The 57671-nt window shown below is 38.3% G+C and carries 53 protein-coding genes, 4 tRNA genes and 1 riboswitch (1 of these 58 only partly in view); of the genes, 40 read left to right on the forward strand and 17 right to left on the reverse strand.

All coding sequences use genetic code 11. The features are described from left to right. Positions 1 to 155: 155 nt before the first annotated feature. From gyrA to dnaA, 7 genes are all read right to left on the reverse strand, one after another. Positions 156 to 2726 carry a DNA gyrase subunit A gene (gene gyrA / locus QFZ28_RS02280; RefSeq protein ID WP_307193150.1) on the reverse strand — a complete coding sequence of 857 codons (2571 nt, stop codon included), beginning with the start codon at positions 2724 to 2726 and terminating at the stop codon, positions 156 to 158. Positions 2727 to 2876: 150 nt separating this feature from the next. After that, positions 2877 to 4799, reverse strand: a complete 1923-nt coding sequence (gene gyrB / locus QFZ28_RS02285) for a DNA topoisomerase (ATP-hydrolyzing) subunit B (RefSeq protein ID WP_307193151.1) — start codon at positions 4797 to 4799, stop codon at positions 2877 to 2879. 67 nt (positions 4800 to 4866) lie between these two features. Beyond that, positions 4867 to 5115, reverse strand: coding sequence for an extracellular matrix regulator RemB (gene remB / locus QFZ28_RS02290; protein ID WP_307193152.1), 249 nt, complete (start codon positions 5113 to 5115; stop codon positions 4867 to 4869). Between the two features lie 10 nt (positions 5116 to 5125). Continuing rightward, on the reverse strand, positions 5126 to 6244 hold the full coding sequence (gene recF, locus QFZ28_RS02295) for a DNA replication/repair protein RecF (protein WP_307193153.1): 1119 nt from the start codon (positions 6242 to 6244) through the stop codon (positions 5126 to 5128). Positions 6245 to 6261: 17 nt separating this feature from the next. Beyond that, entirely contained in the window at positions 6262 to 6480 is a 219-nt protein-coding gene (yaaA, locus tag QFZ28_RS02300; protein ID WP_307193154.1) for a S4 domain-containing protein YaaA, read from the reverse strand. 104 nt (positions 6481 to 6584) lie between these two features. Continuing rightward, positions 6585 to 7721: a DNA polymerase III subunit beta gene (gene dnaN / locus QFZ28_RS02305; RefSeq protein ID WP_307193155.1), complete on the reverse strand. Its 1137-nt coding sequence runs from the start codon at positions 7719 to 7721 to the stop codon at positions 6585 to 6587. Positions 7722 to 7927: 206 nt separating this feature from the next. Further along, positions 7928 to 9274 carry a chromosomal replication initiator protein DnaA gene (dnaA, locus tag QFZ28_RS02310; RefSeq protein ID WP_307193156.1) on the reverse strand — a complete coding sequence of 449 codons (1347 nt, stop codon included), beginning with the start codon at positions 9272 to 9274 and terminating at the stop codon, positions 7928 to 7930. A 707-nt stretch (positions 9275 to 9981) separates the two neighbouring features. Between dnaA and rpmH the strand changes: the two genes are divergently transcribed. The 11 genes from rpmH to QFZ28_RS02365 all read left to right on the forward strand — a co-directional run bounded on the left by rpmH (position 9982) and on the right by QFZ28_RS02365 (position 20336). After that, the gene (gene rpmH, locus QFZ28_RS02315) at positions 9982 to 10116 is read left to right on the forward strand and encodes a 50S ribosomal protein L34 (protein ID WP_063255153.1); all 135 of its coding nucleotides are present in this window, start codon (positions 9982 to 9984) and stop codon (positions 10114 to 10116) included. A gap of 76 nt (positions 10117 to 10192) precedes the next feature. Beyond that, entirely contained in the window at positions 10193 to 10537 is a 345-nt protein-coding gene (gene rnpA / locus QFZ28_RS02320) for a ribonuclease P protein component (RefSeq protein WP_307193157.1), read from the forward strand. A 153-nt stretch (positions 10538 to 10690) separates the two neighbouring features. Next, entirely contained in the window at positions 10691 to 11464 is a 774-nt protein-coding gene (gene spoIIIJ / locus QFZ28_RS02325) for a YidC family membrane integrase SpoIIIJ (protein ID WP_307193158.1), read from the forward strand. Next, positions 11461 to 12081, forward strand: coding sequence for an RNA-binding cell elongation regulator Jag/EloR (gene jag, locus QFZ28_RS02330; protein ID WP_307193159.1), 621 nt, complete (start codon positions 11461 to 11463; stop codon positions 12079 to 12081). Before spoIIIJ ends, jag begins: the two co-directional genes overlap by 4 nt. Before the next feature lie 290 nt (positions 12082 to 12371). Further along, complete coding sequence (gene mnmE / locus QFZ28_RS02335) at positions 12372 to 13757, forward strand: tRNA uridine-5-carboxymethylaminomethyl(34) synthesis GTPase MnmE (protein ID WP_307193160.1); 1386 nt, start codon at positions 12372 to 12374, stop codon at positions 13755 to 13757. A gap of 30 nt (positions 13758 to 13787) precedes the next feature. Further along, positions 13788 to 15677, forward strand: a complete 1890-nt coding sequence (gene mnmG / locus QFZ28_RS02340; protein ID WP_307193161.1) for a tRNA uridine-5-carboxymethylaminomethyl(34) synthesis enzyme MnmG — start codon at positions 13788 to 13790, stop codon at positions 15675 to 15677. A gap of 27 nt (positions 15678 to 15704) precedes the next feature. Then, complete coding sequence (rsmG, locus tag QFZ28_RS02345; RefSeq protein WP_307193162.1) at positions 15705 to 16421, forward strand: 16S rRNA (guanine(527)-N(7))-methyltransferase RsmG; 717 nt, start codon at positions 15705 to 15707, stop codon at positions 16419 to 16421. 101 nt (positions 16422 to 16522) lie between these two features. Next, positions 16523 to 17419 (forward strand): nucleoid occlusion protein, encoded by an 897-nt coding sequence (gene noc, locus QFZ28_RS02350; protein WP_307193163.1) that lies wholly within the window; start codon positions 16523 to 16525, stop codon positions 17417 to 17419. 272 nt (positions 17420 to 17691) lie between these two features. Next, entirely contained in the window at positions 17692 to 18453 is a 762-nt protein-coding gene (locus QFZ28_RS02355) for a ParA family protein (RefSeq protein ID WP_179598976.1), read from the forward strand. Then, positions 18446 to 19303 carry a ParB/RepB/Spo0J family partition protein gene (locus QFZ28_RS02360; protein WP_307193164.1) on the forward strand — a complete coding sequence of 286 codons (858 nt, stop codon included), beginning with the start codon at positions 18446 to 18448 and terminating at the stop codon, positions 19301 to 19303. Before QFZ28_RS02355 ends, QFZ28_RS02360 begins: the two co-directional genes overlap by 8 nt. Positions 19304 to 19607: 304 nt before the next feature. Further along, positions 19608 to 20336: a DUF554 domain-containing protein gene (locus tag QFZ28_RS02365; protein WP_307193165.1), complete on the forward strand. Its 729-nt coding sequence runs from the start codon at positions 19608 to 19610 to the stop codon at positions 20334 to 20336. A gap of 53 nt (positions 20337 to 20389) precedes the next feature. Here QFZ28_RS02365 and yyaC read toward each other — a convergent pair whose 3' ends face one another. Continuing rightward, positions 20390 to 21007, reverse strand: coding sequence for a spore protease YyaC (yyaC, locus tag QFZ28_RS02370; protein ID WP_307193166.1), 618 nt, complete (start codon positions 21005 to 21007; stop codon positions 20390 to 20392). A 188-nt stretch (positions 21008 to 21195) separates the two neighbouring features. Here yyaC and QFZ28_RS02375 point away from each other — a divergent pair, with 188 nt between their 5' ends. From QFZ28_RS02375 to dnaB, 11 genes are all read left to right on the forward strand, one after another. After that, positions 21196 to 22080, forward strand: coding sequence for a mechanosensitive ion channel family protein (locus QFZ28_RS02375; protein WP_307193167.1), 885 nt, complete (start codon positions 21196 to 21198; stop codon positions 22078 to 22080). Between the two features lie 15 nt (positions 22081 to 22095). Further along, positions 22096 to 22293 carry a DUF951 domain-containing protein gene (locus QFZ28_RS02380; protein WP_045519309.1) on the forward strand — a complete coding sequence of 66 codons (198 nt, stop codon included), beginning with the start codon at positions 22096 to 22098 and terminating at the stop codon, positions 22291 to 22293. A gap of 69 nt (positions 22294 to 22362) precedes the next feature. Then, entirely contained in the window at positions 22363 to 24360 is a 1998-nt protein-coding gene (locus QFZ28_RS02385) for a molybdopterin-dependent oxidoreductase (RefSeq protein WP_307193168.1), read from the forward strand. A 168-nt stretch (positions 24361 to 24528) separates the two neighbouring features. Then, the gene (gene ychF, locus QFZ28_RS02390) at positions 24529 to 25629 is read left to right on the forward strand and encodes a redox-regulated ATPase YchF (RefSeq protein ID WP_307193169.1); all 1101 of its coding nucleotides are present in this window, start codon (positions 24529 to 24531) and stop codon (positions 25627 to 25629) included. Positions 25630 to 25808: 179 nt separating this feature from the next. Continuing rightward, on the forward strand, positions 25809 to 26096 hold the full coding sequence (gene rpsF, locus QFZ28_RS02395) for a 30S ribosomal protein S6 (protein ID WP_045519104.1): 288 nt from the start codon (positions 25809 to 25811) through the stop codon (positions 26094 to 26096). A 65-nt stretch (positions 26097 to 26161) separates the two neighbouring features. Beyond that, positions 26162 to 26686 carry a single-stranded DNA-binding protein gene (gene ssb / locus QFZ28_RS02400; RefSeq protein ID WP_307196931.1) on the forward strand — a complete coding sequence of 175 codons (525 nt, stop codon included), beginning with the start codon at positions 26162 to 26164 and terminating at the stop codon, positions 26684 to 26686. 47 nt (positions 26687 to 26733) lie between these two features. Continuing rightward, positions 26734 to 26976 (forward strand): 30S ribosomal protein S18, encoded by a 243-nt coding sequence (gene rpsR / locus QFZ28_RS02405; RefSeq protein ID WP_307193170.1) that lies wholly within the window; start codon positions 26734 to 26736, stop codon positions 26974 to 26976. 281 nt (positions 26977 to 27257) lie between these two features. Beyond that, on the forward strand, positions 27258 to 28202 hold the full coding sequence (locus tag QFZ28_RS02410) for a YybS family protein (RefSeq protein ID WP_307193171.1): 945 nt from the start codon (positions 27258 to 27260) through the stop codon (positions 28200 to 28202). A gap of 25 nt (positions 28203 to 28227) precedes the next feature. Further along, positions 28228 to 30201, forward strand: coding sequence for a DHH family phosphoesterase (locus tag QFZ28_RS02415; protein ID WP_307193172.1), 1974 nt, complete (start codon positions 28228 to 28230; stop codon positions 30199 to 30201). Continuing rightward, positions 30198 to 30647 carry a 50S ribosomal protein L9 gene (rplI, locus tag QFZ28_RS02420; protein ID WP_307193173.1) on the forward strand — a complete coding sequence of 150 codons (450 nt, stop codon included), beginning with the start codon at positions 30198 to 30200 and terminating at the stop codon, positions 30645 to 30647. The genes QFZ28_RS02415 and rplI overlap by 4 nt, the downstream gene beginning before the upstream one ends. A gap of 186 nt (positions 30648 to 30833) precedes the next feature. Next, positions 30834 to 32183 (forward strand): replicative DNA helicase, encoded by a 1350-nt coding sequence (gene dnaB, locus QFZ28_RS02425; RefSeq protein ID WP_307193174.1) that lies wholly within the window; start codon positions 30834 to 30836, stop codon positions 32181 to 32183. Between the two features lie 326 nt (positions 32184 to 32509). Here dnaB and QFZ28_RS02430 read toward each other — a convergent pair whose 3' ends face one another. Next, positions 32510 to 33412: a nuclease-related domain-containing protein gene (locus QFZ28_RS02430; protein WP_307193175.1), complete on the reverse strand. Its 903-nt coding sequence runs from the start codon at positions 33410 to 33412 to the stop codon at positions 32510 to 32512. A gap of 213 nt (positions 33413 to 33625) precedes the next feature. Between QFZ28_RS02430 and QFZ28_RS02435 the strand changes: the two genes are divergently transcribed. From QFZ28_RS02435 to rlmH, 14 genes are all read left to right on the forward strand, one after another. Then, positions 33626 to 34918: an adenylosuccinate synthase gene (locus tag QFZ28_RS02435; protein WP_307193176.1), complete on the forward strand. Its 1293-nt coding sequence runs from the start codon at positions 33626 to 33628 to the stop codon at positions 34916 to 34918. 266 nt (positions 34919 to 35184) lie between these two features. After that, a tRNA-Lys gene (locus QFZ28_RS02440) sits at positions 35185 to 35260 on the forward strand. Between the two features lie 85 nt (positions 35261 to 35345). Beyond that, positions 35346 to 35417 (forward strand) — tRNA-Glu (locus tag QFZ28_RS02445). A 66-nt stretch (positions 35418 to 35483) separates the two neighbouring features. Further along, a tRNA-Asp gene (locus QFZ28_RS02450) sits at positions 35484 to 35560 on the forward strand. A 7-nt stretch (positions 35561 to 35567) separates the two neighbouring features. Beyond that, positions 35568 to 35640, forward strand: a tRNA-Phe gene (locus tag QFZ28_RS02455). Between the two features lie 402 nt (positions 35641 to 36042). Further along, positions 36043 to 37488, forward strand: coding sequence for a M23 family metallopeptidase (locus QFZ28_RS02460; protein ID WP_307193177.1), 1446 nt, complete (start codon positions 36043 to 36045; stop codon positions 37486 to 37488). 159 nt (positions 37489 to 37647) lie between these two features. Continuing rightward, positions 37648 to 38358: a response regulator YycF gene (gene yycF / locus QFZ28_RS02465; protein ID WP_307193178.1), complete on the forward strand. Its 711-nt coding sequence runs from the start codon at positions 37648 to 37650 to the stop codon at positions 38356 to 38358. Between the two features lie 8 nt (positions 38359 to 38366). Beyond that, positions 38367 to 40190, forward strand: a complete 1824-nt coding sequence (walK, locus tag QFZ28_RS02470; RefSeq protein ID WP_307193179.1) for a cell wall metabolism sensor histidine kinase WalK — start codon at positions 38367 to 38369, stop codon at positions 40188 to 40190. Further along, positions 40187 to 41509 (forward strand): YycH family regulatory protein, encoded by a 1323-nt coding sequence (locus QFZ28_RS02475; protein ID WP_307193180.1) that lies wholly within the window; start codon positions 40187 to 40189, stop codon positions 41507 to 41509. The genes walK and QFZ28_RS02475 overlap by 4 nt, the downstream gene beginning before the upstream one ends. After that, on the forward strand, positions 41496 to 42281 hold the full coding sequence (locus QFZ28_RS02480; protein WP_307193181.1) for a two-component system regulatory protein YycI: 786 nt from the start codon (positions 41496 to 41498) through the stop codon (positions 42279 to 42281). Before QFZ28_RS02475 ends, QFZ28_RS02480 begins: the two co-directional genes overlap by 14 nt. Before the next feature lie 17 nt (positions 42282 to 42298). Beyond that, a complete protein-coding gene (locus QFZ28_RS02485; protein ID WP_307193182.1) occupies positions 42299 to 43093 on the forward strand; it encodes an MBL fold metallo-hydrolase in 795 nt (264 codons plus the stop codon). Positions 43094 to 43348: 255 nt separating this feature from the next. Further along, positions 43349 to 44578: a S1C family serine protease gene (locus tag QFZ28_RS02490; protein WP_307193183.1), complete on the forward strand. Its 1230-nt coding sequence runs from the start codon at positions 43349 to 43351 to the stop codon at positions 44576 to 44578. Between the two features lie 123 nt (positions 44579 to 44701). Continuing rightward, positions 44702 to 44860, forward strand: coding sequence for a CxxH/CxxC protein (locus QFZ28_RS02495; protein WP_307193184.1), 159 nt, complete (start codon positions 44702 to 44704; stop codon positions 44858 to 44860). Between the two features lie 101 nt (positions 44861 to 44961). Next, positions 44962 to 45441, forward strand: coding sequence for a 23S rRNA (pseudouridine(1915)-N(3))-methyltransferase RlmH (gene rlmH, locus QFZ28_RS02500; protein WP_307193185.1), 480 nt, complete (start codon positions 44962 to 44964; stop codon positions 45439 to 45441). A gap of 207 nt (positions 45442 to 45648) precedes the next feature. Here rlmH and QFZ28_RS02505 read toward each other — a convergent pair whose 3' ends face one another. Beyond that, positions 45649 to 46251 carry a TetR/AcrR family transcriptional regulator gene (locus QFZ28_RS02505; RefSeq protein ID WP_307193186.1) on the reverse strand — a complete coding sequence of 201 codons (603 nt, stop codon included), beginning with the start codon at positions 46249 to 46251 and terminating at the stop codon, positions 45649 to 45651. 197 nt (positions 46252 to 46448) lie between these two features. On the opposite strand from QFZ28_RS02505, the gene QFZ28_RS02510 reads away from it, so the two are divergent. Together QFZ28_RS02510 and QFZ28_RS02515 are read left to right on the forward strand one after the other, a co-directional pair. Next, positions 46449 to 47186, forward strand: a complete 738-nt coding sequence (locus tag QFZ28_RS02510; RefSeq protein ID WP_307193187.1) for an SDR family NAD(P)-dependent oxidoreductase — start codon at positions 46449 to 46451, stop codon at positions 47184 to 47186. Positions 47187 to 47257: 71 nt separating this feature from the next. After that, on the forward strand, positions 47258 to 48031 hold the full coding sequence (locus tag QFZ28_RS02515; RefSeq protein WP_307193188.1) for an SDR family NAD(P)-dependent oxidoreductase: 774 nt from the start codon (positions 47258 to 47260) through the stop codon (positions 48029 to 48031). A 681-nt stretch (positions 48032 to 48712) separates the two neighbouring features. On the opposite strand, the gene QFZ28_RS02520 is transcribed toward QFZ28_RS02515, so the two are convergent. The 4 genes from QFZ28_RS02520 to QFZ28_RS02535 form a co-directional block, all read right to left on the reverse strand. Continuing rightward, a complete protein-coding gene (locus QFZ28_RS02520) occupies positions 48713 to 49093 on the reverse strand; it encodes a RidA family protein (RefSeq protein WP_307193189.1) in 381 nt (126 codons plus the stop codon). Positions 49094 to 49119: 26 nt separating this feature from the next. Beyond that, positions 49120 to 49776, reverse strand: coding sequence for a carboxymuconolactone decarboxylase family protein (locus tag QFZ28_RS02525; protein ID WP_307193190.1), 657 nt, complete (start codon positions 49774 to 49776; stop codon positions 49120 to 49122). A 117-nt stretch (positions 49777 to 49893) separates the two neighbouring features. Next, positions 49894 to 51273, reverse strand: a complete 1380-nt coding sequence (locus QFZ28_RS02530) for an APC family permease (RefSeq protein WP_307193191.1) — start codon at positions 51271 to 51273, stop codon at positions 49894 to 49896. Positions 51274 to 51343: 70 nt separating this feature from the next. Continuing rightward, a complete protein-coding gene (locus QFZ28_RS02535; protein WP_307193192.1) occupies positions 51344 to 52546 on the reverse strand; it encodes a MalY/PatB family protein in 1203 nt (400 codons plus the stop codon). 234 nt (positions 52547 to 52780) lie between these two features. On the opposite strand from QFZ28_RS02535, the gene QFZ28_RS02540 reads away from it, so the two are divergent. Next, a complete protein-coding gene (locus QFZ28_RS02540; protein WP_307193193.1) occupies positions 52781 to 53260 on the forward strand; it encodes a MarR family winged helix-turn-helix transcriptional regulator in 480 nt (159 codons plus the stop codon). A 519-nt stretch (positions 53261 to 53779) separates the two neighbouring features. Here the strand turns inward: QFZ28_RS02540 and QFZ28_RS02545 are convergent. Continuing rightward, a complete protein-coding gene (locus QFZ28_RS02545) occupies positions 53780 to 53932 on the reverse strand; it encodes a hypothetical protein (protein WP_307193194.1) in 153 nt (50 codons plus the stop codon). Between the two features lie 255 nt (positions 53933 to 54187). Here QFZ28_RS02545 and QFZ28_RS02550 point away from each other — a divergent pair, with 255 nt between their 5' ends. Continuing rightward, positions 54188 to 55081, forward strand: coding sequence for a LysR family transcriptional regulator (locus QFZ28_RS02550; RefSeq protein ID WP_307193195.1), 894 nt, complete (start codon positions 54188 to 54190; stop codon positions 55079 to 55081). Between the two features lie 165 nt (positions 55082 to 55246). On the opposite strand, the gene QFZ28_RS02555 is transcribed toward QFZ28_RS02550, so the two are convergent. Beyond that, complete coding sequence (locus QFZ28_RS02555) at positions 55247 to 56446, reverse strand: phosphoglycerate dehydrogenase (RefSeq protein ID WP_307193196.1); 1200 nt, start codon at positions 56444 to 56446, stop codon at positions 55247 to 55249. Positions 56447 to 56504: 58 nt separating this feature from the next. Further along, positions 56505 to 56583: riboswitch (ZMP/ZTP riboswitch) on the reverse strand. Positions 56584 to 56720: 137 nt separating this feature from the next. Next, positions 56721 to 57671 carry the 3' portion of a SpoIIE family protein phosphatase gene (locus QFZ28_RS02560; RefSeq protein ID WP_307193197.1) on the reverse strand. Its footprint extends 258 nt past the window's final position, so only the last 951 of its 1209 coding nucleotides appear in the window; its start codon lies beyond the right edge, outside the window; its stop codon occupies positions 56721 to 56723.

Consider the following 57671-nt stretch of genomic DNA (forward strand, 5'->3'; position numbering starts at 1 on the left):
ATCTATTCTCATACCTACACAAAAACCGATACGGAGAGGGCGGAAATGGTTTGAGTAAAATTCTTATTCGAATCCGAAGAATTAGCAATTAAAAGCAAAAATTAGCAAGGGTATATACCCTTGCTAATTAATTTTGGTGTCCCATAGAATTCTGCCTATTCTTCAGTAGTAGTATCAGAATCTTTGCCTTCAGAATCTAACCCGATTTCTGAATTGTCTTCTATTGTTCCACCTATGACTTCTGCTCCTTCTGTTCCTTCAGTATCATCTGATTCAGTTTCTTCTGAAACCTCTTCTTTTTCGACTTTAGCAACAGTTGCTACATAGTCATGTTCGTCGCCTTTAATACTAATTAATTTAACACCTTGAGTGTTTCGCCCCATGGTTGAAATGCCAGCTACATCGATACGAATGAGGACACCGCCTGTAGTAATCAGCATTAAGTCTTCTTCACCGTTTACAGCCCTAACAGAAACTAATGGGCCATTCTTTTCAGTAACATGACAAGTTTTAATACCTTTACCGCCTCGGCCTTGGATACGGTACTCCTCTGCTGGTGTACGCTTTCCATACCCATTCTTAGTGACGATAAGGACGCTGCTATTTTCCTCAAGTACTTCCATACCAACTACCTCATCATCAGCGTCTAAGGTAATCCCTTTTACACCAGTTGCCGTTCTGCCCATAGAGCGAACGTCAGTTTCAGGGAAACGGATTAGCATTCCTTTTTTGGTACCAATGATCATATGCTTTGTTCCGTCGGTTAATCGAACTGAAATCAGTTCATCACCTTCACGGAGATTTAAGGCAATAAGACCATTATTACGAATATGTGCAAATGAAGTTAATGGAGAACGCTTAGAAATACCTTCTTTTGTCGTAAAGAATAGGAACCAGTCATCGACAAATTCCTCAATTGGAATAATCGCATTTACCCATTCCCCTTTTTCAATTCCAAGAAGATTAATGATTGGCAGTCCTTTCGCCGTGCGGCTGAATTCAGGAATTTCATAACCCTTAGAACGGTAGACCTTCCCTTTATTAGTAAAGAAGAGAATCGTATCATGGGTAGATGTCGTGATCAAATGCTCGACAAAGTCATCCTCATTGGTACCCATCCCTTGTATACCGCGTCCGCCTCTTTTTTGCGCGCGATACGTTGAAACAGGGAGACGTTTAATATAGCCATTATGTGTTAAAGTAATAACTACATTTTCACGTGGAATGAGATCTTCATCTTCGATATTTTCAATTCCGCCTGTTACGATTTCCGTACGGCGCGTATCATTAAATCGCTCTTTGATCTCAGTTAATTCTTCACGAATGATTTCAAGAACCTTTTCTTCGTCAGCTAAAATTGCTTTTAATTCAGCAATAAGCTTTACTAAGCTTTGATATTCTTCCTCAATTTTCTCCCTCTCTAAACCGGTTAAACGCTGTAAGCGCATATCAAGGATTGCTTGTGCTTGTTTATCAGAAAGGTTAAATTGCGTCATTAAACCCTCGCGCGCAATATCTGTTGTCTGCGAACTTCTAATTAAGCTTATGACGGCATCCAGATTATCCAAAGCAATTCTTAAACCATCCAAAATATGAGCTCGTGCTTCCGCTTTACGCAGCTCAAATTCTGTTCTTCTGCGAATAACGACTATTTGATGGTCTAAATAATGGACTAAGCATTGTTTTAGATTTAATACCTTTGGATGTCCATTTACAAGGGCTAGGGTATTGATACCAAAGCTTGTTTGAAGTGATGTTTGTTTATATAAGTTATTTAAAAGGACATTCGCATTTGCGTCTTTCCGAACCTCAATAACAATTCGCATTCCATTACGGTCAGACTCATCCCGTAAATCGGTAATGCCTTCTATCTTTTTATCACGATGTAATTCCGCTATTCTTTCAACCAATTTCGCTTTGTTTACTTGGTATGGTAATTCATTAACAATGATAACTTCTTTACCATTTGATTTTTGTTCAATTTCCACTTTTCCCCGTATGGTTATTGATCCTCTTCCTGTTTCATAGGCCTTACGAATACCGCTTCGGCCAATTATGATCCCTCCGGTTGGAAAGTCCGGACCAGGAATGATTTCCATTAACTCTTGAATGGTGATTTCTGGATCACGAGTAACGGCTAATACACCATCAATAACTTCACCAAGCTGGTGTGGAGCAATATTAGTAGCCATACCAACAGCAATACCCATAGAACCATTAACTAATAGGTTAGGGAATCTTGCAGGCAGAACAGAAGGCTCCCTTTCCTCACCATCATAGTTATCCTGGAAATCAATCGTATCTTTGTTAATATCTCTTAGTAATTCCATAGAAATTTTGGACATTCTAGACTCTGTATAACGCATGGCTGCTGCTGAATCGCCATCTACTGATCCAAAGTTTCCATGTCCGTCAACAAGCATATAACGATAGTTAAAATCCTGCGCCATCCGTACCATTGTTTCATATACGGCAGAATCACCATGCGGGTGATATTTACCGATTACATCCCCAACGATACGAGCTGATTTTTTGTAAGGTTTATCCGCATGTATTCCAAGATCATGCATGGCGTATAGAATACGGCGATGAACTGGTTTTAAACCATCCCGAACATCTGGAAGGGCACGAGAAACAATAACACTCATTGCATAGTCAAGAAACGATGTCTTCATTTCCTGACTGATATTAATATCTTTCACTTGAGAATTCGGTGTTTCGGCCATTTTAGTACCTCCTATTTTGGCGACAATCTGCCTTTAATCATCATCCGCCGAGATCAAGATAAACGAAAAAAGGAGGATAGTGGTCACCCCTCTATCCCTTTTTGAATAGCGGAAGCGCCCCAAGCCTCCAGGCGCTATAGCTAGACAAATCTATATATCTAAATTCTTTACGTATTGGGCATTTGCTTCAATGAAGTTACGGCGCGGCTCTACCTTGTCGCCCATTAACATTTCAAATGTTTCATCAGCTTCAATCGCATCCTCTAGACTTACTTGAAGCATGGTTCGATTAGCTGGATCCATTGTTGTTTCCCATAATTGTTCAGGATTCATTTCTCCTAAACCTTTATAACGCTGGATATTAGGCTTAGGCTGACTTGGGAGCTCGGCGAATATTTTTTCCAGCTCTTTGTCATCATAAGCATACCTAATCTTTTTACCTTGCTGAACTTTATATAATGGCGGCTGTGCAATATATACATAGCCAGCTTCTAATATTTTACGAATATAACGATAAAAGAAAGTCAACAACAGCGTTCGAATATGTGCTCCATCAACGTCCGCATCCGTCATAATGACTATTTTATGGTATCTAGCTTTAGCAATATCAAAATCTTCTCCAATACCTGTTCCAATGGCAGTAATCATGGACCGAACTTCATTATTTGAGAGAATTCGATCTAAACGAGCTTTCTCAACATTGAGGATTTTCCCTCTCAATGGCAGAATCGCCTGGAAATGGCGGTCACGGCCTTGTTTGGCAGAACCGCCTGCCGAGTCACCCTCAACAATGTACAGTTCACTGATAGAAGGGTCTTTTGAAGAACAGTCAGCTAATTTCCCAGGTAAACTAGAAACCTCTAAAGCACTCTTACGGCGTGTCAGTTCTCTAGCTTTCTTCGCCGCAAGTCTTGCTCTGGCAGCCATTAATCCTTTTTCAACGATTTTTTTAGCTACTTGTGGATTTTCCAGTAAGAATTTTTCAAAATGACTTGAAAATAATGAATCCGTTATTGTTCTTACTTCAGAGTTTCCAAGCTTCGTTTTTGTTTGCCCTTCGAATTGCGGGTCTGGATGCTTAATTGAAACAATTGCAGTTAAGCCCTCACGAACATCTTCACCGGACAAATTGGTGTCATTTTCTTTAATCAAACCGCTTTTTCTTGCATAATCGTTAATAACACGTGTTAATCCTGTTTTAAATCCAGATTCATGCGTACCGCCCTCATAGGTGTGGATGTTATTCGCAAAGGAATAAATGCTGTCCGTATACCCCTCATTGTATTGAAGAGCAACTTCAACGCTAATACCATCGCGTTCTCCCTCAATATAAATTGGTTCATCATGAATAACCTCTTTTGTGCGGTTTAAATGTTCTACATATGATTTAATTCCGCCTTCGTAGTAATATTCATTCTGTTTATTTTCCACACGGTTATCTTTAATGGTAATTTTAATTCCACGATTCAAGAATGCCAGTTCACGCAGACGGGTTGCTAGAATATCATACTCATATTCCAATGTTTCAGTAAAAATTTCGCCATCTGGTTTAAAGTGGGTAATCGTACCAGTTTTATCTGTTGTTCCAACAACCTCTAATTCTTGAACGACAGCTCCACGTTCAAACTTAATGGAGTAAATATTACCGTCTCGGTGTACAAAAACCTCTAGGTTAGTGGAGAGGGCATTAACGACCGAAGCACCTACACCATGCAGACCACCAGAGACTTTATATCCGCCTCCGCCAAATTTACCGCCGGCATGAAGAACAGTCATGATAACTTCGACTGCAGGTCTGCCCATTTTTTCTTGAATTCCTACTGGTATACCACGTCCATTATCTTTAACCGTTATACTGTTATCTTCTTCAATAATGACATTGATTTCGTCACAATAACCTGCCAATGCCTCATCAATACTGTTATCTACAATTTCCCAAACAAGATGATGGAGACCTTTTCCACTCGTTGAACCAATGTACATACCAGGTCTTTTTCTAACAGCCTCTAGACCTTCAAGAACCTGTATTTGATCCGCACCATATTCTTGTTCCTGGACTACTTTTTGTTCCATTGTCATATCATTCACCCCGCACTTTCATTCAAAAAATCTCTATTAACCTAAGTGAAAAATAAAAATATCAAAATTCCTGCATTTCCTTATAATTTGAACGTTTTTTTAATGTTCCAGAAGAAATTGGGGATAAATAAACCTTGTCGTATGTAATGACGACAGATTTAAAGGGGTTTTTCGAAAGGTTAACAAGCTTTTCCTTATGCTGTTCTAAGAACTCTTCGACTAAATGTGATGAATTTACGCACCCTTTATCAAGAATGGCGATAATATCTTTCGCCCTGATATTTAAATCTTCCCCGACATGAATATACACACTTCCCACCTCAATTAACTTTATTGATAACACCAGTCTCTACTTCAAAAGTTGAAGCCTCTTTTAATGTTTGATGGTGAATTCCGTCCACACTTGTTGTGGTAACAAATGTTTGGACCTTCCCTTGGATGGTATTAAGCAAGTGTGACTGACGATAATCATCTAATTCTGATAAAACATCATCAAGGAGTAAGATGGGATATTCGCGAATTTCTGAATGAATTAATTCAATTTCGGCAAGCTTAACAGAAAGTGCCGTTGTTCTTTGCTGACCTTGTGAGCCAAATGTCGAAACATCCCGATCGTTTACAAAAAACAACAAATCATCACGATGTGGTCCGAATAATGTTGTACCACGTTCTATTTCCCTTATTCTAACTTTACTAAATTTTTCCTCAAAGCTTGCTTTCATTTTCGACAAATCTTGGTCTTCTAATACATCAACCGATGGTTTATAGACAATTTCCAATGATTCCAGCCCTCTAGAGATACCTTTATGAATAGGCTTAGCCCAATTTTCAAGCAAATGGAGAAACTCAAACCTTTTTAAAACAATTTTCACAGCCATATCAATAAACTGTTCGGTCAGGATTTCAAGCATGGTTTGATCAGTCTGCTTTTTTATTTGCATCATTTTTAAAAAATGATTGCGCTGTTGAAGTATTTTTTGATATTGACTCATATCATGTAAATAAATGGGCGAAACCTGCCCAATTTCCATATCAATAAACCGCCTTCTTACCTGCGGGCTGCCTTTTACCAAATTTAAATCTTCCGGTGCGAACATGACCACATTCATGTTCCCGACATATTGGCTTAATTTCTGCTGCTCAATATGGTTACATTTAGCCTTTTTCCCTTTTTTGGAAATAATTAATTGCAACGGCAAAGAGCTGTGTTGTTTTTGAACCCTGCCCTCTATTTTAGCATACTCCTGGTCCCAGCGAATAAGTTCTTTATCATTTGATGTTCGATGAGACTTGGCCATTGCTAAAACATAGATAGATTCCATCACATTTGTTTTACCCTGAGCATTTTCCCCCAGAATCACATTGACCTTATTTTCAAATTCAACCGATAGGCTTTGATAATTTCGATAATCTCTTAATGCTAATTGTTCAATATACATGAAAACGACACAACCCTTTAGTTACTCGTAATCAAAAACTCCCCAAAGCCAGGAATTTGAATTTTATCTCCTGCTCGAAGCTTTCTACCTCTTCTTTGATCTTGTTCGCCATTTATAAAAATATCGTTTTCACTTAAAAACCATTTTGCCATTCCACCAGATTGGATGACGTCGGCAACTTTAAGAAATTGGCCTAACGTAATAAACTCAGTATTTATCATTATTTCTTCAGGCATTGTTTATCACTCATTTCTAAAAATGGTCTCAATACTTTATTTTACTAAAAAATAAAAAATAAAGAAAGTCACCAAAAAACATGGTGACTATTAGAGCGGAATTCCTAGTAAGTTCTCACAGGTAAAATAAGCTGTAATGTAGTTTCATCATGCAGCGGTTTAATAACAAACGGGCGCATTGCTCCAGTAAAACTAACTCTTATATCCGTACCCTCAAGTGCTTTTAAGGCATCCATCATATATTTAGCACTAAAAGATATCTTTAATTCTTCTCCGTCGATTGATTGACTTTGAATTTCTTCAACGACTTTACCTACTTCAGGTGTGTTAGAGGAAATTTCAATTACGCCGCCATCAATGGTTGAAAGTTTGACAACATTATTTCTACCTTCACGAGCAAGAAGGGAAGCACGATCAATGGCATGGAGGAAATCCTTTGTATTCACAATAATATCCGTCTTACTTTCACTTGGAATTAGTCTAGAAGTGTCAGGATAATTTCCTTCTAACAACCTAGAGAAAAACAATAAATGTTTCGCTTTAAATAAAATTTGGTTTTCAGTGATAACGATATCTATTAATTCGTTGGAATCGTCTATGATTTTACTTAATTCATTCAAACTCTTACCTGGAATGACGACATTGTAACTTTCGTTATTTTCAATTTCTATTTTTGCTTTTCTTAATGCCAGTCGATGGCTATCTGTTGCAATACAGTTTAGTTCGCCATTTTCAATCTTCCAGTTTACACCTGTCAAGATGGGACGTGTTTCTGAGGTGGATACAGCAAAAAAGGTTTGGCGAATCATCATTTTTAGGAGATCCGTTGCAATATGAAATTTATTATTTTCCTCTATTTGGGGCAGGTGAGGGTACTCCTCTGCATCAAGGCCGTTTAAATTAAATTCAGATTTCCCAGAGCGAATTACGGTTTGTAAAGATCCTAGTACCTCAATCTCAACTGAATCTGTAGGTAATTTTTTTACAATTTCACTAAAAAACTTTGCTTGAAGGACGATAGAACCAGTTTGTTTGATTTCAACAATTTCATCTCCGTTTTCTTCACTTGGGATGAAAGATTCAATTGAAATATCGGAATCACTTCCTGTTAAGGTTACTCCCTCGCTGCTAGCTGTTATTTTGATCCCGGTTAAAATGGGGATGGTTGTTCTCGAAGTGACAGCCTTCATAACATCTTGGACACTTTGAACAAGACGGTCCCGTTGGATGATAAATCTCATTTCATAATCCTCCTGGCAATTTTTTATTCTAAGTACGCATAATGAAATTTTTAGAACATATAATAATAAGTTTTTTAAATAAAAAACAGTAGAAGTACTAGTAGGGCCTGTTAGTATGTGGATAACTTAATTTACGCAATGGAAACACAGTCTATCCACATGTGGACAGACTGTGCATAAACTAGTCCGAGTTATTCACAGTTACCTTAAACTTTCAACAGTTCATTTAGTTCTTTCATTTGCCTTTGCAGCTGAAGATCAGATTGTAAAAGCTTTGAAATCTTTTCGTGAGCATGAATGACAGTGGTATGATCACGTCCTCCAAACTCTTCTCCTATCTTTGGCAAAGAATAATCCGTTAATTCCCGTGATAAATACATCGCAATTTGTCTGGGAAAGGCTACAGATTTTGTTCGTTTTTTCGCTTTAAAATCCTCAAGTTTCACACCAAATTGCTCACCGACGGTTTTCTGGATATCAAGTATGGTAATTACTTTTGGCTTTGAGCTTGGGATGATATCCTTTAATGCTTCTGAAGCTAAATCAGCGTTAATATCTTTATTGATTAAGGAAGAATAGGCGACTACGCGGATTAATGCTCCCTCAAGCTCTCTAATATTTGTATCAATTTGATTAGCAATATAGAGCATAACCTCGTTTGGTATATCTAATCCTTCTGCCTTAGCTTTTTTTCGAAGAATCGCTATTCTTGTTTCTAGGTCTGGAGGTGTAATATCCGTAATTAATCCCCATTCAAACCTTGAACGGAGGCGGTCCTCAAGTGTTGGAATTTCCCTAGGCGGACGGTCACTTGAGATGACGATTTGTTTGCTTTCTTCATGAAGAGTATTAAAAGTATGAAAAAATTCCTCTTGCGTTGATTCTTTTCCAGCTAAGAACTGAATATCATCAATTAGTAACACATCAACGTTTCGATACTTATTGCGGAATTCGACAGCCTTATTGTCACGAATAGAATTAATAAATTCGTTCGTGAACTTCTCTGAAGACAAATAAACTACCTTAGCGTTTGGTTTATGTTCTAAAACATAATGGCCAATCGCATGCATTAAGTGTGTTTTCCCTAAACCAACGCCCCCATAAATAAATAAGGGATTGTAAGCTTTGGCTGGTGCTTCAGCTACAGCAAGGGAAGCTGCATGTGCGAACCGATTGCCTGAACCAATAACAAACGTATCAAACAGATACTTTGGATTTAGAATATTTTGCGGAAAATCGTGTTGATCATCCTCTTTTTTTGCCCTTTTAGGGGGCACTAGCAAGTCTGGGTCTTCCTCTTTTTGATTTTGCGGAATAATGAACTTAACAGATAGCTCTTCTCCAGTAATTTCATACAGGATGCCAGCAATTAACTGGGAGTAGCGCTCCTCGAGCCAATCACGTGCAAATTCATTAGGAGCAGTAATCACAAGTAGATTGCCTTGAAGGGAATGGGCCTTTGTGGACTTCAGCCAGGTGTCAAAACTAGGCTTGCTAATCTTCTTTTCAATATTGGCTAAAGCAGCATTCCAAAGATCCGCAATATTTTCCAACGGTTGTCCCTCCTTTTTTTATCTATCTATTCATTCAAATGCATTTGCAGGTTCGTTTCTGTCTAAACTCCATATATATAGATATTTTTTCACAAAGAGTTGTGAAGTATCCTTGACTCGCAACCACATAACAAATGGGCAAAAGTTCCGTGAAAAAACAACGTTATACAAGCCGTACAACCTACTAATTTATAAATATACGAAACAATGGTTGTGGAAAAACATATTATAGGAAATAAAGTGGAGTTTCGACAATATCCACGGCTTGTGGACAAGTTTCTGCAGTATGCTAGAATAACTTGTCCACACCTTATCCACAATTTGTGGATAACATATTTTTAAGACGAAGTTATTCAGAGTGAAAACACAAATATAATATCAGATAAAAGACAGGTGCGCAATGTCTTTTCGCTGTTTATCCACAACTGTAACAAGATGTGGTTAAAACTTGTCCACAAGTAGTGGGTCCTGTGCAAAAACTGTCAATATCTTGTGAAACGACGAAAAAAAAGTCGAAAAAAATATCCACAGGTAATTTTTAAAAAGGAAGATTGCATTAAAAACCTTTGGCGAATGAAAATGGATCTTGGCGTAAAAATTTTTGGAACCGGGGAACAATATTTTAAGGGCGGTTGACAATATAGAGGTCACTCTTTATAATAAATTAGACTGTCTTTAACAGCTATTCCTCAGGGAGGTGTCATATAATGAAAAGAACGTATCAACCAAATAAACGTAAACATAGTAAAGTTCACGGTTTCCGTAGTCGTATGAGCAGTGCAAACGGACGTAAAGTTCTAGCACGTCGTCGTCAAAAAGGAAGAAAAGTATTATCAGCTTAGGCCACTGAAACATCAGTGGTCTTTTTTCTAATAAAATCTTTCTAATGGAAAAGTTTTGTGATGGAAGGTGTTTTCTATGAAGAAAGAATTACGGGTAAAGAAGAATAAAGAATTTCAAGAGGCATTTCAAAAGGGGAAATCTTTTGCTAATCGGCAATTTGTTGTCTATAGTCTGAAGAAAGAAGATCAGGAAGATTTTCGAATTGGTCTTTCTGTCAGCAAAAAGATAGGAAATGCGGTCACTAGAAATCAAATAAAAAGATACATAAGACAAGCTATTTTTGAACTATCAGATCAAATTGTTCCAGGCAACGACTACGTAATTATTGCTAGAAAACCTGCTGCGGATATGGACTTTTTTGAAGTGAAAAAAAGTTTAACTCATGTCTTTAAGGTTGGTAAGGTATTCAAAAGAAGATAGATTGTCAAAATAATGTTGTATTCGTAATAAAATTAAGAAGCAAATTAATCTAAAAGATGGTAAAATACCTATGAAATATTCCCAGTATCTATATTTTAATAAAAGGTATTCATACCTAAATAATATATATATTGTTCAAGGAGGAAAATTCGGTTGAAAAAACGAATATTACTTTTGCTTGGTTTCGTTTCTGTATTTTTGTTTTTAACAGGATGTACAGAAATTAATAAGCCAATAAGTGCCGAAAGTACAGGGTTTTGGAACGAGTACATTGTTTATCCGCTTTCCTGGGTCATTGTGAAAGGTGCAGAATTACTTGGCGGAAGCTTTGGATTATCACTAATTGTCGTTACGATACTGATTCGATTAGCGATATTGCCGCTAATGATTAAGCAGACAAGAAGTTCGAAAGCAATGCAGGCGCTGCAGCCAGAAATGAAGGCGCTTCGAGAAAAATACAGCTCTAAGGATCAGAAGACACAACAGAAATTACAGCAAGAAACAATGGCACTTTTTCAAAAGCACGGAGTCAATCCGATGGCAGGTTGTTTCCCATTAATCGTACAAATGCCTATCTTAATTGGATTTTACCACGCGATTTCAAGAACAAGAGAAATTGCGGATCATAGCTTCCTATGGTTTGATCTAGGAGATAAGGATCCATTCTATCTTCTTCCGATTATTGCAGGTATCACCACGTTTATTCAGCAAAAAATGATGATGGCCGGACAAGAGCATAATCCGCAAATGGCGATGATGCTTTGGATGATGCCGATTATGATTGTCATTTTTGCCTTTAGTTTCCCAGCAGCCCTTTCCTTGTATTGGGTAGTAGGTAATATCTTTATGATCGTACAAACCTATTTCATTAAAGGGCCGGACTTGAAAAAAGTGCAAGAATCCGGTAAAGCGGGTGAAAAAAAGTGAAACAAGTAACTGCTACCGGACAAACAGTCGAAGAAGCAGTGGAATCAGCTTTAGCTCAGTTAAATACAACAAAAGACCGCGCAGATGTAGCAATAATTGATGAAGGCAAAAAGGGAATTTTCGGGATATTTGGTTCGCGTCCTGCTGTCGTTAAGGTTACGGTCATCATTGATCCAATTGAAGAGGCTAAGAAATTTCTGCTTCAGGTTAGTGAACAAATGGGAGCTCCTATCGAGATTGAAATTAAACGTGATGGAAAACAAGTTCTATTTGTTATGACTGGTGAAAAGATTGCTCTTTTAATTGGAAAAAGAGGACAAACGTTAAATTCGCTGCAATACTTAACACAGCTAATCATTAATCGTTTTTCTAATCAGTTCTTAACGGTTATTTTGGATGCGGAGGATTACCGGAATCGAAGAAATGATACGCTGATTCAACTAGCCCATCGTCTTGCCCTTAAAGCTGTAAAAACTGGCAAGGATGTTGCGTTGGAGCCAATGCCTTCTTACGAGCGTAAAGTCATTCACACAGCTTTATCCGATAATAAACGAGTGAAAACTTTTTCCGATGGTTCAGATCCACATAGACATATCGTTATTTCACCGGTTAAATAATATGAGTTAAAGACATCCTTTTCGAGGATGTCTTTTTTTGCGGTTTTTCTAAATTTACATCTAAAAAGTACGTGTTTATAACAATTATATGAAATCTCTTGTTTTATTGTTATTCACATGTGGATAAGTTAAAATAATAGGTAGACATTTTTCAGGTTGTGGATAAATCAACCCTGGGAGTTCTTGTTTTTCAGAGAAGACCTGATGTGGTATTCTAATAATTTGGAGTCAAAATACTTCGTTTTTATATGTTTTTATATAGATTAATTTTATAAAGAGTGGTGAAAGTAATGGAATTCGATACGATAGCTGCCATATCGACACCGATGGGTGAGGGAGCAATTGCAATTGTACGGTTGAGCGGTGATGATTCCATTAAAATTGCGGATCAAATTTTTCGAAGCATCGGCGGTAAAAGGTTAACAGAGGTTCCAACACATACAATCCATTATGGTCATCTAATTGACCCCAAGAATGAGCAAGTAATTGAAGAAGTAATGGTATCGGTTATGAAAGGACCAAAAACTTTTACGAAAGAGGATGTAGTTGAAATAAATTGTCACGGTGGGATTGTTTCTGTTAATCGAGTATTGCAGCATGTACTGGCCTATAGAGCTAGACTTGCAGAACCAGGCGAATTTACAAAACGGGCGTTTTTAAATGGCCGGATTGATTTATCTCAAGCAGAAGCAGTAATGGATTTAATCAGAGCTAAAACAGATCGAGCGATGAATGTGGCCTTGGGCCAAATGGAAGGCCGGTTATCCAAGTTAATTAGGGGCTTGCGCCAGGAAATTTTAGAAATACTCGCGCATGTCGAAGTAAATATAGATTATCCTGAATACGACGATGTGGAAGAAATGACACATAATATGTTGTTAGATAAAGCCATCTATGTTCGAGATGAGTTAAAAAAACTCCTGCAAACCTCTCAGCAAGGAAAAATACTGCGTGAAGGTCTATCAACAGTTATTGTTGGCCGCCCAAACGTTGGAAAATCATCGTTATTAAATAGTCTTGTTCATGAAAATAAAGCAATTGTCACCGATATTCCTGGGACAACACGTGATGTGATTGAGGAGTATGTCAATGTACGCGGTGTACCGCTTAGACTATTAGATACTGCGGGTATAAGAGAGACGGAAGATATTGTTGAACGTATTGGCGTAGAAAAGTCTAGACAGGTTTTAAAAGAAGCGGATTTAATATTGTTAGTGCTAAATTACGGTGATCAATTTACAAAAGAGGATGAAAATCTGTTTGAAGCTGTTAAGGGAATGGATGTTATTGTCATCGTCAATAAGACAGACCTTCCGCAGCAAATTGATATGGAACGTGTAAAGGAGCTTGCAACAGAGCATAAAATCGTGACGACTTCATTATTGGAGGATCGCGGTGTTGATGAGCTTGAAGAGGCGATATCCTCCTTATTTTTTGCAGGCTCAATTGAGACGGGCGATATGACCTATTTATCGAACACCCGCCATATTGCTTTGATTGGGCAAAGTTTGCACACAATAGAAGAAGCCATTAATGGAGTTGAGATGGGAACTCCAATTGATATCGTCCAAATAGATGTGACAAGAACATGGGAATTGCTTGGGGAAGTCATCGGTGATAGTGTACACGAAAGTTTAATTGATCAGTTATTTTCACAGTTCTGTCTAGGAAAGTAATAGAAGTACTATAGAAAGAGGAGGAAAGAGATGTCATACGAAGCAGGTAATTTTGACGTTGTCGTCATTGGCGCTGGTCATGCCGGCTGTGAGGCGGGCCTTGCGGCGGCACGTATGGGCGCTAAAACATTAATGATTACCATTAACCTCGATATGGTTGCCTTTATGCCATGTAATCCATCCATTGGCGGACCAGCAAAAGGAATTGTTGTCCGGGAAATAGATGCACTTGGCGGCGAGATGGGAAGAAATATCGATAAAACATATATTCAAATGAGAATGTTGAATACGGGGAAGGGTCCGGCAGTGCGTGCCTTGCGTGCCCAAGCAGATAAAGTAGACTACCAGTACGAGATGAAAAGAACAATTGAAGAAACACCAAACCTAACACTCCTTCAAGGAATGGTTGAAAGACTAATCGTTGAGGACGGAGTCTGTGTTGGGGTTATTACAAAAACAGGTGCGATTTACCGTGCCAAAACTGTTGTAATCACGACTGGTACCTATCTTCGCGGAGAAATTATCCTTGGAGAATTGAAATATTCAAGTGGTCCAAATAACCAACAGCCATCGATTAAGTTATCAGAGCATTTAGAGGAACTTGGATTTGAATTAGTTCGTTTTAAGACAGGAACTCCGCCACGTGTTAATAGTCATACGATCGATTACAGTAAAACGGAGATTCAGCCTGGGGATGAAGTTCCAAGAGCGTTCTCATACGAAACAACTAAGTATATTACTGACCAGCTTCCTTGCTGGTTAACCTATACCAATGAGCAAACACATTCGTTGATTGACCAAAACCTTCATCGTTCACCGATGTATTCTGGAATGATAAAAGGAACGGGTCCGCGTTATTGTCCATCGATTGAAGATAAAGTGGTTCGTTTTAACGATAAGCCGCGCCACCAAATTTTCCTTGAGCCTGAAGGCAGAAAAACGCAAGAGGTATATGTACAGGGCTTGTCAACAAGTTTACCTGAAGATGTTCAGCAGCAAATCCTCAAAACCATTCCAGGTTTAGAGAATGTGCAAATGATGAGATCTGGATATGCGATTGAGTATGATGCGATTGACCCAACTCAGCTTTGGCCGACACTTGAAACAAAGGTGGTAAAGAACCTCTTTACTGCTGGTCAAATTAATGGAACTTCCGGGTATGAAGAAGCAGCGGGACAAGGGATTATCGCAGGAATTAATGCGGGACTTAGTGCGCTGGGAAAAGAGCCCTTAATCCTAAGTCGTTCAGATGCCTATATTGGTGTGTTGATAGATGATTTAATTACAAAAGGTACAAATGAACCGTATCGTCTGCTGACTTCTAGAGCAGAATATCGTCTTCTTTTACGCCATGATAATGCAGACCTGCGATTAACGGATATTGGTTATTCCATTGGTCTTATACAGGAAGAACGTTATCAAAGGTTTTTGGCTAAAAAAGCAGCGGTTGAGGCAGAAAAGGAAAGACTTTCATCTATTAGAATAAAACCTTCAACAGAAGTTCAGGAGCTTATTCGAAGCACTGGCGGAAGTGAGCTAAAGGATGGAATCCTTGCCTCTGATTTATTGAAGCGGCCTGAAATGACCTATGAACATATCGGACGTTTAGCACCAAGCGATGTGGAATTAGACCAAGATATAAAAGAGCAGGTTGAAATTCAAGTTAAATATGAAGGCTATATTGAAAAGTCACTTCAGCAAGTTGAACGCTTAAAGAAAATGGAAAATAAGAAAATCCCAGAGAATATTGATTACGATGCAATATCGAGTCTTGCAACAGAAGCAAAGCAAAAGTTAAAACAAATCAAACCCTTATCACTTGCCCAAGCTTCTAGAATCTCTGGTGTAAATCCATCCGATATATCGATTCTTCTTGTGTATTTGGAACAAGGTAAAGTGTCTAGAACAAGCAATTTATAATTTTTACAAAAAGAGGAAGTTTTGCTGATGAACATCGAACAATTCAAAGCTATGCTTCTTGAGAAGGGGATCGCCCTTAGCGATAAGCAGCTAGAGCAATTTGACCAATACTTTCACACCTTAGTGGAGTGGAATGAAAAAATGAACTTAACTGCCATTACCGATCAAGAAGATGTCTACTTAAAACATTTCTATGATTCCATATCTGCAGCTTTTTACTTTGATTTCACGCAGCCCCACCATCTTTGTGATGTAGGAGCAGGTGCAGGATTTCCAAGTATTCCTTTAAAAATTGCTTTTCCTCATTTAGAGGTAACCATCGTGGATTCATTAAATAAACGTATTTCCTTTTTAAATCATTTAGCAAATGTATTAAAATTGGAAAAGGTTCATTTCATTCATGACCGTGCAGAGACCTTCGGTGTGAATCCAGCTCACCGCGAGTCGTATGACCTCGTAACAGCAAGGGCAGTGGCAAGAATGTCTGTACTTAGCGAGCTTTGCCTTCCTCTTGTTAAAGTAGGAGGACATTTTATTGCCATGAAAGCTGCACATGCAAATGATGAGTTAACCGTCGGTCAGAAGGCGATTACCACTCTCGGGGGAAAATTAGAACAAATGCATACTTTCACTTTACCTATGGAAGAAAGTGAAAGAAATATTCTTGTGATTAAAAAGGAAAAACAAACGCCGAAAAAATATCCGCGAAAACCAGGGACACCTGGTAAAATGCCAATTGAATAATGAAGGATATTTTTGTAATAAATAAAACTGCAGGTTTGGCAGGAAGAAAACAGTATTATAGAGAATAAGTAATAGGGAGTTTCGTAAAGGTGGTGTTGGGGATGAAGAATTCGTTTTCACGCTTTTTTGGCCTCGGCGAAAAGGGAGATCAAAAGGTTGAGTTAGAAAAAGAGCTTGAAAAAGAGCTAGAAAAAGAGCTAGAACAAGAACTAGATGTTTCCAAAAATGAAGAAATTAAAAAGATTCCGATTGAAAGTATTGTTCCTAACCGTTTTCAGCCTCGAACCGTATTCGACGATGAAAAAATAGAGGAGTTATCACGAACAATCCATACACACGGAATCATTCAGCCAATTGTGGTCCGACAGTTTGATGGAAATTATGAAATTATTGCTGGTGAGCGCCGCTGGCGTGCGATGAAGAAGTTGGGCTGGGATGAAGCACCAGCAATTATAAAAAATTATTCTGATACTGAAACGGCTTCTGTGGCATTAATTGAAAATTTACAACGGGAAGAGCTGTCTCCAATTGAAGAGGCTATTGCCTATGGTAAGCTGCTTGAGCTGCATAACTTAACACAAGAAGCACTAGCGCAGCGTCTTGGAAAAGGTCAATCGACAGTTGCCAATAAGCTCCGGCTTCTAAAGCTGCCTCAGCCTATTCAAGAATCCTTGTTAAATAAAGAAATAACAGAACGGCATGCCCGTGCACTTATTCCACTTAAAAATCCAGAGAAACAAGTTTTGCTTCTACAAGACATTATTGATAAAAATCTTAATGTTAAGCAGACAGAAGATCGAGTGACCAGGCTGCTAGAAGAAAAGAATCAAAAACCAAAACCTAAAAGAAAAGCATTCAGCAAAGATATGAGAATTGCTGTAAACACGATAAGGCAATCATTAACCATGGTGTCTGATAACGGAATCAACCTCGACTCACAAGAAGAAGAGTTTGAAGAGTACTATCAATTTACAATAAAAATTCCAAAGAAAAAATAAAATATTCACAAAATGGAACCAGACTATTAAGCAGTTTGGTTTTTATTTTTGTACATTTCGAACTAGGGTTATGCTTGAACTGTAAAATAATGGCAATAATTACTTTGATTCGTCATGAATATTTTATGAAAAAAAAGAACAATAAATCAGATTCATGTTAAAATAAATAGCATGGAAATTTTACTTTACTAGTTCGCCTGCTAGATTGACAGGTTAACTAGTTTATTTAACTAGACTTTTTGTATCTTATTTGAAACAAGGTAGGTGACATCGTGGGCAAAACTATTGCAATCGCGAATCAAAAAGGCGGAGTTGGTAAGACAACTACCTCTGTCAATCTAGGCGCCTGCTTAGCATACATTGGGAAAAAGGTTTTATTAGTAGACATTGATCCACAAGGGAATGCTACGAGCGGAATTGGTATTGAAAAGGCAGATGTAGCACAGTGTATATACGATGTTTTAGTAGACGATGTGGAAGCAAAGGATGTTATTAAACCAACATCTGTTGAAAATTTATACGCGATTCCAGCTACTATACAGCTTGCTGGGGCGGAGATTGAACTCGTTCCTACTATCTCAAGGGAAGTCCGATTAAAGCGTGCACTTGAAGAAGTGAAGGACCAATTTGATTATATTATTATCGATTGCCCGCCTTCATTAGGGTTGTTAACGCTAAACTCCTTAACAGCTTCTGACTCTGTGTTAATCCCTGTTCAGTGTGAATATTATGCTCTCGAAGGTTTAAGTCAGTTATTAAATACTGTTAGGCTAGTACAAAAACACTTAAACCAAGACTTGAAAATAGAAGGCGTGTTATTAACGATGCTGGACGCCCGAACGAATTTAGGCATTCAAGTAATCGAAGAAGTGAAGAAGTATTTTCAAGATAAAGTATATAAAACCATTATTCCAAGAAATGTACGTCTAAGTGAGGCTCCAAGTCATGGCGAACCAATTATTACGTATGATTCAAAATCACGCGGGGCAGAAGTTTATTTAGATCTAGCAAAGGAAGTGGTCTCAAATGGCTAAAGGTCTAGGAAAAAAAGGCATAAATGCATTTTTTACAAATATCGAAGCCGGTAAGGAAGAGACTGTCCAAGAAATAAGTTTAAAAGAATTGCGTCCAAATCCTTACCAGCCAAGGAAAACCTTCCAACAAGAGGCCATTGATGAATTAAAAGAATCCATTTTAGAGCATGGAATTCTTCAGCCGCTTGTTGTTCGGAAAAGCATTAAAGGGTATGAAATTGTTGTAGGTGAAAGACGTTTCCGAGCAGCAAAAGAAGCAAAACTTGCATCTGTACCAGCTGTTGTAAGAGAGTTAACCGAACAGCAAATGATGGAATTAGCGGTTTTAGAAAACTTGCAGCGTGAAGATTTGAACCCAATTGAAGAAGGTCAAGCCTATCAAACGTTAATGGAAAAGTTAAAGTTCACACAAGAAGAAGTAGCAAAACGTTTAGGGAAAAGCCGTCCGCATGTTGCGAACCATATCCGACTGCTGTCTCTGCCTCCCAAGATTCAAGAGCTGATTTCAGATGGAAAAATCTCGATGGGCCATGGCCGCGCACTTTTGGGATTACGTCAAAAGGCAAAGCTTCCAGCGTTAGTAGATAAGATTATCCAGGAATCATTGAATGTTCGCCAATTAGAAAAAATCATTCAAAATCTTAATGAAAATGTTCCACGTGAAACAAAAAAGCCTGAAAAGAAAAAAGATGTGTTTATCCAGGAACGGGAACACTCCCTTCGCGAACGGTTTGGAACGACAGTAAACATTAAGCAGACGAAAAATAAAGGCAAAATAGAAATTGAATTTTTCTCAAAAGAGGATTTAGAACGTATTCTAGAAATGCTGGGGAAAGAAGAAACACTTTAAACCATCACCGGATGGTTTATTTTTTTTCAACAGGCTGTGTTAATGAAGACTGTTGATTTTAGAACCTGTTGATTGGAGCGGAAGGCGCTCGACTCCTGCGGGATGAACGAGCTGAGTGAGACCCCGCAGGTCGGTACGACCGAGGAGGCTCACGGGCGAGCCCGCGGAAAGCGTAGCGCCTGGAGCGCAAATCAACAGCCCAGTGTAACACAGCCATATAAAAAAATAACTTTCCAACTCTAGTAAAAAGTGATAGTTTAATACTATTATAAATTTCGAGATTCGAAGAATAGGTGAATAGCAGATGTTTTTATTAGGGACACTTGTAAACGGGTTATTAATTATTATCGGTACGCTAATTGGTAAACTTTTAAACCGAATTCCTGAAAGCATGAAAACAACAGTCATGTATGCAATAGGTTTATCAGTAATTGTTTTAGGGTTACAGATGGGGTTGAAAAGCGAGAATTTTCTTATTGTAATTATTAGCTTAGTTATGGGGGCTGTTTTTGGAGAGCTCATGCAATTGGAAGAAAAGCTGAATCAACTTGGTCTTTGGCTGGAAAAGAAAATCGGTTCAAGCAAGATTGGTTCAACAGGAAAAGGTAGTATTGCAGAAGGTTTCGTTACGGCTACATTAATCTTTGTGATTGGGGCTATGGCCATTATTGGAGCACTTGATAGTGGGATCCGTGGTGATCACGATGTCTTGTATACAAAAGGGCTCATTGATGGTTTCACGTCGATTATATTAACAACAACCCTTGGAGTCGGCGTTATTTTTTCTGCTATTCCGGTCATGCTCTATCAAGGGTTGATTGCTTTATTCGCTACCCAAATTAACACCTTTATACCCCAGGTGTTGATGGATCAATTCATTGTTGAAATGACCGCGACAGGCGGCGTCATGATTTTTGCTATTGGTCTCAATCTAACCGGATTAGTAAAAATAAAGGTGGCCAACCTCCTCCCTGCTATTGTTATGACAGGATTTATCGTAACAGTTCTCTATTTATATCGTTTATTTTTGTAAAATTTTACAATTCACAAGTGAAAAGAGCAACTAGGCTGATCCCGGTTGCTCTTTTAGTTGGTCTTTTTTTGCTCCTCTTGAATTAATTCCTGCAGCCTTCCTTTGGAATGGAGAATGCTTGCATGATATATTCCATTTGCAATCGTTTTTGCCATTTTCATTACCAGATTTAACCGGGTATTTTGTAAAACAAAAAACTCCATAAATCCACTCACGTTGACAATCCCTGTTATGTGGATATCACCGACTGCTGGAAGTTCTTTGTTTACACCTGCTCCAGGTTTAACAGGTCCATTACCTACCTGAATTACCCCAACATTCTTCATTCGTCCTAAACAGGCATCGATACCAATAATGTAGGGGTCGTGATGTTTTAATGTTATTTCTCTTAGCCGTTCGCCCAAATTGACTGCATGAATAGGCTCATCTAACGTACCATACACATGAAAAGAAGAAACGTCCTTCTCCTCTAAAAGTGATCCAACAAGTGGTCCTAATGAATCTCCGGTTGAGCGGTCTGTTCCGATGCAAACAAATACGATTGGACGATTGCGTGCCTGTGGCAGGAACTTCAGTAATTCCATGGCTAAATTTTCAACAGCTTGAAAATCATCATGGAGTATCCGTCCAGTATTGGCCCTCCTATCAAAGAAACTAGGTTTTAGATTCATAAGTACACCCCTTAATTGTGACCATTGGCTTTTTCCTTTTAACATTATACGGAAAATTTTGAAAATCTATACGTAGGTTGACAAAGATATTCCAGTTGAAAAAGGGAATAAATCACAATACTATAAACTACAAAGGAAACTTGATAAAATAAGAATGATTCAATAGTGTGAGAGGAAAGGATGTTCAAATGACTTCTACAGAAAGAATTATTCAGAGATTTATTGATAAATTCCAAAATGAAGATACATGGCTGGCTATTGGGGAAGGTTTTCTAAAAATTATAGCGATTATGATTGTGGCTAAAATCTTAATCAAGCTGGGAAGTATGGCTATAGATAATGTTTTCAAGCTAAGAACTCGTTCGCCCCTTAAGACTTCAGAACGAAGAGAAGAAACATTAGCAAAGCTTCTCGATAATGTTCTTACATATGTTGTTTATTTTATTGCTTTTATGATGATACTCTCTGTTTTAACGATTGATGTAAAAGCATTAATTGCTGGTGCAGGGGTTGTTGGCCTTGCCGTTGGTTTTGGAGCACAGAGTCTTGTAAAAGACGTCATTACAGGTTTTTTTATCATTTTTGAAGATCAATTTTCAGTCGGAGACCATGTTCGAATCGATCAATTTGAAGGAACCGTACAAGCCATTGGTTTACGGACAACCAAGTTAAAAAGCTGGACAGGGGAAGTTCACATTTTGCCGAATGGGAGTATCATCCAGGTCACGAATTTCTCTTTAAATAACAGCCTTGCAATCATTGATATATCAGTTGCTTATGAAGAAGATATTGAAAAAACACAAAAGATTATCAGGGACTTACTTGAAAAAATGCCTGAACAATACGAAGAACTAACAAAGGCTCCTGAGCTTTTAGGCGTTCAAACCTTAGGACCATCAGAGGTTGTATTGCGTATCGTTGCAGAAACACTGCCAATGAAGCATGCGGCTGTTTCAAGGGATATAAAGAGAGATATCAAACAATGTTTAGATGAGCATGGAATTGAAATTCCATATCCACGCATGGTCATGTACTCAAAGAATACTGGAAATATCAATGAACCTAGTGTTTAAAAGGAGAGGTATTCAATGGAAGAAAAAGAATTTGGGTTAAATGATGTCGTTGAAATGAAAAAGCAGCATCCATGCGGGACCAATCGCTGGAAAATTATTCGTATGGGAATGGACATTCGAATCAAATGTGAAGGCTGCGAACATAGTGTAATGATTCCAAGACGTGAATTCTCAAGGAAAATGAAGAAAATATTGGTGAAGCATGAACAGTAGTTTATGCTTCTTTTTTTTGGTTAACTGTATTATTCTAGTTAAAAAGTAGAGATTGTTGGGGGTGGAGTAGTGGCAAGTATTGTGAAATCGGCATGTCCGTTGAATTGCTGGGACAGCTGTGGTTTTCATGTAACGGTAGAGAACGATAAAGTAATAAAAGTTGAAGGTGACCCTTCCCACCCCATTACCAAGGGGAAAATTTGCGGCAGAGGCAGAATGCTCGAAACAAGGACCAACTCACCTCAACGGATTCTATATCCATTGAAAAAGGTGAACGGAGAATTCAAGCAAATTTCATGGAACCAGGCTCTTGATGAAATTGCCCTTGAGTTGAAGGAAATTAAAGAACAATACGGTTCTACGGCTGTTCTCCATAGCCATGACTATGCAAACAACGGGTTACTAAAAAGCCTGGATCAGCGATTTTTTAATGCTTATGGCGGTGTAACACAACTTTATGGCTCACTCTGCTGGGGTGCCGGAATTGAGGCACAGAAGTGGGATTTTGGCGATGCTTATGGTCATGAACCAGAGGATGTTCTAAAAAGTAAAAACATTATCATCTGGGGAAGAAATGTAGCGCGCACGAACATGCATTTTTATGAAAAGCTCCTAGAAGCAAAAAAAAATGGTGCGAAGATATATGTGATTGACCCACTATATAATGCAACAGCGAAAATAGCTGATGAATATATATCCGTAAAACCTGGAATGGATGGTTTGCTTGCTGCAGGGATTATAAAGGAAATTCTTCATTTAGGACTTGAAGATCGTGAATTTATAGACCAATATTCTTATGGCTTCGAGGATTTAGAGAAACTGATTGAAGGTATTTCTTTAGAAAAAATTAGTGAAATGACGGAAGTGTCAGCAGAGATGAATCAGCAATTAGCAAAAGTCTTTGCTGATAAACCTACTTCTACTTTTATGGGACTTGGCCTGCAGCGGTATAAAAATGGCGGAAATACGATCCGTATGATTGATGCACTTGCAGCGGTGAGCGGAAATATTGGAATACCTGGCGGTGGCGCTAATTATGCCAACCTGCAAGTGGGTCAAAGTTTTGATATTGCCAATTTAACGCTGAGCGAACGCAGGAGCAGTCATAGACAGTTTTCAATTATGAAGCAGGCGGAGGAAGTACTTTCTGCCATTGATCCAGAAATAAAAATGATTGTGGTTACCTGTGGGAATCCGTTAACACAGGTCCCGGATTCATCAATTGTAGAAAAGGCATTTTCATCTGTTTCGAAACTGGTTGTGATTGAGCAATTTTTGACAGATACCGCTCGATTAGCAGATTATATTCTGCCGACCACCACTTCTTTTGAGGAAGAGGATCTTTATTATTCTTCTATGTACCATCATTATGTTAACTATGGACCGAAGTTGGTTTCAGCCCCTGGAGAAGCTAAGTCGGATTTATGGATTTGGACACAGCTAGCTGAGAGACTTGGATTTGGTGAAGTTTTTCAGTTTTCAAGAGATGAGTGGCTGGAAATGTCTTTACAATCATTATCTGCAAAAGGAATAACACTGGATCAACTGAAGGAAAACCATAACGTAGAATTGCCAGTGAAACGAGTACCATGGGAGGATTTCAAGTTTAAAACGCCATCTGGAAAATATGAATTTACAGCCTTAAACAAAGGTGCCGAGTGGCAGCTTAAATTAGCTTTACCGGAAGAATCAAAATGGAATAATCCCTCCCTTGCTGAGAAATTCCCATATAATCTATTAACGATTCATCCACTAAGGTCAAACCACTCGCAAAACTATCATCTTTTTCCAAAAGAACCTCAGCTAAAGATTGAGGTTGCCGAAAATATAGCGGATGAACACGGCCTGATGGACGGCGATTTGGTACGAGTTTGGAATAATCGCGGAGAAGTTAAAGGATATCTTTCCATTCTTCAAAAAGCACATCCTAACACGATTAATATCGATGAAGGAATTTGGAAAAGGTTTGGCGGTTCAGTTAATAACCTAACCTCAAGTGGGGAATCCGATAATGGTCTAGGCAGTACCTTGTACGATTGTCTGGTGAATATAGAAAAAATCAACTAACTGGTGTCGAGGGCACCAGTTTTTGTTGTAATCTAGTTCCTGATCAAGGCGTCTCACTTTTTGTTGTTCTTGTCTTTTTAATAACTAATGCCTATAATTGTGAGAGGCTTTTTAATAATTTTGGACATTATTTTTATAAATAGATATATATCTTGAGGAGTGAAATAAATGGCATTAACAGCTGGAATCGTAGGTTTGCCGAATGTTGGTAAGTCTACACTATTTAATGCAATTACACAGGCTGGGGCTGAATCAGCAAACTACCCTTTCTGTACGATTGACCCGAACGTAGGAATAGTAGAAGTACCTGACCACCGTTTAACAAAATTAACGGAACTTGTTCAACCGAAAAAAACAGTTCCCACAGCTTTTGAATTTACTGACATTGCAGGGATCGTAAAAGGTGCAAGTAAAGGTGAAGGATTAGGAAACAAATTCTTATCACATATTCGTCAAGTAGACGCAATTTGCCAGGTTGTCCGCTGTTTTGCAGACGAAAATATTACCCACGTATCAGGAAAAGTGGATCCTATTTCCGATATCGAGGTTATTAACTTAGAGTTAATTCTTGCAGACATGGAGTCTGTTGAAAAAAGAATTAGCCGCGTTGAAAAATTAGCCAAGCAAAAAGATAAAGACGCAGCAGCTGAGTTTGAAGTACTCTCCATGCTTCGTGACGCTTTTGAAGCTGAAAAGCCAGCACGTACGGTTGAATTTACGGAAGAACAAATGAAAATCGCTAAAATGCTTCACCTTTTAACAATTAAGCCTGTTTTATATGTGGCAAACGTTGGTGAGGATGATGTTGCAGATCCATCAGGCAACGAATATGTTCAAAAAGTACGCGAATTTGCAGCAGCAGATAATGCTGAAGTAATTGTAGTTTGTGCAAAGATTGAGGAAGAAATTGCTGAGCTGGAAGGCGAAGAAAAGCAAATGTTCCTTGAAGAGCTCGGTATTGAGGAATCTGGACTTGACCAGTTAATTCGCGCAGCTTATAACCTGCTTGGATTAGCTACTTACTTTACTGCAGGTGTTCAGGAAGTTCGTGCGTGGACGTTTAGACACGGCATGAAAGCTCCACAATGTGCGGGTATCATTCACTCAGATTTCGAACGCGGATTTATTCGTGCTGAAACAGTCTCATATGATGACTTATTAGCTGCAGGAAGTTATAATGCCGCTAAGGAAGCTGGAAAAGTCCGTTTAGAAGGAAAAGAGTATTTAGTAAAAGACGGAGATGTTATTCACTTCCGTTTTAATGTATAAAATGTCTAGCCTTGCGTCTGCAAGGCTTTTTATATGGACAGACTTTTAAGGGCAATATCTAGAAATGGTGAACAGCCTTGCTTTTCGTCATTAACTATGATAAAATCTTAACTTGTGAGTAATGAATAATTGCTCCTTGCCCAAAGTTGGGCCGTTTAGACCAAAAGGAGGTGACTGTGATGAATAAGTACGAAATCATGTACATCATCCGCCCAAACATTGAAGACGAAGCGAAAAAGGCTCTTGTAGAGCGTTTCAACGGAATTCTTCTTGAAAACGGTGCGGAAACTGCTGAAACAAAAGATTGGGGTAAGCGTCGTTTAGCTTACGAAATCAACGATTTCCGTGATGGATACTACGAAATCGTGAAAACTACATCTTCAGCTGACGCGGTACAAGAATTTTCTCGTCTTGCGAAAATCAGCGAAGATATCATTCGCCATTTAGTAATTAAAGAAGAAGCTTAATATAAATATATTTTGGCTGAATGTTTCACATGAAACATTCTCCAGAAGAAAAGGAGTTGATTCTGATGATGAATCGTGTCGTGCTTGTTGGCCGTTTAACTAAAGATCCTGATTTGCGTTATACACCAAATGGGGTTCCTGTAGCTACCTTTACTTTAGCTGTTAACCGTCCGTTTTCTAGTCAGGCAGGTGAGCGTGAAGCAGACTTTATTAATTGTGTTGTTTGGCGTAAACCAGCTGAAAATGTGGCAAACTTCTTGAAAAAAGGCAGCCTTGCAGGAGTGGATGGCCGCATTCAAACCCGCAACTATGAAGGACAAGATGGTAAGCGTGTTTACGTTACAGAAGTTCAGGCAGAAAGTGTCCAATTTCTAGAACCTAAAAACTCTTCTGGCGGCGGTGGAAGAAGCGACAATGATCATTTCGGTGCCCCACCAAGGGAACCGCAAGGAAATCCTTATGGCGGCGGCAATCAGAATCAACGACAGTATCAAAACAACAACAATAATAAAGGTTTTACAAAAGTGGATGATGATCCGTTCGCAGGTAACGGTCAGATAGACATCTCCGATGATGATCTACCATTTTAACGTAAACTTTTTATGATCGTTAATCATTCATAAAGGAGGGAATTTTCATGGCAGGTGGAGGACGTAAAGGCGGACGCGCGAAGCGCCGTAAAGTGTGCTATTTCACATCTAACGCAATTACTCGTATTGATTACAAAGATGTAGATTTACTTAAAAAATTCATCTCTGAACGTGGAAAGATTTTACCACGTCGTGTAACTGGTACAAGCGCTAAATATCAGCGTAAACTAACAGTTGCAATCAAACGTGCACGTCAAATGGCATTATTACCATTCGTTGCAGGTGAATAATAAAGCGTAAGCGCCTTGACAGGGGCGACTGGCATAAGACGAGCCGGCATGAAGGTTGCCTTTTACCTTCTTGCCGGCTCGTCTTATGCCAGTCGCCCCTAGGCGCTGAAGCTAGAATATAATAAAGCGTAAGCGCCTTGGCGCTGAAGCTAAAGTATGTTAAAGGCAGCTGGGGATCATCCCTTGCTGTCTTTTTATTTTATCCTTGCACATTTGTTGAATAGGAGAGCGTAACTAGCTAAAATTAAGGAATAGGCTTTTGAAATAATTGGGGTGAAGTAGTGAAAAATGTTCGTAAACTTACAGAAGGAGCTATCCTTTTAGCGGCCTTTGCGGTTTTATTATTACTAACGATTTATGTCCCGTTTCTCGGGATGATTGTAAACTTATTTTTAGCTGTACCATTCATGCTGTTTGCAGCCAAGAATGATGGCAAGAGTATCATTGTTTTTCTGATTGCCTCCCTTCTTCTATCGTTCATTGTAGGAACGATTATGTCACTTCCATTAACGCTGGCATATGCGACAACAGGTGTCGTAATTGGTTTCCTCATTCAGAAACAGAAGAACATGGGTGTTTTATTCATCACGGGCTCTCTTGTCTTTTTAGTTAATTTAATTATTATTTATGTAGCAAGTATCGTTCTCTTTAAAGTCGATATGATTACTCAAATGATTGAAATAATGCGGGAATCATTCAATACTTCAGCTGACTTACTAAAGAATTTTGGGAATACACAGGATTCTGAAAAAGTATTGGAACAATTTAATAATGGCTTAAACCTGATTAAAACATTAATTCCCACTTTATTTGTTCTTTCGTCTTTTTTCATTGTATTCATCATGCAGCTTATATCCTTTCCGATTATTAAAAGATTCGGGATAAAGGTAGAGAAATGGAAAAGCTTTAAAGAGATATCCTTGCCAAAAAGTTTATTATATTACTTTCTCCTTACCTTGCTGGTAAGTATGTTTATCAAACCTGAAGAAGGCACCTTTTGGTATATGGCCATTATCAATATGACCTATATCCTTCAATTTATGATGATCCTGCAAGGCTATACCTTTATCTTTTATTATTTCGACAAAAAGGGTTTTTCAAAGGCTATTTCTATTACAATAGCGATTGTCTCTTTTCTCATTCCAATTTTCCTTTATATTGTAGGGATATTAGGTATAATTGATTTAGGCTTTGATTTACGAAAAGGCTTTAATAAAAAAGAGTGAGACTACTGCTTAGGAGCTGAAAAAATTGCCTGCATTTATTGAAAAACGCTCGATACGCTACCCTTTTTACGGGCTAATAGGCATTACAGTAGTGCTGCTCATTGTCCTGGCCTACTATAACTGGATACTAAGCTTGGTGGGCTTATTTCTCATCATTCCGCCGCTGTACTATATGATAATCATTGAGTCCAGTCAAAGGAAAGAGATGGAAGACTATATCTCAACCCTTTCATACCGTGTGAAAAGGGTCGGCGAAGAAGCACTGATGGAAATGCCGATAGGGATCATGCTGATTAATGATGAGTATTCTATAGAGTGGACAAATCCTTTTTTATCCTCTTATTTTGATGAAGATACCCTTATTGGAAAATCGCTCTATGAAATAGCTGATACGTTGATACCGTTAATTAAACAGGAAGTAGAGACAGAAATTATTACTCTTCATGAACGAAAGTTTCGAGTCATACTTAAAAGTGAGGAAAAGCTCCTTTACTTCTTTGATGTCACAGAACAAAAAGAAATTGAAAAAATGTATCATGATGAGCGCACGGTTATCGCGATTATCTTTTTAGATAATTACGATGAGTTAACACAAGGTATGGATGACCAAATGCGCGGAAGCATTAACAATATGGTGACTTCAACCTTAAATAAATGGGCTCAGGATAATGGTATTTTTCTAAAAAGAATCTCTTCTGAACGATTTATTGCTGTGTTTAATGAGGCTATATTGCAGCTGTTGGAAAAAGGAAAATTTACCGTCCTAGATGAGGTAAGAGAAATGACCTCTAAGCAAAATATCTCCTTTACATTGAGTATTGGTGTAGGTGCTGGGACTCCTTCTCTGCCTGAGTTGGGCATATTAGCTCAATCCAGCTTGGATTTGGCCCTGGGAAGAGGCGGCGATCAGGTTGCCATCAAACAACCAAATGGCAAAGTGAAATTTTTCGGCGGCAAAACAAACCCGGTTGAAAAACGAACAAGGGTACGAGCCCGCGTCATCTCTCATGCGCTAAAAGATTTAATCACCGCAAGTGATAAGGTTATTATTATGGGCCATAAAAATCCCGATATGGATTCAATTGGCTCCTCAATTGGTATTTACAAGGTTGCGCAGATGAACCAAAAAGATGCCTACATAGTTTTAAACTTTCAAGAAATGGATGGCGCTGTCCATAGGCTGATGGAAGAAATCCGTCATCAAGAGCAATTATTTTCTCGATTTATCGGTCCTGAAGAAGCATTGGAAATTTCAACAGAAAAAACTCTATTGGTGATCGTGGATACCCATAAACCTGCACTAGTGATTGAAGAACGACTTCTTAATAGAATTGATAATGTGGTTGTTATTGATCATCACCGGCGCGGGGAAGAATTTATTGAAAATCCAGTTCTAGTTTATATGGAGCCATATGCTTCTTCGACAGCAGAGCTTGTTACCGAATTTCTTGAATACCAGCCAAAACGCGGTAAAATAGAAATGATAGAAGCAACTGCTTTATTAGCGGGAATCGTGGTCGATACGAAAAGTTTTACCTTACGCACAGGTGCTAGAACCTTTGATGCTGCTTCCTATTTAAGAGGTCAAGGGGCAGATACCATTCTCGTTCAGAAGTTTTTAAAGGAAAGCATTAATACCTATATTAAGAGGGCTAAATTAATTGAATCGGTTGCTTTTTACCGCGATGGAATTGCCATTGCGAAAGGGGAAGAAAATGAGCTTCATGATCAAGTCCTTCTTGCACAAGCAGCAGATACACTCCTAACGATGGATGGGGTAGCAGCCTCGTTTGTCATTGCAAAACGCAATGAGGGGCTGATTGGAATTAGTGCCAGATCGCTCGGCAATGTGAATGTTCAAGTCATTATGGAAAAGCTCCATGGCGGCGGGCACCTGACGAATGCAGCCACCCAGCTGACCGGGATTTCCATAGCAGAAGCAGAAAGACAATTAAAGCTAGCAATTGAAGATTATTTTGAAGGTGGGAAAAAGGAATGAAGGTAATTTTTCTAAAAGATGTAAAAGGAAAAGGTAAAAAAGGTGAAATAAAGAATGTTGCGGACGGCTATGCACAAAACTTCTTAATAAAGCAAGGGCTAGCAATTGAAGCAAATAATGCAAACATCAGCACATTAGAGGGTCAAAAGAAGAAGGAAGACAAACGTGCGGCAGAAGAGCTAGCTGAAGCTAAAAAGCTAGGAGAACAGTTAGAGAAAATTACAGTTGAGCTATCTGCAAAAGCAGGTGAAGGCGGCCGCTTATTTGGTTCTATTACGACAAAGCAAATTGCAGAAGAGCTGCAAAAGAAACATGGTATTAAAATCGATAAACGTAAAATGGAATTAGCAGATGCAATCCGTACACTAGGTCACACAAAGGTTCCTGTGAAGCTTCATCATGAAGTACTAGCTACCTTAACGGTTCATGTAAAAGAGGTAAAGTAATTTCCAGTTCAAATTTTAGATAAACATGTTAAAATAATAAAAGTTAATCAGGAAATAGGAGTTTCAATTTTTCCTAAGTGATGTGATCGGTGGAGACTGGTCACTTTTCTTCATTATGGACATATTTAGGTTTTAAACTATTAATATATATAATTTATCCTCTTCACAATAGGAGGTTTTTGATAGATGAATGATGTATATGCAGATCGTCTGCCACCGCAAAATATCGAAGCTGAACAAGCTGTCTTAGGTGCGATTTTCTTAGAGCCCTCTGCTTTAACGGTGGCTTCCGAAATCTTGATACCAGAGGATTTCTATCGTGCCTCACACCAAAAGATATTTAATGCGATGCTGAAGCTGAACGACGAAGGTAAGGTAGTAGACCTTGTAACGGTAACCGAGGAGTTAGCTGCAGCGAAACTTATTGAGGATACAGGCGGAGTGAGTTATTTAAGTGAATTGGCGAGCTCTGTACCTACCGCAGCCAATATTGAATATTACGCAAGAATCGTAGAAGAAAAGTCTTTGTTGAGACGATTAATTCGGACAGCAACCGAGATTGCTTCAGATGGCTATTCTCGTGAAGATGAAGTGGAAGCACTTTTAAGCGAGGCTGAAAAGAATATACTTGCTGTTGCTCAGCGAAAAAATGCTGGAGCGTTCCACAATATTAAAGATGTCCTTGTTCGTACGTATGACAATATTGAGCAAATGCATCAGCGTGCTGGAGAAATTACCGGCCTTGAGACAGGCTTTATTGAGCTTGACCGAATGACAGCTGGATTCCAGCGCAATGATTTAATCATCGTGGGTGCCCGTCCTTCTGTGGGTAAAACAGCCTTTGCCTTAAATATTGCTCAGAATGTAGCGCACAAAACGGGTGAAAATATTGCTATTTTCAGTCTCGAGATGGGAGCAGAGCAGCTTGTTATGCGTCTCCTTTGTGCTGAGGGGAATATTGATGCACAAAGGCTCCGTACCGGATCTCTAACAGACGATGACTGGGGCAAACTGACGATGGCGATGGGCAGCCTTTCAAGCTCAGGTATCTTTATTGATGATACTCCGGGGGTAAGAATAAGTGATATTCGTTCCAAGTGCCGCCGCTTAAAGCAGGAGCACGGGTTAGGGATGATTCTAATTGATTACTTACAGCTTATCTTAGGAAGCGGCCGTGCTGGCGAAAACCGTCAGCAGGAAGTATCGGAAATCTCGCGTTCCCTAAAGCAATTAGCGCGTGAGCTTCAGGTTCCGGTTATTGCCCTATCTCAGCTTTCCCGTGGTGTCGAGCAGCGTCAAGACAAACGTCCAATGATGTCCGATATCCGTGAATCTGGATCGATCGAGCAGGATGCCGATATCGTAGCCTTCTTATACCGTGACGATTACTATGATAAAGAATCCGAGAATAAAAACATCATCGAAATCATTATCGCTAAGCAGCGTAACGGCCCAACTGGCACCGTTTCGTTGGCGTTCGTAAAGGAATACAATAAATTCGTAAACTTGGAGACACGATACGATCCGAGTGCGTAGTTTTTTGAGAGCTCAGCCAACCTTTGGCTGAGTTTTTTTAATAGATTGGTTGATTCGCTGTCTCTTGTGTGTGATGGAGCAGAATCGTGCCCTTAAGTAGTTAAAATAGGAGTATGAGGGAACGATACTGGGAGAATCATGCCCTGTGACTGACAAAAAGGGATGATGAGGGAACGATACTAAGAGAATCGTTCCCTTGAGTTGGTATAAAGAGCAGATGAGGGAACAATACTAAAAGTATCGTCCCTTTTGACAATTAAAAAGAACGCATGAAGGAACAATACTGAATTGATCTTTCCATAAATAGGTAAATTTTCTCTGTTGTTTTAAGAATTTATGTAATGAGAAGCCCTTGCTTTGCTTATAAGAACAAAGTATTTAGAAAGTACTCTTCGAATTGCCTTTTTTGACTTAAGACCTCCACACCAGTCGTGAATAGCATTAACAGTAATCATCCTATCTGGAAAAAGCAGTGTAAACTCCTTGACGCTCCTCAAAACAGCAGATTCAGCAGCCTCTACGCACCCGCACTTCGTACATATCAATGTCTCATCAGTAAAAAAGGTCTGATCGTGCGGACAACTGATGCCTTTCTTTAACTGCTCATAAGTATATGGTGGCAATCGCTTATAGGGAGATTCCACAATGTGTCGTGCGTTTAATTGTTCGGCTAATTGAAAATATTTTTTAGTTAATTTTACCGGCCGGGTATTTAGTTTTTTCAAAAAGCGATTTAACTGTGTTGGAAAAATAATAGAAGGATTTATTGAGGTTGTGTTTAAATGAAACTCGGAGTTATTGAAGATTAGATAGGATTCAATCCTAAGATCATATCCTATTTCGTGCAACAATTTTTTTAGCAAGGTTTCACAGCGTTCTAGTTGGTGTAGTGGGTTCTTTAGGAGGACACCTGCCGGGTTATACCATTTATTATCAGTGATAGCGTAATCCCCTTCAAAATATTTAATATCTAAAAGATAAATCAGCTCATAAGCAATAATCATCGTATCAATTTGGAATTTTGAACCATTATATTCGAGTAATAATTCATTGAGAATTAACCACTCTTCTGTTAGTCCTCTAAGCCAAACATCACTTTTCAACTCCCCTTTATAACCTTTTTCTAGGTTTGAAAAATTTAGCGCTTCACTGCTGCTGAACACCATGCGAGTATTTAAATATCGTAAAAGAACTAATTCCAACTTTTCTGGACGCGGTCGAAATATCATAGAACACTTCCTTATCATTATTTTAAAAAAGCTCTAATACCTATTTTATGGAAAACCCGCATTCAACACAAGCTAGATTCATAAATTAATATTTTACGAACATATTTTAATTGCTTAATATAAATCGTTCGTGTTTTATTGACTTTTAGCACTATATATTGTTAAACTTGTCTGTGGGAAAAAGAAATGCGTATATAATTTGGAGGTGCCTTTATGACATCAGTAGTGGTAGTTGGTACACAATGGGGAGACGAAGGAAAGGGTAAAATTACTGATTTCCTTTCTGAGAATGCAGAAGCAATTGCTCGTTATCAAGGTGGAAATAATGCTGGCCATACAATCAAGTTCAACGGTGAAACATATAAGTTACACCTGATTCCATCAGGAATTTTTTATAAAGAAAAAATTTGTGTAATTGGAAATGGAATGGTTGTGGATCCGAAGGCGCTTGTAGCAGAGCTAGCATACTTGCATGAAAAGGGAATTACAACGGATAATCTTCGTATTAGCAATCGTGCACATGTAATCCTTCCTTACCATTTGAAGCTTGATGTTGTGGAGGAAGAAAGCAAGGGTGCCAATAAAATTGGTACCACCAAAAAAGGTATTGGACCTGCCTATATGGATAAAGCAGCGCGCGTTGGAATCAGAATTGCTGACCTTCTTGAGCGTGACGTTTTTGAAGAAAAGCTTGAACGCAACCTAGCTGAGAAAAATCGTTTATTTGAACGTATTTATGAAACAACAGGGTTCACAAAAGAGGAAATTTTAGACGAGTACTTTGAATATGGGCAGCAAATTAAACAATATGTTTGCGATACATCCGTCGTCTTAAATGACGCGTTAGATGATGGAAAACGAGTATTATTTGAAGGTGCTCAAGGCGTTATGTTGGATATTGACCAAGGTACGTACCCATTTGTAACTTCTTCAAATCCAGTTGCAGGCGGTGTTACGATTGGTTCTGGTGTGGGCCCATCCAAAATTACTCATGTTGTTGGAGTTTGTAAAGCCTATACCTCTCGTGTGGGTGACGGACCGTTCCCAACTGAATTACATGATGAAATTGGCAGCCGAATCCGTGAAGTTGGTCGTGAATACGGTACAACAACAGGACGTCCACGCCGTATTGGCTGGTTTGACAGTGTCGTTGTTCGCCATGCACGCCGTGTCAGCGGTCTAACCGATCTATCTTTGAATTCGATCGATGTATTATCAGGAATTGAAACATTGAAGATTTGTACAGCATACAGCTATAAAGGTGAATTAATTACCGAATATCCTGCGAGCTTAAAAGTATTGAGTGAATGTGAGCCTGTTTACGAAGAGCTTCCAGGCTGGAAAGAGGATATCACAGGAGTTAAATCATTAGATGAATTACCTGTGAATGCGCGCCATTACGTTGAGCGTGTAACACAGCTTACTGGTATACCGTTAACGACGTTCTCTGTAGGACCAGATCGTAATCAAACCAATGTGGTTCGCAGTCCTTGGAGACAAATTTAAGAATGAATAAGCCCTCGATTTCCGGGGGCTTTCACTTTTAAAAAAATTTTTTAAAAAAAGTATTGCGCTATATGTATAAACCATGCTATTATAAAAAGCGTCGTCACGAACGACAAACACCTAGTACGAGCCATTAGCTCAGTTGGTAGAGACGAGCACAGCTTCGTGAATATGCTACGAGTTGTACACGCCGAGCCGCTACTTGCGTTACTTACTGAGGCGGGGACACATTCAGTAAAAAGAGTTTAGGTAACAATTTTAAGTTTGAGCCATTAGCTCAGTTGGTAGAGCATCTGACTTTTAATCAGAGGGTCGAAGGTTCGAGTCCTTCATGGCTCACCAAAGTTTTTTCGCGATAGCGAAAATAACTTTCCATTTGCGACAGCAAGATAAGTATTTTGCGAATGCAAATAATTTTTCAATATATGGCCCCTTGGTCAAGTGGTTAAGACACCTCCCTTTCACGGAGGTAACACGGGTTCGAATCCCGTAGGGGTCATGGTATTTGATTGTTGGCAAGTGACTGGCAAGTCCGGTCTCCTTGCTGACGATCAATATAAAAAATGGTTTGGTAGTTCAGTTGGTTAGAATGCCTGCCTGTCACGCAGGAGGTCGCGGGTTCGAGTCCCGTCCAGACCGCCATATTTATGGCTCAGTAGCTCAGTCGGTAGAGCAAAGGACTGAAAATCCTTGTGTCGGCGGTTCGATTCCGTCCTGAGCCATTATAAAAGAGAAGCTTGCAAATTGTAAGCTTCTTTTTTATTTGTCAGAAACGTAATGCTATTGCAATAAAGTATCCAAATATTTACACGACCACATCGAAGCTTGTCTTATTTTGTAAAAGGTGATCAAAGTATAATACCTACTAGAAACGTTGATATAATAAGTTTTACCTACAAATATAGGGAAAATGGCTTAAGGAAAACAGTGATAATTTATCTACCAGCAACTCCTACGAATGTAGTAAAATGTCAGGTATTATACAATTTTGTTACATTATAAAGACTAATCGTTATTTACTTTAAAATTATGGTAAAGTTATAGAGTAGAAAAAGAGGGAAATTTCACTTGGGGTTATAAAGTGCTAGATTAAGAGAGTTGTTTCCGTAATTTAGGAGGTTCCAATGTTATTTTTTAATAAAGGAAAATTTGTGAATAAACAATCCTTGAAAACTACTGTTATGACAGCGTTTGCAGCAACTGCGTTAATCTTTAGCAGTGTATCAGCAACTGCTGCTGAGTCAATTAAGTTAACAACGGTATACCATGTATACCATAATCAGCAATATATAGGCACCGTTTCTAATAAAGAGGTTGTTGAAAAAATTGTCGAAGAAAAAGCAGTTCAGTTTCAAGAATCCATCCAGGATTTAAACTTAGAATTTGGCCCAGATATTGAGTACATAAAAGAACAGGTTTTTCACTCAACAGCAAATGATACAAAAACCATCCAAAATCTTGAAAGTTCGATTCAGCTTCAAGCTGAAGCTTCCTCCATTGTCATCGATGGACAGCCGATTGTTTTCTTAGAAAACCAAGAAGCTGCAGAAGATGTTATTAATCAACTTAAACTTAAGTTTGTAACGCAAGAGCAACTAGATGCACTAGAAGCAAGAAAGTCTGCTCCTGCAGCCGAGTTACCTCCACTAAATGAAAATGAAACTCGTATATTAGACGTAAAGGCTTCGAAAAATGTTTCATTTGATTCAGAAAAAGTTACACCAGACAAAATTATGTCTGCTGAAGAAGCAGTTACCTTTTTACAAAAGGGTACGTTAGAAGAAAAGAAGTATGTTGCCCAGCCAGGTGATGTTTTAGGAATGATTGCCAATAATCATGGATTAACTTTGGCTGACTTTCTTGCATTAAATCCAGACCTTACAGAAGACTCTGTTATTAATATTGGTGAAGAGGTTAACGTGACGGCTTTAAATCCATACTTTGAAATTATCGTTGAAAAAGAAGAAAACCGAAGAGAACAGATTCCATTTGCCAATCAAGTAGTGGAAGATGCGAATATTCCAAAAGGCGAAACAAAGGTACAGCAAGAAGGTAAAAATGGAGAACGCTCTGTAAACTATCGTATTTCAACACAAAATGGAGCAACCATCAGCAGTGTTGTTACAAGTGAGATGGTTCTTACTGAACCTGTTCCACACATTGTTGTAAAAGGAACAAAAGAGATTCCATCTCGCGGTACAGGAAATCTTGCTTGGCCAACAGTTGGAGGCTATATATCCAGCGAGCAAGGTCAGAGATGGGGCAGATTCCACAAAGGAATTGATATCGCAAGACCTAGCAATAGAACAATAAAGGCTGCTGATAATGGTAAGGTCGTTTCTGCAGGCTATGATGGCGGCTATGGCAACAAAATTGTTATTGATCACCAAAATGGTCTGCGTACGGTATATGCTCACCTAGATTCCATTGGTGTAAGTGTCGGGCAAACCGTTTCACAAGGTTCAGCTATTGGTGTAATGGGCTCAACTGGAAACTCAACTGGTGTCCACTTGCATTTTGAAGTGTACAAAAATGGAGCTCTTCAAAATCCTTCAAACTACTTAAAATAGTACCATTTATATAAAAGAGTCTCTTGTCGCGTACTAGAGGCTCTTTTGGTGTTAAATTCTACTAATAGATGAATTACTGCGGAAACCATGGTAAAGTAAACTAGAGTAGAAATGCCATTTAACGTATTCAATAGATTTAAAAACAAAGGAGCAATGGGTATGGAAAAGAAAATTCTCGTAGTGGATGATGAAAAACCGATTGCGGATATTTTGCAGTTTAATTTAAAAAAAGAGGGTTACGATGTTTACAGTGCTTATGATGGAAATGAAGCTCTGGCAATGGTAGAAGAGGTACAGCCAGACTTAATTCTCTTAGATATTATGCTGCCGTTAAAAGACGGAATGGAAGTTTGCCGTGAGATCCGCAAGAAATATGATATGCCGATTATTATGCTGACTGCGAAAGATTCAGAAATAGATAAGGTATTAGGTCTTGAGCTTGGTGCGGATGATTATGTGACGAAGCCTTTTAGTACGAGAGAGTTAATCGCGCGAGTAAAGGCAAATTTACGCCGTCATCAAGTTGTGGTCTCACAAGCAGATGAAGAAGTAGAAACGAACGAAATTGAAGTTGGTTCCCTTACGATTCATCCAAATGCCTATGTGGTTTCGAAGCGCGGAGAGACCATTGAATTAACTCATCGTGAATTTGAGCTGCTTTATTATCTAGCAAAACACATTGGACAGGTAATGACGAGGGAACACCTGCTCCAAACCGTTTGGGGCTATGATTATTACGGAGATGTACGAACTGTTGATGTAACGGTTCGCCGTTTGCGTGAAAAAATTGAAGATAATCCAAGTCACCCAACGTGGATCGTTACCCGCAGAGGAGTGGGCTACTATTTGCGTAACCCTGATCAGGAGTAATGCCCCACATGAATAAGGTTAGTTTTTTTCGCTCTATACACGTAAAATTCGTCATTATCTATGTCCTGCTTATTTTAGTGGCGATGCAGATAATTGGCGTTTATTTTGTCAGGCAGCTGGAAGAAACATTAAGGACAAATTTTCAAAATTCCTTAAAGGAACGTGTAAATTTACTGGCCTATAATGTGGTCGAAGAGATGGAAAAGAAAAGAACCCCTGAAGATCCTACCCTTGAAGATGAAATCAGGAAAATACTGCGTGATTTTGAATCGGCTGATATTTTTGAAGTGAGGGTGATTGAGGGCGAATCTCGGAAAATTATTGGAACCTCCGATCCAAATCAAGTTGTCGTTGGTCAAAGAGACACAAATCTCCGCATTACCCAGTCGATTAATCTTGGAGAAGATTTGAGCAGTATCTTAATCGATCGAAAAGGCGACCATCGAATTTGGGTGCTATCAACTCCGATAAAATCAGGCAATACTGTCATTGGTGCGATTTATTTAGAAGCGAAAATCGAAAATGTATTTACCCAAATGAAAACCATCAATAGTATTTTTGCAACAGGAACCGGGATTGCTTTAGCGATTACAGCTATCTTAGGGATACTTTTAGCTCAGACGATCACCAGGCCAATTGTAGATATGAGAAAGCAAGCATTGGCGATGGCAAAGGGGAACTTTTCACGAAAAGTAAAAGTATACGGTCAGGATGAAATCGGGACTTTAGCGGTTACCTTTAATAATTTAACGAAAAAGCTCCAGGAAGCACAGGCTATGACGGAAGGGGAAAGAAGAAAGCTCTCTTCTGTCTTATCGTATATGACAGACGGTGTGATTGCGACGGACCGGAAAGGCCGAGTTATATTAATCAATGATCCTGCGGCAGAGATGTTGAATGTTTCACGTGAAACAGTTCTCTCACAGCCAATTGTTTCTTTATTAGGGCTAACAGATACCAATACGTTTGAGGATTTGTTAGAAGAAAAAGAATCGTTAATTCTTGATTATAGTACAAAAAAGGAACCTTATATCCTTCGTGCTAACTTCTCTGTGATTCAAAAAGAGACTGGATTTGTTAACGGTTTGATTGCAGTCCTTCATGATATAACGGACCAGGAGAAAATAGATGCGGAAAGAAGAGAGTTTGTTGCCAATGTATCGCATGAATTAAGAACTCCACTCACGACGATGAGAAGTTACTTAGAGGCGTTGGCAGATGGTGCATGGAAGGATGAAGAAATTGCCCCTAATTTCTTAGAGGTAACGAGGACTGAAACAGAAAGAATGATTCGTCTGGTCAATGACCTCCTTCAACTATCGAAACTTGACAGCACAGATTATCGGCTTAACAAAGAATGGGTCAACTTTGTTGATTTTTATGATCGAATTATTGACCGTTTCGAAATGGCGAAAGATCAAAATGTCAGCTTCAAGAGGCAGCTGCCAACTCATGCTATTTTTGTAGAAATAGATGAAGATAAGATGACCCAGGTTCTTTACAATATTATTTCGAATGCACTTAAGTATTCTCCTGAAGGCGGTCTGGTTACTTTTTCAATTAAAGAGGAAGAAGATAAAATTATCGTCAGTGTTTCGGATCAAGGTGTAGGAATTCCAAAGGAGAATATCAGTAAAATTTTTGACCGTTTTTATCGTGTTGATAAAGCGAGGACGAGAAAGTTAGGCGGTACAGGATTAGGTTTGGCCATCGCTAAAGAGATGGTTAATGTTCATGGCGGCATGATTTGGGCTGTAAGTGAAGAGGGTAAGGGAACGGAAATTTCCTTTTCACTGCCATACGAGCAAACGGAAGAGGATGAATGGTCATGAAATATGAGAATAGTAAATCTGCGATCTTAACATTTCTCGTTCTGGTTAGTATTGTTTTAACTTGGAATCTTTGGACGTACCAGCCCAATTTTGACATGTTGGAAAATGGCAATTATGTTGAAGAGGTAACGTTAAAAGAAAAACGGGAACTTCACCAGATTATTAGTCCTGATCTTGTCCTTTTTCATCGTAACGGCCAGCATTTTGGAACCACTAATGCAGTAAGCCTCGATAAAATGATGAATGAATTAAGGAAATGGTCTTTTTATGACGTAGAAGATTATTCGGAGAATGTGGAGAACATTAAAGAATTAGTCCATGGAAATGGAAATGCAGAAATTGTATTTCCTGCCGATATCCCGATTGAAATCTATCGGAGTGTATTAAAGTTTGAGGAGAAAAGAATTCCTGCCTTCAATTTTAATCGAATTGTTGTTAATGTGGAGAATTCAGAAAAGGGAAACGGTACGGTTTACTTTGTTTCTTCTGATTATCAGCATGTATACGTCAGTCATATATCACCGAGTTTATTAATCGAATTTAATAAGAACTTTTTTAAAAATGCAGAGCAATATCAGCCTTATATCCCATTTGAAGCGACTGCTGAGCGTACGGTTTATATTCCTGATGGAAAGCTGGAAATGATGGAATATACCTATTTACCTGTTGTACTAAACTCAGAGGCCTTCAAAGAAGCATTGTTTAGTGATCCGAATTTTGTACAAAGGGGCACCGTTTCTGGGGTAGAGGAATTTAGTGATGTTTCAAGTAAAATGACCGTTAATAACGACACCAATATGCTGCTCTATGTTAACCCTACGGGTGAGTCCAATTATGTGGACAACTCTTATGATCTATTAAAGAGAAGCATTGATTTTATTAATGGACATGGAGGCTGGACAGACCCTTATCGTTATGTGGCCAAGGATGAAAAAAGGAAATCTGTTAAGTTCCGTTTATATAGTATCGATGGCTATCCTGTCTTTAATGAAAGTGGAATGTCAGAAATTGAAGAAGTATGGGGCAGGGATGAAATAACGAGATATGTTAGACCCAATATATCCTTAGAGCTTCCATTAACTACAGAAATGGTTAAAGTAACCCTTCCAACAGGATCTTCTGCATTGGAATTTCTCAAAAGCCGAAAGAGTTTTAAACCGGAATTACTGGAACAGCTTGTTTTAGGATACCGGATGTCAAAGGATACAAGTGAAAATAGACTGATCCTCCTAGAGCCGGCTTGGTTTTATCGATATAACCAGACATGGGGACAAATCACGAAGGAAGACCTGGGGGGATTGTTACGTGGATTGGAGTAAAATAAAAACAATTTTTATCATCACGTTTTTAATTTTAGACGTCTATCTCTTATTTCAGTTTATGAAGATCCGAGATGCAAATAAGTATGAATATGTTACACCAACCTCCATCGAAGAAATGCTGAAAATCGATGAAATCAGCTATAAAGAACTGCCAAAGGGTCCATTTAAGGATCAGTATTTAAGCGCAAGGCCAAAGCTGTTTACGAAGGATGATATTATCAAACTAAAGGGGCAGACAACGGCTCTAAAGGAACCTAGCACGTCACTGCAGATGAAATTGGATAAACCAATTCCTTTAAATGCAAAATTTGAGGCTGCTGATATTACTCCTTTTATAAAGGACAATGTATTGTTTGGAGACCACTATCAATTTTGGAAGAAGGATGATAAGAAGAATACCATCATCTACTTTCAACATTATGAGAATATGACCTTATATGAAAATCTGAGCGGGATGATTACGTTTCATATTGACGACAAAAATCAAATTGTCTCATATGAACAAACCTATTTAGAGGATATTGAAAAAATGACAGAAAAGGAGGAAATCCTCCCTCCTTTGAAGGCACTGGAAACTTTGTACCAAAAAGGCATGCTAAAGCCAAATAGTAAAATTACAAAAGTTGAACTCGGCTATTCATCTTTAATTCAGCTTTCTGCTTCGCAAGCGTTAGCGCCCACATGGCGTTTTGTGGTGGATGATAATGAAAGTCTTTTTGTCAATGCGCTAGAAGGACAGATTATAGAATTTAACAGCGATGGAAATTAGATGTGGAGTGAAATCATATGTCATTACGTTATAGCATTTTAGCGAGCGGAAGCACGGGGAATTCGCTTTATGTTGAATCAGACGAGCATTCCTTTCTAGTAGATGCCGGATTTAGCGGGAAGCAAATGGAGGCATTTTTCCAACATATAGATCGTGATATAAGTAAATTATCAGGGATATTTGTAACCCATGAACACAGTGATCATATTAAAGGAATTGGCGTGTTAGCCCGTAAATATAAGCTGCCAGTTTATGCAAATGAAAACACCTGGCGTGCGATGGATCGATTAGTTGGAGAAATTCCAGCTGAACAAAAGATGATATTCAGCACAGAAAGTGTAAAAAGCTTTGGGGCCACAGATATTGAATCTTTTGGGGTATCGCATGACGCCGCTGAGCCTATGTTTTATGTTTTCCATCATTCGGGTAAGAAATTGGTCTTAATCACTGATACAGGCTATGTGAGCGACAGGATGAAAGGAATCATTTCAAATGCAGATGCTTTTATTTTTGAGTCCAATCATGATGTACAAATGTTAAGAATGGGCAGATATCCATGGAATGTGAAACGAAGAATTTTAAGCGACCTTGGACATGTTTCGAATGAGGATGCGGCAATTGCTATGAGTGAGGTCATCGGAGACAATACCAAGCGGGTTTACCTTGCCCATTTAAGCCTCGACAACAATATGAAGGACTTAGCAAGAATGTCAGTTGCACAAACACTTCAAAGCCAGGGACTAATTGTTGGCGAGGGGTTTGATCTCTATGACACAGACCCTAAAGTCCCAACTATTTTAACAGCGGTGTAAAAGAAAAGCGGAAGCGCCTTGCTCAGGGGCAACAGGCATAAGACGAGCCGGCATGAAGGTTGCTTTTTAACCTTCTTGACGGATTGGCTTATGACCCCGAGCCCATAGGCGCTGAAGCTAGACCATTCTAAGAACAAAGATACCTCGTATTTGGTATCTTTGTTCTTTTTTTATAAAATGGTTTTGGGCAGAGTATAATTGTAACTATAAGCCAAAATATTAATTAGTTGCTTATGAAAGGGAGACGTGGTGAAAATGGGTTACTATGATGATCATTCACAAGGGCGTAACCAAAAAAAGAGTGGGAACAGAGGGAGTTTTTTACTTGCAAGTATTGTTGGTGCCATACTTGGGGCCATGCTAGTTGTCATTTCGATTCCGGCATTATCTAATCAAGGGTTCCTTCCCTACAATGTACAGCCCAATCAAACTCAACCTGCTGGGACGGATGATAATCAAGAGAATGTCATTCAACAACAGGTTTCCTATGATGTACAAACCGATACGACAAAAGCCATTGATAAGGCTGCAGATGCGGTTGTTGGGATTAATAATATCCAGACAACAAATTTTTGGGACGATGAATCTGGCGACAACCAAGCGCCAGCAGGAACAGGGTCAGGTGTCATTTATAAAAAGGCAGGAGATAAAGCTTATGTCGTAACCAATCAGCATGTGGTTGAGGGTGCTACCCAGTTAGAGGTCACCTTAAATGATGGCACAAAAATTCCTGCTAAACTTCTCGGCGGGGATGTTTGGACAGACTTAGCTGTTCTTGAAATTGACGCAGGCAAGATTAAAAAAATTGCTGAATTTGGTGATTCAGATGCCTTAAAGATGGGGGAACCGGTAATGGCCATTGGTAACCCGCTGGGTGCAACCTTCTCTGGTTCTGTCACGCAAGGAATTATTTCAGGGATTAATCGAACCATCCCGGTAGACATCAATCAAGACGGCATTATGGATTGGAACGCAGAGGTCCTCCAAACAGACGCTGCCATTAATCCCGGTAACAGTGGTGGAGCCTTAATTAATATTGCTGGACAACTTATTGGCATTAACTCGATGAAAATCGCTCAAAATGCTGTTGAGGGGATTGGATTATCGATTCCCATTAACTATGCAAGACCAATTATTAATGACCTAGAACAGTTTGGCGAGGTCAAACGGCCATATATGGGAGTTGACTTAAAGTCAGTTGCTGAAATTCCAGGTTATTATCAAGAGGAAGCTTTAAAATTACCAAGGGATATCACCTATGGAGTAGCTCTTCGTCAAGTTGTACCAAATTCACCTGCTTCACAGGCTGGATTACGAGAGCTGGATGTTATTGTAGAGATGGACGGCAAGACCATCCATGATGTGATTGATCTCAGAAAGCATTTATATCAAGAGACAAAAATTGGCGACCAAATGGAGATCAAATATTATCGAGAAGGAAAGCTTCAAACGACCACGATTACTTTAGCTGAAGACAGGTCCTAATACGAAAAGCAGAAAGGTGGTACCTCCCCTTTCTGTTTTTTTGTGGTATAGTGGTTGGTTGAATGAAGTGGTTTGGAAGGTAAATAATAAGAGAAATAGTTATTATAAGAGGAGGGATCCAAATTGATTTATTGCTGTGAGGAGCATGTGGATTTGGCATTAGATATGGTTGTGGATGAGTTTGAAACGTTTCCTGTTTTATCTAAGGTAACTGGGGATAACTTATCAACAGGCTGTGAGTATTGCCAAAATAGAGCTGTATATATTGTGGCGAACAAATGATTCCATACAAGATGTGGATAAAAAATGTGGACATGTGGATAACTTCTGTGGATAAGTTGTTTGTAAACTGTTTGTAACATAAAAAAAGAGGGTTGTGGATTGTGAATATCTCAATTGTCACGGTTGGCAAATTAAAAGAAAAATATTTAAAAATGGGAATTGACGAATATTTAAAGCGATTGAATGCGTATGCGAAAGTCGAAGTCATTGAAGTAGCTGATGAAAAGGCACCTGAAGAATTAAGTGAGTCTGAAATGGTTCAGGTTAAGCAAAAAGAGGGAGAGCGAATTTTGGCTAAGATTAGTCAGGATACATATGTGATCGCGCTGGCGATTAACGGAAAAATGCAATCTTCAGAGGAGCTTGCACATATACTAGACAAACTGGCAACGTACGGGAAAAGTAAGATTGCTTTTATTATCGGCGGATCTTTAGGTTTAAGTGATGAAGTCTTAAAACGTTCAAACGAACAGCTTTCTTTTTCAAAAATGACCTTCCCCCATCAACTGATGAAGTTAATCCTCGTAGAGCAGATATATCGGGCATATCGGATTAATCGCGGTGAACCGTACCATAAATAGAGGCAGTTTTTTTTGAACAATGATTGTATGTGAATCTTTCTGTTACAAAAATAAATAAGCTGGCCAAAACATTTCATTTTGTGAGATTTATTGGCCAGCTTATTTTTTAGTATGGGATGCTTAGGGTATACAATATAGCAAATTGTTCATTCACTTTCTTCATTCTTCTTTATAAAATCGATCCCCTGTCCCGGTTTGAAATAAACTTTATTTTCCTATATATTCAAACGAGTAAATATGCGTTTTCGTTAAATCAATTACTTCTTTGATAAACTCCTCTTGAGATTCTTTAAAATCCATTGTGATCCAATTCAGAATGAGTCCGTAAAAGCCGTAGGCTGTATAGCGTTTAAAATAATCCATATTTACTGGGATGTTGTTTATCGTTTTGAAAATAAATTGATCCTTATAGATTTTTAAGATGGATTGCGGGAATCTCGTATGTAATCCTGGTAAAGTATCATCGTATTTAATGAGTTCAAAAAAATTCCGGTGCTTATATATGTAGGAAACGATATTAAAGGATGGTGCATGCAGATTTGTTGTATATACTTTTTGTCCAGGTACATATGGTTTTCCTACTGAATCCTCTAACCCTTGAAGCATGGAATCGAGTAAATCTTCAGCTAATTCAATTTTATCTTGGTAATGGATATAAAAGGTACTGCGATTATAAGATGCATAATTTACAATATCTTTTACAGAAAGAGAATGGTAACCCTTCTCTTTTATGAGTTCAACTAGTGCGTGTTTTAAATGTTCTTTTGTCCGATTTCGTTGTTTAGAAGACACGCTTTGTTCATAACTCATGAAAAAACCCCCCTAGAAATAGACAGATTTCCCTGAAGTGTCTACTAGATAGACACTTTGTAAAATCTTAATGATTGTTAAATGTGGACAAAATAGTACAATTTAATTGTGAACAAAATAGCACAAATTTTAGCTAAGTATATCAATTCTAGTGAAAATTTGATAGTGCTATTGAAAATATACAGGGGGAATCTATCATGGGAAAATTACAAAACAAAGTAGCTGTGATTACTGGTGGAGCATCTGGTATCGGTGCAGCGACAGCACGTTTATTCGTTTCAGAAGGGGCTAAAGTAGTTCTTGTTGATTTAAATGAAGCAAAAGGGAAAGCCTTTGAAGAGGAATTGAAAGCGCTTAATGCCGAAGCTCTATTTGTTAAAGCAAATATTACAAGTGAAGAAGAGGTAATCAATGTCTTTAAACAAGCAGTTGAAACTTTCGGGAGAGTAGATGTTGTGTTCAACAATGCTGGTATCGGGCGCGTTCATCCTTCACATGATTTAGAGTACTCTGAATGGCGTAACACAGTAAATGTTGACTTAGATGGGGTATTTCTAGTAGCTCGTGAAGCTATCCGTGAAATGTTAAAAACAGGTGGAGGTACAATTGTTAATACTGCATCTATGTACGGTTTGGTTGGTTCACCTGGGTCAGCAGCCTATAACGCAGCAAAGGGCGGTGTGATTAACTTAACACGTTCACTTGCACTAGAATATGCAGAACAAAATATTCGTATTAATGCATTATGCCCTGGGTTCATTGATACACCAATTATTCCAGAAGAAAGTAAACAAGCATTATCTGCGATTACTCCGATGAAACGTCTTGGTAAAGCAGAAGAAATGGCAAAGGCAGTACTTTTCATGGCTAGCGATGATTCTTCTTTCATGACTGGAAATAGCCTAATTATTGACGGTGGTTATACAGCACAATAATCTTATAATTTTTATCAATTTGAAGTAACGAACAGATATATTTGAATTTATACCCTAGGAGGGATTTAGAGATGGGCAAATTTGATGGAAAAGTAGTAGTAATGACAGGTGCAGCAGGCGGTATTGGAAAAGCAACTGCAAAAAAATTAGCTGAGCAAGGAGCGAAACTTGCTTTAGTGGATTTAAATTTAGAGGCAGTCGAACAAGTGATATTAGAAATAGGTCTTGATGATTCAAGAGCGATTGCTCTTCAGGCAAACGTAGCAAAAGAAGAGGATGTCAAGGCTTATGTTGAGGCAACGGTTGAAAAATTTGGTAGAATTGACGGCTTCTTCAACAACGCAGGGATAGAAGGAATTACTGCAAATGTAGAAGATTATCCAACTGACACCTTTGATTTAGTTTTCAATGTCAATGTTAAGGGGGCATTCCTTGGACTAAAATACATTGTTCCTGTGATGAAGAAGCAAGGGGCTGGCAGTATTGTAAATACTGCATCAGGTGCAGGTTTAATTGGTTCACCGGGGTTTGTTGGCTACAATAGTTCCAAACATGCAGTGATTGGTATGACCAAAGTGGTTGCATTAGAAGCAGCTCCATTTGGTGTTAGAGTGAACGTAGTGGCACCTGGAGTAATCAATACACGTATGATGCGTCAAATTGAAAAAAATACAGTTCCTGAGGATGCTGAAGGAGCAAGAAAAGCATTTGGTGCTGCAGTCCCAATGGGAAGATACGGAGAAGCAGAAGAAGTGGCAAATGTAGCAATTTTCTTGTTATCAGATGACGCTTCCTATGTTTCACAATCTATCTATACAGTTGATGGCGGCCAAATCAACCAGTAATGCAAGTGGATGGATCTTCTACTTCCGAAACAGAAGATCTATCTCTGTATTTAAAGAAGCCATTAATAGAGGTGATACAGATTACTGTATCACCTTTTATATTACAAAAACGGCCGTTTAAATAGGTTACGGTGAACCGTATCATAAGTAAATGAGGTTTTTAGCCAAAAGCCTCTCCTTAAAGTTGGGGAATCAGGTTAAGCACCCGATTTGATAAATAGACGGAGAAATTCCGCTTATTTAGAAAATAAGATAAAAAATAGCTTAAATAGACGGAGAGATTTCGCCTATTGACTTGAAAAATGTGAAAATGGGGGATTTTGCTTTGCATAAGCGGAAAACCTCCCCTTATTTCCCCCGAAATGAGCTCCATTCTATATTTAACCGGAAAATCTCCGCTTATTTTACCTTCGCTGGTTACTTTCAGGACAAGACTTCTTATTTAAATGAAAGTGGGTTTTTGGTGCATCGATACTAGCATTCTTTTTGTTATCTCAAAAAAATCCAAGAGAACCTCATTTAGATGCGTTACGGTGAACCATATCATAAGTAAATGAGGTTTTTTACTATTATACTGGATTGACCTAAAAGAGTACTCATTCCCCCTAGTTTTTGTGCTCAAGATTCGCTTACCAGGAGTAGTCGGCTTATCTTTTTATCGAAGCAGTTTTATTTTTTTATTTATTTTAAAGAAGCGACAACCTCAATTTCAATGAGTACATCTTTTGGCAGACGGCTCACCTCTACCGTTGATCTAGCAGGACGATGGTCTTCTAAATGCTTGCCATACTCCTCGTTTACAACGGCAAATTGGTTCATGTCTTTTAGAAAAATTGTCGTTTTTACGATATTTTTTACAGAAAGACGTTGAGAATCTAAAATAGCCTTTATATTCTTCATTACTTGGTTTGTCTGAGAAACAATGTCATTTTCCACTACTTCATTCGTTTCCGGATCAACTGGAATTTGTCCTGATAGAAATAACAAATCACCTACTTGAATTCCTTGAGAATAAGGTCCAATCGCTCTTGGGGCCTTTTCAGTAAATATCGTTTGTGTCATATTAAGATCCATCCTTTTCTGAATTATTAAAAGTCATAAGCATTTAATGCATTAACACTATGCGCAAGAGCTGAACCAGCTTTTAGAGCCGTGGCCACAAAAATTGCCTCTGCTAATTCTTCACGTGAAATACCTAATCTCTTTGCATTTTTGGTATGGATATCAATACAATAAGGACAACCTGTTACGTGGGCAATAGCAATTGCAATTAACTCTTTATCTTTTCGACTAATTAGTCCAGGCTTCATCGCTTCCCTATCAAATTGGTTAAAAGAACGGAAGCCTTCTGGACTAAGTTCAGCAAATTCCTTGAATCTTGCCATATTCGATTTTGGATAGAGTTCCTCATTATTATCTTCATCATATGCTTGCAATGCATTCAAACCATGGGCCATCGCGGACCCTGCCTTTAAGGCAGTAGCAACCATAATTGCTTCTGCCATTTCTTCCTTTGAAACTTTTAATCTTTTTGAAGATGATACGTGACTATCAATACAATAAGGACAGCCAGTTACATGTCCAACTGCCACAGCCATTAACTCTTTCGTTTTCTTAGGAATCAGCCCGTCAGAAAGTGCCAGCTTATCAAATTCGGCAAATCCTTTGAATGTATCTGGTGCGAGCTTGGCGAGTTCTGGTAATCTACGAATATATGATTTTTGATATAAACTATCATTAGTCACTATGCTTACCCCCAATTAAGATTGTTAATAATGGATTTAAATTCTTTTTTCTAACGAGTTGATCTGAATGAGACCGATTTCAATTATTACATTTAATGTAGAACACATAAATGGTGCTTAAGCTTCTTCATAGCTTATTTCCATATCAACTTTGCCTGACTTATCTCTCCAAATGGCATATAAGATAGCTAGAATGAATAGGATAATATTTCCAATAATCAACAGTGTAGTTAGATCCCTAAATAATAAGTAAACTTGAAACGCGTTTGACCCTGTTGCTACAAGACTTAGAATCCAAAGGTTTGTTTTAGAGGTCTTGAATTTTGATTTTTCCCACATATCAGGAAGGACCTTTGGCAATCTAACTGTAGCTAAGGCTATGATTAGCCATAGAACATTATTTAAGATTAGTGCAAAGCTCGCAATTCCACTAATATCCCAGCCCGTAATAATCGGTAGCAAACCAATGAAATAAAAAATTGTCAATAATACATGTGGAGTTTTAAATCTGTCATTAATAGCTCCGAGTTGTTTAGGCAGCCATCCATCAATACTAGCTTGAAGCACAGGCTTGGTTACCCATCCTAATGTTGCATTTAAAGTGGTACTTAAGGCAAACATTGCTCCACCGACGACAAAGAATACATATAATGGATAAGGCAAAATTTCAAGGGCAACAACCGTTAAAGGTTGATTAGCAACCTGACTAACAGGCAATACACCTGCAGCAACTGTCGCCATTAAGGCATAAATTATTGCTACTGAGATCGTTGATACAATAATTACAAATGGAATATCTTTAGTTGGATTTTTTGCTTCAGCTCCTAAGTTTACGATAACATTGGCTCCACCTGTTGCAAATGTTAACAAAGCAGCAGCTGTAAATATTCCCATCATTCCGCCAGGCATAAGATCTTCACCAGAAAAATAACCAGGCTGAATTTGAGGCATACCGTATACAATGAATAAGGTTAACGCGACCGCCATAGCAAGGACCATTAAATTTTGTACTCTAGCAGCTTCTTTTACCCCCAATAAATTGGCTAAATAAAATATGGTTAGAACTACAGCAGCGATTAACGTTGAATTTAGCCCAGGAACGAGTGCTAAGAAATAATCCGCAAAGGATAAGGCATACATGGCTATGGCAACGTTAGTTATGATAAAGATAATGGTATAGAATCCAGCAAATCGCTTTCCAACCAGCAATGCTCCTGCTGTATAAAATCCACCCCTCATTCGGACGGTTCCGCTAACGACAATCTGGGTTAAAGACATCAAAACAACCAATAATGCAGCCACCATAAACGCAATATTTACAGACTTACCAGTTATACCAATGGCTGTCCCAGCCAATGCAAAAATCCCAGCCCCGATAATTTGTCCAACAGCAATCGACATTAAGTCTCCTCTGCCTAAAACTCTTTTTAGATCTTTGGTAGAAGACCTTTTTGGTTCTGACACCGGAGTAGTTACTGCAGCTAGTTTTTCTTCCATACCTTCTTTCCCCCTTGTTTGACCTTATTTAGATTCTTTATGAATGGGATATACAAACTTTCTATGCTTTTCATAGATTTTTAGATTTAACATCCTGAAATTGCAACGCAATTCTTTCAAGTGCTTCTATTATGATAGGTCTAGGTGTTGGGATGCAAATCCTTTGAAAGCCTTCTCCTTCTACTCCAAACATCTCTCCGTCTTCAAGCAGGACATTTGCTTTGTTATAGATGCGGTTATGCACCTCTTTAGATGTCAGTCCATATTCGCTAAAGTCCAGCCACATCACGTAAGTTCCTTCAGGAATTCTGACTTTAACGGTGGGCAAGTTCTTTGCAAGAAAATTTTTCACATACTCCATTGTGTCATCAAGATAGTCGTTTAACTGTTCTAACCATTCATCTCCTTCATTGTAGGCAGCAATTAAGGCGGAAACCGTAAACGGTGATGGCAGCTGCATGCCCATTGCTTGACTGAAGGTTGTCCTAATCTCAGGATTTGAAATAATCATATTTGTACAATGAAGACCAGCGACATTAAATGTCTTGTTGATTGCTGTACAAGTGAGAATATGGTCTGTATTGTTCACTACTTTTGCGATTGGATAAAACGTTTGGTCTTTCCTGATCAAATCTCCATGAATTTCGTCTGCGACAATGAGAACGTTATTTTCCGCGCAAATTTCTGAAAGCCTTTTCAATTCTTCTTGAGTAAAAATTCTTCCTGTCGGATTATGTGGATTACATAGAATGAACATCGTTGTCGTTTCTTCTTTGGCTTTTGCTTCAAAATCTTCGAAGTCAATGGTGTAATACCCTTCTGAATCACATTTCAGTGCATTGTTCCGAACAATTCTTCCATTACCTTCGATTGCAGCTGTGAACGGTGGATAGACAGGACGTTGAATAATGACACCGTTTCCAGGTTTGGTTAATGCTCTAACTGCTACATTTAAGGCATGAACCGTTCCTGGGCTATATACGATTTCTTCTCTATTGATTTTCCAATCATGCCTTTTATTAAACCAATGCTGAATGGATTCATAATACTCATCTGGGAAAACAGAATATCCAAAAATACGATGATCAACTGTTTTGTGAAGTGCATCGATTAACGGTTGAGGCACAGGCAAATCCATATCAGCTGTAAATAAAGGAATGGTCTCATTGTCGTATCTTTCTGTATAACCAATTGCTTTAATCAAATCTTCCCCATCCCATTTTAATGAATAAGTATTTCTGCGATTAACAATTTCATCAAAATTATATCTCACGATTTTCCCCCTCCTAATCATTATGTTAAAGCGCTAACATTTAAGTATTTATCTCAGTTCAGTAGCTTAACTGTATACTTAGTTTAGCACCTTAACTGTTAGTAGTCAATAATATTTTGAAAGTTCACAAAATTAACGGATTTAACGAGGAAATCAAAGTAATTAAAACTGTATTTCCTAATATGTTACAATACAATAATAGTTATCTAAGTAAACAATGAGGGGGTGGAAGGGTTGGAAAAAGAGGAAGTGTTTAACGAACTGATGGAAACACTTTACGAAACCTCTAGACTGCTTAGTTCTTACGAGAGCATCCCTAGGATGTATGGAACAGAAGATGAGCTCTATATGGTTGAAGTTCATACACTCAACTTAATTGGCAATAAAATAAAAACAAATACCTCTGAGATTGCAGAAATAACCAACCGTACCAAAAGCGCTGTTTCCCAAATGGTTGATAAACTTATCAAAAAGGGATTAGTTGTTAAATATAGAAATCCGGATAATTATCGTGAATTGATTATTGAATTGACTCCAAAAGGTAAAATAGTCTATGAATATCATAAAAAATTAGATAAAGAGGAATACGGAAAGCATTTAATGAATCTTAAAGATTTTACCGTTGAAGATTTTCAAAAGTTAATCAAGATCTCGAAAGTGTTAAATCGTGGGATTGAAATGTCGCGTAATGGTGGGGATAATCTTGATAAATGACTCAAATTTTAGGGTACTTCCCACTTCAATGTTGCCATAGTACTGTAAAAAAAGCATTTTTGAAGGATTAAAAATTTATTACTGTCTCTCGTTTTCTAGAAGGAAGGGTACAGTAATACTAAAAGATTCTGGGCTGCTGTGGTTTTAAAGTAACTATTACATGTAATAAATATGAAGAAACTACCACTTCAGTAGGTACGGTAAACTTTATAGTAGTATCACTCTTTTTGAGTGGAAAAGTGAGTAGGCTGTAATGCCTAGTATAGGGGTTCGGCTTCAGAAAGAATTAAGTTGGCAGCCTAATTTTTCAAAAAATTGTAATGAAAATTCGGTCAGCCTAATAATTAAAAAAAACAATTATGAAATTGACCCAGGAGGTAAAAAATAAGAGCCTAAATAGTAGGCTCTTATTTCAGTATAGACAGACTCTTGGCAGCCCCTTCATTCAACGGAGGGGAATCACCTAGTATTGGAAAACTTCAATTTCAACTTTTAATCCTTCACTAGAATAAAAATATTTTAAGCTACTTGAAAACAAGGATCGTTGAAATATAAAACCTCAGAGAGTATGTTACAGCCCTTCATGTTTTTGAGAGCCTCTCTTGCTTCCTCTTCAGTTTCGAATTCAAACAGGGATATTGTTGAATCTAAATAACGAGTTATAATCCACATAAAATTTCCTCCTATTTTTTATAAAATTCTTTATGTCATGCAAACAAGATGCTCAATGATTATGGCTAAAGATTACATATGTTGTGTTTAACCTTACAAATGATTCAGATTTAATGAAGTTTCAATCCAGGGATTGAAGAAGTAATTATTAATTGCTACGGATTAATGATAATGCAATAATGGAAATATATAAAATGCTAAAAAATTATAATGACATATAAAAAAAAAATATATGGGAAAATTTAGGTGAAAATGGTGGATTATCGTGATTGGGAAATACTAAAGGTCCTCTATAGTCAGAAGAACCTAACAAAAGCAGCACGGCTTTTGTTTATTACACAACCTGCTTTAACCAACCGTTTAAAGCACATGCAGGAAGAATTAGGTGTCAAAATAGTAACCCGTGAAAGTAGAGGAGTTCATTTTACTCCACAGGGAGAATATCTTGTTCAGTGTGCCGACGATATCCTTGCTCAATATAACAAAATTAAAGAGCATGTTAGGAATATGAATAAAACGTCTGGTAATGAAGTAGTAGGAACATTGAAAATGGGTGTTTCCAACTTTTTTGCTAATTATGAACTGCCCTATATTTTAAAATTATTTAAAAACCAGTATCCGCACGTGGAATTTAAAGTGATTACAGGTTGGAGTAAAGATATCACGAAACTTATACACAATAAGGATGTTCATATCGGCTTTGTTCGCGGTGACTATAGCAGCAGAGGACTGAAGAAACATTTATTATTTGAAGAAACAGTTTCAGTTGCATCGAGTGAGCAGATTGATATTGTTGATTTGCCTAATCTCCCTAGAATCAACTATAACGGAGATTACTTACTAAAAACATTAATTGATAATTGGTGGGCAGAAAACTATTCACAGTCGCCTTTTATTAGTATAGAAGTAGACCAGGTTGATACTTGTAAGGAGATGGTTATAAATGGATTAGGATATGGCTTCTTGTCCAGCCGTATTCTTAAAGATATAGATGATCTATATAAAATAGTTTTAACGGACCAAAAAGGAAATCCTATATTACGCAGAACATGGATGTATTACCATAAGGAATCCTTGGAATGGAATGTCGTGAAGGCTTTTGTAAATTTTATTGAGACATTGGTTACAAATGCTTCAAAAAAGTTATAATCCATTGTGTTAACGCTATTTCCAAATTCAAATTCTCAAAGGTTAAATTAAAGATATCACTTAGATACAATACGGTGAACCCTGCCATAAATAAAGGCACAAGAAATGGAGCCAGTATTGAAACTTGGCTCCATTTTTTAGGGAAACTTATTATCTCTTTAATGTTTAAATAACTCGAGTAGTTACAATACCAGAAATTTGTCTGATTTTTTCCTCTAAAAGCGGAATAACATCACCATTTACTTTATTATCAATATCAATCATCGTATACGCATATTCCCCTCGGCTTCTGTTAACCATATCCGCAATGTTTAACTGGTAACTTGATACAGCGGATGTGATCTGTCCGACCATGTTTGGAACATTGTGGTGAAATGCCACTACTCGCTGCTTTCCTGTATAAGGAAGAGAAGTATTGGGGAAATTCACTGAGTTTTTGATGTTTCCTGTTTCTAAAAATTCCTTTACCTGACGGGCGGCCATGATCGCACAATTTTCTTCGGATTCCTGAGTTGAAGCACCTAGGTGTGGTATTGGGATTGTATTTTTCATTTTGAGTATAGTTTCATTTGGGAAATCAGTAATATACCTTCCAACTTTCCCGCTTTCGAGAGCTGCTCCCATGTCTGATTCATTTACAAGCTCTCCACGTGAGAAGTTTAATATATGAACTCCCGGTTTCATTATGCTAAATGTTGCTTCGTTAAACATTCCTCTTGTATCCTCGGTTAATGGTACGTGCACAGTAATATAATCAGATTCTGAGAACAACTGTTCAATTGTCATTGCCCGTTGTACATTGCGGGACAAATTCCATGCTGTATCAACAGAGATAAACGGGTCAAACCCGATGACATCCATATCTAAATCAAGCGCATCATTCGCTACGAGCGCACCAATAGCTCCTAAACCAATGATACCTAATGTTTTCCCTTTAATTTCTTTTCCGACAAACTGTTTTTTTCCAGCTTCCACTAGCTTTGGAATTTGGTCGCCTTCCCCTTCCAACGCCTTTGCCCAAGCAACACCAGCAAAAAGGTTACGGGATGAAGAGATTAATGATGTTAGTACCATCTCTTTTACGGCATTGGCATTTGCACCAGGAGTATTAAATACAACGATACCCTGTTCTGTACACTTTTCTACCGGAATATTATTCACACCTGCACCAGCTCTTGCAATTGCTAGTAAATTACTGCCGATTTCTACTGAGTGCATATTAAAGCTGCGAACAAGGATGGCATCGGGATTTTCACTGCCGTTGTCAATTTGAAAATTACCCTTATTGAATACCTTTAATCCACTTTCTGCAATATTATTAAGTGTTTTAATCGTTTTTACTTTTTCTAAAGTGATAGTACTCATGATTTTCCTCCTAATTTTTGCTTTAATAAACAGAAAGAGGCAAGGGATATAATTCCCTTACCTCTGCCCAGGCGAACGGCTGTGACACCATGTGCTCCCTCGCGGTTGTCCGCGTTTCGCCAGTTACACATGGTCTTTTAAATTTATTTTATATTATCATAATTCTCTATATTTTTCAAGATTGGGAGTACTGGTTATTTCTACCGTGAAAATTGATAAATATTTTATGGAAAAATCCCCTAGTTAGCTCAGTTAGTTTTTTTATATGGAACTTTTATTTTAAGTCAACAAGAATAAAGGATTCATCATCACTCTTATGATATACATTTTTTTCATTATTTAGGTACAGTAAAATTTCCTCTTTCAGTTTATATAAAGGTAATGATACCGTTTTTCTTAATAATGGAGCTAAATAGTTTGAAGCAAGGGGATCAACACCATCTGTGTAAAGGAGCAGTCTGCCTCCCTTTCGGTAGGTGAAATTTTTTGTTTCAAATACAACACCCTCAAATGTTCCAAGTGGTGGGGCGGTTGAACATAATTCATATTGTGCTCCGTCTGGGTCCTGCCATAAAGCAGGCGGATGACCAGCATTAATATAGTCAATTTTTTGGCTTTCTGTATCAATTAAAAGAAAGATAGCGGTAGAATAATGCCTTGCCTCCTCATTGTTATGAAACAACTTGTGAAGGTGGCTATCCAATTCTTTCATTACAAGATCAACAGGAAGTCCTGCTGAAATCAATCTTTGAAACAGAGAATGAAGAGTCATTGTGATTAAAGCTGAAGAAATCCCATGGCCCATCACATCGAGCAGAATGATTCCATAGCGATATTGGTCAATTTGATAAATCCCGTAGATATCACCGGATAATTCACCAGATGCATTATAGAATACTTCCATTTGAACCTTATCATTGTTAATCGGATTGGTTAATAATGTTTCTTGAATAATTCTAGCGAGCTCTAACTCTTTCTTTGTCTCTATTTTATATTTTTGATTTTGTTGGTTCAGTTCAAGTAGTTCTTCTTTTTGGATTTCCAGCTTTTTAAGTGTAGTCTCTAATTCCGTAATCGCTTTATGCTTTGCTTTTAACGCTTGTTCAGTTTCCTTTTTTGCTAAAAGCAATTCATTTTCATACTCGTTTCTTTTACGCATAGGTATAATAATACAATCCAATACCGTTCTCTCTTTTACCCTCTTTGAGACAGCGTTGATAAGAAC

The sequence above is a fragment of the Neobacillus niacini genome (assembly GCF_030817695.1).
Taxonomy (GTDB): Bacteria; Bacillota; Bacilli; order Bacillales; family Cytobacillaceae; genus Neobacillus; species Neobacillus niacini_F.

Coding starts and splice junctions, on each gene's coding strand:
- mnmE (WP_307193160.1), top strand. CDS start 12,372: ATGGAATTCGATACGATAGCTGCCATATCGACACCGATGGGTGAGGGA.
- ssb (WP_307196931.1), top strand. CDS start 26,162: ATGATGAATCGTGTCGTGCTTGTTGGCCGTTTAACTAAAGATCCTGAT.
- QFZ28_RS02380 (WP_045519309.1), top strand. CDS start 22,096: ATGGAAGAAAAAGAATTTGGGTTAAATGATGTCGTTGAAATGAAAAAG.
- QFZ28_RS02435 (WP_307193176.1), top strand. CDS start 33,626: ATGACATCAGTAGTGGTAGTTGGTACACAATGGGGAGACGAAGGAAAG.
- QFZ28_RS02460 (WP_307193177.1), top strand. CDS start 36,043: ATGTTATTTTTTAATAAAGGAAAATTTGTGAATAAACAATCCTTGAAA.
- QFZ28_RS02430 (WP_307193175.1), bottom strand. CDS start 33,412: ATGATATTTCGACCGCGTCCAGAAAAGTTGGAATTAGTTCTTTTACGA.
- noc (WP_307193163.1), top strand. CDS start 16,523: ATGAAGAATTCGTTTTCACGCTTTTTTGGCCTCGGCGAAAAGGGAGAT.
- walK (WP_307193179.1), top strand. CDS start 38,367: ATGAATAAGGTTAGTTTTTTTCGCTCTATACACGTAAAATTCGTCATT.
- ychF (WP_307193169.1), top strand. CDS start 24,529: ATGGCATTAACAGCTGGAATCGTAGGTTTGCCGAATGTTGGTAAGTCT.
- yycF (WP_307193178.1), top strand. CDS start 37,648: ATGGAAAAGAAAATTCTCGTAGTGGATGATGAAAAACCGATTGCGGAT.
- QFZ28_RS02545 (WP_307193194.1), bottom strand. CDS start 53,932: ATGTGGATTATAACTCGTTATTTAGATTCAACAATATCCCTGTTTGAA.
- rsmG (WP_307193162.1), top strand. CDS start 15,705: ATGAACATCGAACAATTCAAAGCTATGCTTCTTGAGAAGGGGATCGCC.
- yyaC (WP_307193166.1), bottom strand. CDS start 21,007: ATGAATCTAAAACCTAGTTTCTTTGATAGGAGGGCCAATACTGGACGG.
- QFZ28_RS02365 (WP_307193165.1), top strand. CDS start 19,608: ATGTTTTTATTAGGGACACTTGTAAACGGGTTATTAATTATTATCGGT.
- gyrA (WP_307193150.1), bottom strand. CDS start 2,726: ATGGCCGAAACACCGAATTCTCAAGTGAAAGATATTAATATCAGTCAG.
- QFZ28_RS02530 (WP_307193191.1), bottom strand. CDS start 51,273: ATGGAAGAAAAACTAGCTGCAGTAACTACTCCGGTGTCAGAACCAAAA.
- gyrB (WP_307193151.1), bottom strand. CDS start 4,799: ATGGAACAAAAAGTAGTCCAGGAACAAGAATATGGTGCGGATCAAATA.
- dnaB (WP_307193174.1), top strand. CDS start 30,834: ATGAATGATGTATATGCAGATCGTCTGCCACCGCAAAATATCGAAGCT.
- rpmH (WP_063255153.1), top strand. CDS start 9,982: ATGAAAAGAACGTATCAACCAAATAAACGTAAACATAGTAAAGTTCAC.
- QFZ28_RS02510 (WP_307193187.1), top strand. CDS start 46,449: ATGGGAAAATTACAAAACAAAGTAGCTGTGATTACTGGTGGAGCATCT.
- QFZ28_RS02360 (WP_307193164.1), top strand. CDS start 18,446: ATGGCTAAAGGTCTAGGAAAAAAAGGCATAAATGCATTTTTTACAAAT.
- QFZ28_RS02475 (WP_307193180.1), top strand. CDS start 40,187: ATGAAATATGAGAATAGTAAATCTGCGATCTTAACATTTCTCGTTCTG.
- mnmG (WP_307193161.1), top strand. CDS start 13,788: ATGTCATACGAAGCAGGTAATTTTGACGTTGTCGTCATTGGCGCTGGT.
- rplI (WP_307193173.1), top strand. CDS start 30,198: ATGAAGGTAATTTTTCTAAAAGATGTAAAAGGAAAAGGTAAAAAAGGT.
- dnaN (WP_307193155.1), bottom strand. CDS start 7,721: ATGAGATTTATCATCCAACGGGACCGTCTTGTTCAAAGTGTCCAAGAT.
- QFZ28_RS02520 (WP_307193189.1), bottom strand. CDS start 49,093: ATGACACAAACGATATTTACTGAAAAGGCCCCAAGAGCGATTGGACCT.
- rnpA (WP_307193157.1), top strand. CDS start 10,193: ATGAAGAAAGAATTACGGGTAAAGAAGAATAAAGAATTTCAAGAGGCA.
- QFZ28_RS02555 (WP_307193196.1), bottom strand. CDS start 56,446: ATGAGTACTATCACTTTAGAAAAAGTAAAAACGATTAAAACACTTAAT.
- QFZ28_RS02490 (WP_307193183.1), top strand. CDS start 43,349: ATGGGTTACTATGATGATCATTCACAAGGGCGTAACCAAAAAAAGAGT.
- QFZ28_RS02485 (WP_307193182.1), top strand. CDS start 42,299: ATGTCATTACGTTATAGCATTTTAGCGAGCGGAAGCACGGGGAATTCG.
- recF (WP_307193153.1), bottom strand. CDS start 6,244: ATGTATATTGAACAATTAGCATTAAGAGATTATCGAAATTATCAAAGC.
- yaaA (WP_307193154.1), bottom strand. CDS start 6,480: ATGCCTGAAGAAATAATGATAAATACTGAGTTTATTACGTTAGGCCAA.
- QFZ28_RS02375 (WP_307193167.1), top strand. CDS start 21,196: ATGACTTCTACAGAAAGAATTATTCAGAGATTTATTGATAAATTCCAA.
- rpsR (WP_307193170.1), top strand. CDS start 26,734: ATGGCAGGTGGAGGACGTAAAGGCGGACGCGCGAAGCGCCGTAAAGTG.
- QFZ28_RS02505 (WP_307193186.1), bottom strand. CDS start 46,251: ATGAGTTATGAACAAAGCGTGTCTTCTAAACAACGAAATCGGACAAAA.
- QFZ28_RS02515 (WP_307193188.1), top strand. CDS start 47,258: ATGGGCAAATTTGATGGAAAAGTAGTAGTAATGACAGGTGCAGCAGGC.
- rpsF (WP_045519104.1), top strand. CDS start 25,809: ATGAATAAGTACGAAATCATGTACATCATCCGCCCAAACATTGAAGAC.